The sequence below is a fragment of the Bacteroides sp. OM05-10AA genome (assembly GCF_003439055.1).
Classification (GTDB): domain Bacteria; phylum Bacteroidota; class Bacteroidia; order Bacteroidales; family Bacteroidaceae; genus Bacteroides; species Bacteroides intestinigallinarum.
On sequence record NZ_QSUR01000022.1, the window covers coordinates 57672 to 115342 of the forward strand.

Below are 57671 nucleotides of genomic sequence, written 5' to 3' on the forward strand. Positions count from 1 at the left end.
TTTTCCCTCCGCCCGAAGCTCCGACAAGAGCTACTGTGTTTCCTTGCGGAATAGTGAAACTAACATCATCCACCGCCTTTTGATTAGCTCCCGGATAGCTGAAGGAAACTTTTTCGAACTGAATACTGAATTCCTTTACCGGTTGTGGATGCTCTACAACAGTCAGGTGCTCATAAGCAACCAGATTCTCAAGACGTCCGATAGCTTCACTCGCCTGCCCCAAAGCCTGATTGAGATACATACTCTTCATGATACTTTGGGAGAATACAGGAGTAATGAGAACAAACAGGAAGAAATTAAGTAATACCGATGCATAATTACCTGAATAACCAATCAGCAAAATAGCCAACGGAGCAAGGAAAAACACAAAACCATTGATTATTACGGTATAGAGCGACATCGGCTTCTCCCACATTCGTGTATAGCCGAATACCATTTTATTATAATTCATGATACAGCGGTGAAAGTTCTTGAAAGAGTAAATGGTCTGCTGGAAAACCTTCACTACGGGAATTCCTCTCACATACTCTACAGCTTCGGCATTCATTTCCTCCAGAGAAGTCATATAGCTTTTCATAAACTGCCGTCCCTCCGCATTCATCATAAAACCCATAACCAGCATGGCAATAATTACAGGGACGATACATGCCAGACCGAGTATCCAATCGAACACAAAAATCAGTATGGCAGCTACCAACGGCACTAGAAAAGTAGCCGCAAGATCAGGCAACTGATGTGCCAGAAAACTATGGGTAACCCCTGCATTGTCATCTATAATCTTGCGAATACGTCCGCTCGTATTAATGTCAAAGAAGCCGAGAGGCATACGCACTATCTGGCGCATGGCTTCTTTACGCAAATTCGATTCAACCCGAAAAGCTGCAAGATGCGAAGACATCAATGCGGCAAAATAAAGGACGATGCTCGCCACGGCCATGCCTGCCGCCCACCAGGCATACGTCACCACATTACCGGAAGAGGTTATCTCTCCGTGTTCAAGCAGTTCTCTCACAATCAGCCAAATAAGGATATAAGGCAACATGCCCGCCAAGGCACTTAGGGCAGACAGCAGCATTGCCGCAGGCAAAAGCACTTTCCGTTTACCCATGTAGTTCTGAAGTTTTTTCAATGTACTCATAACGTACGTTCAATCTATATTAAGTTCGACAATCATTTAACTTATCGCTTGTTTTCAAAAAAGAACAATATTCGAAATCGTTCAAAAAAAAGAGAGCTTATATTTCTATAAGCTCTCTTCATCCCATTCAATCCGGTGCATGTGCACCTTTGATATATGATTAATCTCGACTCGTCTCTCACTGATTCGCATAAGTTTTCAATTATTTTCTGCAAAGGTACAGCTCGCCGGCAAGACGGACAATACCTAAAAATAATGAAATTTGCTATTCAGACTATAACGAATAAGTAATGATTGAAACAACAGAATAGTTATTCATGTTTCAGCCACGTATTTGGCAATACTTCTTTTTCACCTTTTTCATTCACCAGTTCCATCTGCAATACGCCTCCGTTACAATCGAAGTAACGTACCTCTATCGGATGAAGCCCGGCTTTCAAAGCCTTCTGCACAATAATCTCTACCGGCGAATGTGCTCCATCATTATCTCCCAACAATTCACCGTCAAGCATTAATGTGCTACCGTCGTCCGAGAGAAGGGCAAATGTATAGATACCATCGGCAGGAACTTCCAGATAGCCGGTCAATACCAGACCGATATTTCCTTTCACCTCTTCGGGAATGGATACCGATTCCACCACATACTCCCCTTTGACAGGAGCTGCATCCATATCCGCACAAAGATTACCACGGAAATCGTGCCATACTGCTTTCAAGCCGGGCTGCAAAGCAGCCGGAGCAGTCACCGCCTCCGCATAAGGAGCCTTTACATACTTGGTACGCACCACATCCGAAGGAGAGCCATCCGGACGGAAAGTGCGGAAAGCGAAATCCGTAGTCTTCCCAACTTCCAAAGCACCGTTATAAAGAGCTGATTCTTTGGTAGGCATACTGCCGTCTGTCGTATACCGTATTTCAGTACCGGGTAACGGACAAGTCAATTCCACAGTTGTTTCATCAATAAATGCATTTACTTTATAGAATCCCTGCAAGTCAGGCACCCTATAATTTACCCTCATTACATCCATCCGCTTAAATTGCGGAACAAGCTGACGATAGAATTCTTCGAGACCCGGTTTAGCTGTCGGCTCCGCCCAAGCTATTTCACTCAACGCTATCATACGGGGAACAATCAAATATTCAATGCGCTTCATTGTCGGAATCCATTCAGCCCAGAGATTCGCCTGCACACCCCAGATATATTTCTTCTGTTCCGGCGATAACCGCTCGTCTGCACACGGATCATACGCAAGTATTTTCTTTACTGAATTCTGATCCTGCGCATAATCGAAATAGAAATATTCATTCGGACAAGCAATCACTTTCTGCTTTTGTGCAGTTGCCGTAGGCAATGCATCTTTCGCCCAACTTCTCCACCATGTAATGGCAGCATCGGAAGATAATCCGTCGGATACCACTTCATCCCAGCCTATGAGTTTCTTTCCATTGGCAAGGAAGAATTTCTCCATGTCACGTACAAACCATGCCTGAAGTTCTTCTACCGAACCCAGTTTCTCCGTACGAATCCGTTTCTGACAAAGAGGACATTTCTTCCAGTTGGCTTTTTCCACTTCATCACCACCCATGTGCACATATTCATAAGGGAAAAGTTCAAAAACTTCTTTGAACACATTCTGACAGAACTCCAGCGTTGTATCTTTGCCCGGACAGATAGGAGAAGAGAAAGTTTCCCCCCACCCGATTAATCCATCGCACGCCAATTCCGGATATTGACCGATAGCTGCCAGGAAATGTCCCGGCATATCAATCTCGGGAATGACATCAATGCCTCTTTGCGTAGCATAGGCTACTATTTCTTTTATATCATCATGAGTGTAATAACCTCCATACAGCGTATCTCCTTCCACAATGCGTATCTTATCTTCCGGAATCAGGAAATCGGTATTATCTTCTTCTTTCGCACGTGCCATACAGGTACGATCCTGCGTATTGAATTTACGCCAGGCCCCTTTTTCTGTAAGCAACGGGTATTTCTCGATCTCTATACGCCAACCCTGATCGTCGGACAGATGCCAGTGGAACTTATTAAGTTTATACAAAGACATCAGATCTAATACATGCTTCACTTCTTTTTTATTCCAGAAATGGCGGGAAGCATCCAACATAAATCCACGCCATTCAAACCGTGGCGCATCTTCTATTTGCACGACAGGGATAGAATAATTCTGTTTCTCTCCCTGCACTTCTATCGTTGCTGGAAGCAACTGGCGAATAGTAGTAATAGCAGAAATAATACCTGAATAGTCAGTTGCCTCTACCCGAATATACTCCGGCGTAGACTCAAGTTTATAAGAGCCGGGCTTTCCAACAGTATCCTTCAACTGAAAATACATATCTACCTGACTCTTATCAGTAGTGACTTCAACAGAAGACGATATGACATTCCGAAGAATTTCCTGCAGGTATCCGGCAGCCGGAAACAACGACTGATCGGAAACTCCGATCTTCATGCCATCTTTTAAAACAAACGAGCCCGACTGCTCGGTCAGACTAACGGGGGTAGGCAAGATTGCAATTTCTTGCTTGACGGTAGACGTACAAGAAGAAAAAACACAAGCTGACACAATGAGTAAAGAGCTACTTAATTTTTTGAACATGCGGTTAACTATTTAATAAATTAATTGTCCTGTTTTTAATTGACCATCTATATATAATACAACTAAAACGCATAAACTACTAAAAAGGCGAAAAAAGTTTTTTGCGACTTCATATCACAAACTCCTATTAATGTTTATCTTTGCTCCCCAATCCCATTACAAACAACTATAAAGAGTCACTTCAATGTCAAGAGAGAAAATACTAATCACAACCTCATGGATCAGCACAATTGGCAATGCAATCCTGTCCGCATCCAAAATCATAATCGGTTTATTTGCCGGTAGTTTAGCCGTAGTCGGCGACGGTATCGACTCGGCAACCGACGTCGTGATCTCTATCGTTATGATTTTTACGGCACGCCTCATCAACCGCCCTCCTTCAAAGAAATATGTATTCGGATATGAGAAAGCGGAAGGGATCGCAACAAAGATTCTATCACTCGTGATATTTTATGCCGGCGTACAAATGTTGCTATCATCCACTAAAAGCATCTTTTCAGATGAAGTGAAAGAGATACCATCGGCTATCGCCATCTATGTCACTATATTTTCTATTATCGGTAAACTCCTACTGGCTTCATACCAGTACAAACAGGGAAAGAAGATCAACAGCTCCATGCTGACGGCCAATGCCATCAATATGCGTAATGATGTTGTTATCTCAACAGGGGTCTTATTAGGATTGATATTTACTTTCATCTTCAAATTACCGATACTCGATTCGATAACAGGATTGATAATCAGTCTCTTTATTATCAAATCTTCCATCAGTATTTTCATAGATTCGAATGTGGAGCTAATGGACGGAGTGAAAGATGTCAATGTATACAACAAGATATTCGAGGCTGTAGAGAAAGTGCCCGGTGCCAGTAATCCGCATCGTGTCAGATCACGAATGATAGGAAATCTCTATATGATTACCCTTGATATAGAAGTGAATCCGGAAATCACAATCACACAAGCTCATGAGATTGCCGATTCGGTGGAGAAAAGCATTATCAATTCGATAGATAACGTATATGACATTCTGGTACATGTGGAACCCGCAGGTAAATGTCAGACAGGAGAAAAATTCGGGGTCGATAAAGATATGGTTTGATCCATCTCTACACAGAGTTTTTCTCACTTTCCTCTATCACCTATCACCTGCACTTCTAAAAGCCTTTATTCATGGCACTTTTAGGGATGGTGACAGGTTGTTTGTAACCTATCACCACATCTATCACCTATCACCGCCCGATCAATCAATGATTAATAAGGAGAAAAGTATGAATCTCTATACGGCATATTAGTTTCACCCGCTTGAAACTGTTAGTTTCACACAGGGAAACTAATGGTTTCAACGCAGGAAACAAAAAGTTCCAAGCCATGAAACACTTTTTCCAACCGATTAATAACTAATCTTCACCCCGGCAAAGAAACTTCTCGGCAAAGAAGGGCCGTAAATATAACCGGAATCCCGGTTAGCTCCTCTGTCAAAGTCCTTCTGATAAGACTCAAAAATATTCTGAACTCCGCCGTTTAATTGCAAATCAACCGTTTTGTATAACTTGAAGTCATAAGCCAGTTTCACTCCCAAATCAAAGAAACGAGGTGTTCTGATTGCTTCCGCTTTTCTTTCAGGCATTTCACCCAGTTCGGCATTCTCGGCGGTGATATCCATACGTTGCACCAACATCCTGCCGGTATAGGTTCCTGACAGAGCGATAGATAAAGGTTTGATGGGGGTATAAGTGGCAGTGAAATAACCGTATGTATCGGGAGTACGGAAAATCTTCTTTTCTGCCGGTGCATCGTCATGCCACTTATGCGGTTCATCGTACCGGCTACGTTGTAAAGTTAATCCCGCTTGTATTTGCAGGATAGAAAGATAAGCCACTTTACCTTCCAGTGTCAATCCCATCACTTTAGCACCGGGGCCATTGCTACGTGTTTTCACTAATATACCATCACCACGGTCGTAAGGTTCGCCCAATACGAAAACATCGGTCAGTCTTGTATAAAAACCCTCAATCAACAAATTCGTCTGGAATGCTCCGAAACGATGATACATATCTGCCGAAGCACTGAAACTTTGGGATTTCTCTTCTTTCAAATCCTTTGCACGCTCGATCATAGCCACTGTTCCGCCCACATTTTCAATATGCATATCCTCATCAAAAGCCTGCGGAGCACGAAATCCGGAAGAATAGCTTAAACGCAGGTTAATATTCTGTGTCGGGTTAAAACGCAAGTTGGCACGGGGACTAAAGATCACATTATCCACCATATTATGCTTATCCAGACGACCACCAATCAGAATCCCCCAACGGTCGTTCTTCCATTCGTTCTGCAGAAAAGCACTGTAAATATTCACCGTCTGATCCGTGTGACGGTTATATCCCCACATATTATCTTTTAGGCGGTCACGGTTATATTCAAGCCCTGCCGTGAGATCAGAAGGCATAAAAAAGCACTTGTCAAACGTATGTACGTATTGTGCGCCACCCATAGCGGTTAAATCCGTTGTCTTTCCATAGGCTTTCAGAGGATCGTTACCCGGTCCGTAATAACTGTCCCGGTCTGTATTGGCAGCCGATGCAAAGACACTTAGACGGTTCTTTTCATCCGGAGAGAAATAATCGAATTTCAAACTTCCACCATCAATAGAATGTTGCAACTGCTCCGCAATATGCGCTTCGTGAGGAGGACGGTTCAACATATCCCCTCCACGACGAAATTCCTGCATGTGGTGATATTCAAAGGTCAGTTTGGAATAAGTACTTGTTTTCAGATAAGAGCGGAAACCCACTGTCTGATTCTTCAATTTGGGCAGTTCGGTAAATCCGTCTCCGTCATAATCATATCCCGACCGATAACGGTTCTGACCAAAGATATACAATCCGGCACGATGATCGTCCGTCACCAATGAAGCATTCAGTGAGGTGTTGTTATCGAATGAGGAGCTTCCTCCTAAAGAAGTTATGGTGTGTGACAGCTGACCGGAATTGCGCAAAGGCTCTTTGGTGATTATATTAATGGTTCCTGCAATAGCCGAAGAGCCGAACAAGGCAGAGCCTCCCCCACGCATCACTTCTACACGTTCAATCATGCTGGCAGGAATCTGTTCCAGTCCATACACTCCGGAAAGGGCACTGAATACGGGACGCGAATCTATCAGAATTTGCGTATATGGTCCGTCCAGACCATTGATACGGACTTGCTGGAAGCCACAATTCTGGCAATTTGTCTCCACACGCACTCCGGGCTGGAAGTTCAGTCCTTGTGATAAAGTGGAAGAGTTAGTGGTTTCAAAGAGTTTCAGGTCGACGACATTCACCAAAGTAGGAGCCATACGACGTGTCGTTTCACTCCGGTTGGCGGAAACTACTACTCCGTCGAGAGCAATCGCATCCTCTTCTATTTCAAAATCTTCTTCCAGTGTCTTTCCTTTTTTCAGAGTTACGTTGCGGGTCACTGTCTTGTAGCCTACTGAACTAACTTCCAGTATAAAATTTCCTTCCGGCAAATTCTTCAAAAAATAATGTCCGGTAGCATCAGTCACGGTTCCTATGGTCGTTCCTTTCAGTGCAATGGTGATGTACGGAAGGTGTTCTTTCGTTTCTCTATCCAGTACATGACCTATTATATTCGCATCGGATTTCTTCAGTTCAGGGTAGTCCGGACGTTCAGCCAATGCGTATGACAAGACACAGCACAGGCCGACCAGGACTAAAAGATATTTCTTCATTGTCGTTAGTCTTTTAATGTTTTAATTCGAAAAATAATAATAAAGGGAAAGGGAAGCAGCGATCGTTAATCGTTGATCCTAATACATAAATACTGTTCCCCCAAAAAGATAGACTAAGCGACAGGAGGTGCTCTAAGAGATATTACGCCCGGACAAGAACGGTGAAATTGCTCTATTTGCGGGCGGACAAACAGGATGCATAATAGAGATAAAGCAGCAACAGAGAATGTTGGTATCAAACCGCTGTCGGTCACCAACACATGACTCAAGAGATGAATTAGTTGGAATTCAACCGTCGTATGGCTATGTTCGCTGCCTTTTTTAAATGGATGTGAATGGACAATTGTAACCCCGTTGACCACATGGGAGTGAGTAAACAAAGTGATTCCTGCCATGTACGAGATAAACAGTACAGGCAGAAACCACTTCATTATATGTAGGTACAATTGTTTCATTCGGTCATCATGCACATTTATTCTGTGCACCTAAGTCAAGGTTTAGTTTGTTTTTTTGCAAAGATAAGGATTATCTCCATGCAAAACAATCCCTATTTATGACGATTTTAAATCTTAATCGAATTTTAATAACTTATCTTCACTCCGGCAAAGAAACTTCTTGGCAATGACGGACCATAGATATAACCGGAGTCACGGTCAGCCCCTTTGTCGAAGTCGTTCTGGTAGGCATTGAAAATATTCTGTACGCCGGCATTCACCTGCAAGTTCATCGACTTGTAAAGTTTGAAATCATAGGCAGCCTTCAAACCGATATCGAAGAAGTCCTTCGTATTCACCGTTATCGGTTTTTCAAGGAATCCCGGAACCGGTTCGTGGGGAACCAGCATCGAACCGGTATATGTACCGGAAAGAGCGATAGATAATGGTTTTATCGGGGTATAGGTTGCTGTAAAATAACCATAAGTATTCGGTGTACGCATCATTTTCTTCACAGCCGGAGCGTCTGGGTTCCATACGTGCGGTTCGCTGTAATGGCTCTGCTGCAAAGTGACTCCTGCCTGAAGCTGGAATTTAGTCAGATATGCCATCTTTCCTTCCAAAGTCAGTCCCATCACACGGGCTCCCGGTGCATTGTAGCGTGTACGTGTCAGGATTCCATCCACTACCTCTCCGTCGGTAAGAGCAAATACATCTGATAATTTTGTATAAAATCCTTCTACCAGGAAGTTAATCTGAAACGCACCAAAACGATGATAAATATCTGCCGAGGCACTCAAGCTCTGTGATCTTTCTTCTTTCAGATTATCGGCCAGTTCAACCATCGCCACATTACCGCCCACATTCTCCACATGCAAATCTTCGTCGAAAGCCTGCGGAGCACGGAAACCGGATGAGTAACTGAAACGAAGATTGATGTTTTCTGTCGGGTTATACCGCAGATTGGCACGCGGACTGAATATCACATGGTCAATCAGGTTATGTTTATCCAAACGACCGCCAATCAGAAATCCCCAATGCTCATTCTTCCATTCATTCTGGAAGAAAGCACTACCGATATTCACTTTTTGGTCTACCGTACGGTTATACCCCCACATATTGTCTTCCAGTTTATCTTGATTGAATTCTATTCCGGCAGTCAGGTCAGCAGGCATGAAGATACATTTTCCGAAACTATAGACATATTGCGATCCAGCTATCCAATTTAAGTCAGTGGTATTTCCGTAAGCATCTAACGGATCTCTATCACCCGGTCCATAATAGCTGTCACGATTGATATGCTGCGCTGATGCAAACACATTGAAACGATGTTTCTCGTTAGGTGAGAAATAGTCAAATTTCAGTCCTCCACCATTGATCGAGTGTTCGGTCTGTTCCGCCACATTCGCTTCGTGAGGCGGACGGTTCAACAAGTCTCCTCCCCTACGGAATTCTTCCATGTGGTGATATTCAAAAGTTAGTTTCGAATATGTCGTTGTTTTCAGGAATGAACGGAAACCGATGGTCTGGCCGTGTATCTTGGGGATTTCAGAATATCCGTCACTATCATGGTCATACGCAGAACGATGGCGATTCTGACCGAAGATATACAAACCGGCACGCTGGTCGTCCGTCACAAGTGATGCATTCAGTGCTGTACTGTTGTCAAAAGCATCGCCATCACCAATACCTGTAATGGTATGCGACAACATACCGGAATTGCGCATCGGTTCTTTGGTAATGATATTGATTGTTCCGGCAATAGCAGACGAGCCGAACAAAGCCGATCCGCCTCCACGCATCACTTCCACACGTTCTATCATGCTGGCAGGAATCTGCTCGATGCCATACACACCGGACAGTGCACTAAAGATGGGACGGGAATCGAGCAGGATTTGCGTATAAGGACCATCCAGTCCATTGATGCGCACTTGCTGGAAGCCGCAATTCTGACAATTAGACTCTACACGGACACCCGGCTGAAAGCTCAATCCTTGTGCCAAAGTCGTAGAATTGGTATTCTCAAAGATTTTCAGATCCACCACATTCACCAGCGTCGGAGCCAGACGACGGGTAGTCTCGTTACGATTGGCAGATACTACTACGCCATCCAAGGCAACTGCATCTTCTTCTATCTCGAAATCTTCTTCCAATGTGCGCCCTTTCTTCAGCGTCACATTCCGTCTGACGGTTTTATACCCCACCGAACTAACTTCGAGCACAAAATTGCCTTCGGGAAGATTCTTCAAGAAATAATGCCCGGTAGCATCGGTTACCGTTCCGATGGTCGTACCTTTCAAGGCGACTGTTATATAGGGCAAGTGTTCTTTGGTGTTTTTATCAAGAATATGGCCAACGATATTGGCGTCTGACTTACGTAATTCAGGATGATTAGGATATTCATGAGCTTGTCCTTCAAGGGCAGGCAACAATGTGCAGCACAGGCAGACAAGCGAAAAGATGTATTTCTTCATTTTTCGTTTGTTATTCGTTTTCGATAAGTATTCACATGGATAGACAGATAATGCCCTACCTCATGCAAGGTACGGTATCATCATTCAAAGAATGGAGAAACGAATAGCCGGAGGTGCTCTAAGTCCCACTACCCCATGATACGGACAGTGATAGTGAGCATACGGCGAACGGCCGAGCAACAAATACAATAAGAAAGGAATAAAAAGGGAAAGAGCAAAAACTACGGCTGCACCGTCTGCCGTTAAATGAGACAGAAAATGAATCAGTAGCAGTTCGACTGTAGAGTGTTTATGTGCCGCCCCTTTCTTAAACGGGTGTGAATGGACGATTGTCACGCCATTGACCACATGCACGTGGGCAAAGAATGTGAAGCTTACCAGATACGACACAAACAGTATCGGTAAGAAGTAGCGTGTAATATTCAATAACAATCGTTTCACCTCGTTTTTTCTTTGAGGCGGCAAAGATACGAACTATTTATTTAACAATCAATGAATCTACAAAATTCTGTTAATATACCGCCGAAGCTATGATTTGAATAAATAGAATCAGGAATACCATGGCAATCGGATAAACAGTTGCGTAAGCTACGCTCGGTATGTTACTGTCCACCATTGAATCGGCAGCAGCAAGTCCTGGAGTACTCGTCATACCTCCCGTTATCGTTCCCAGCAAATCGAGCAGACTGATTTTAAATACCAGACGTCCGACAATAGCGGCAACAAGCATCGGTACCAATGTGATGGCAGCTCCTACTCCGAACATCAGCAATCCGCTTTCCTGGAAAGTGGCTACCAGATTCTTACCGGCAGAAGTTCCCACTTCGGCTAGAAAAAGAAGCAGACCTAACTGGCGCAACAACTGATTGGCAGGTCCGGACATAGACCAGATGATGGGGCCTGTCTTACCAATCGCACTCAACACAAGGGCTACCATCAATACTCCGCCGGTCAGTCCCGGAGAGAATGACAGACTATCAGAGAAAGATATATTTATTTTGCCGAACAGCACTCCCAGTACAATACCCATTGCAATGGGAAAGAAATCCGTATCAGACAGTTTCTTCGCATTGTTACCCAACAGGCGGGCTACTCCTTTAAGTCCTTCTTTCTCACCGACAACCATCAATTTATCGCCAAACTTCAAAGCGAGATCGGGAGATGGAGACAAATCAATACCGCTTCGACGGACACGGGTCACTGTACAACCAAAGTTTTTCTGTAAGTTCAAATCACCCAGTTGTTTATTTATCATGTCCTTTTTGGTCAACAGTAAAGATTCTATTTCCTGCGTTTTATCCAAAGGCAGTTCGCCTTCTTCTCTCTTACCGATCAACACAGCAAGCTGATTCAATGATTCTTCACTACCTACGGCTTGTATATAGTCTCCTTCACGCAGCACTGTATGGGCTGTAGGAATAGATATTTCATCATTGTGTTTCAGACGGGAAATAACAGCACCCGTCATACCGCGTGCATTAATTTGCATCAGGTTACGGTCGAACACATGCGAATTGGTGACACGGTAGATGCAAGTAGTCAGTTCTGGGAATTGTCCGCGACGTTCTATCTCCAGGCGACGGGCTTCTTTATCCAAATCTACCCGCATAATTTTAGGTAACAGTTTGACAAACAGAATCACGCCGATCACTCCAAACGGATATGCGATACCGTAAGCAATGGATGCCAAAGGAGAATTGGTACTGTCGATAGCAACCGCCAGACCCGGCGTACTGGTCAACGCACCGGCAATCAGACCAACAATACTCGGTGTATCAATATCAAATGCGTACTTCAACCCGACTGCGGTCAGGCAGGCGGAACAAATAATAAGCATAGTAATGAGAATGAGCGTCTTTCCTTTACTGCGGAAAGAATCGAAGAATCCGGGCCCTGCCTGAATACCGATAGTAAAAATGAAGAGCACCAAACCGAAGTTTCCTAATTCTTTAGGAATGATAACACCAAAATGCCCGAAAAGAAGGGCAATGAAAATAACTGCCGACACATCGAGAGATAATCCTCTGATTTTTATTCTTCCCAGCATAAACCCTAATGCGACAATCAGGAAAAGGGAAAAATAAGAGGAATGCAATAAGTCAGTAAACATAAAAATAAAGGTTAGTTAGTTTAAGGGCGCGAAGGTACGGATTTTATTTAATCCTCACAACATTCATTGTTGCAAGTGATTCTTTCGTTTTCGAACTCTAAAGTGGCATGATGTATGCCTGCTTCTTCAAGTGCTTCCTTGATGTGGTGTTTCACCTCTTCCAACTGTGTGATATTATCAATGACAATATGGGCGGTTAAAGCAGTTTCCGTTGTGCTCAACGCCCAGATATGTAGATGATGGCAATTCTCCACACCAGGCTGTTCCATGATAAGTTGCTGTATCTTTTGAGCATCTATCCCCACCGGCACTCCATCCAATGATAACCGGAGACTATCATGAAGCAATCCCCAGGTAGAGACAATAATAATAACAGCAATGCCAAGTCCGATAATCGGGTCAATGATGCTCCATCCTGTATACTTAATAATAATACCGGAAGCAACTACACCGACAGATACCAGTGTATCTGCTGCCATGTGCAAGTAGGCTCCCTTCACATTCAGATCCTTATCTTTATCTTTCATGAAAAGCCATGCAGTAAGCGCATTAATGACCACTCCCACCCCAGCTGTCCATGCGATAGCGGAACCATCAACCGAAACCGGATGAAATAATTTGTCTATGCTCTCGGCAATAATAATGCCAACAGCAACCAACAGTATAACTGCATTTAATAAAGAAACAAGTATCGTACTCTTCTTATATCCATACGTGTAACGACTATTAGGGTGAACTTTCTCCAACCGGAAGGCCAACATGGCAAGTACCAGACTGGCTACATCACCCAAATTATGCCCGGCATCGGAAAATAACCCCAAAGAATTATAATAAAATCCTACTCCGAATTCTACTATGACAAAAGTTATATTCAGAGCGATGCCTATGATAAAAGCTTTATTGAGCGATGTCAACCGATGACTATGTTCGTGGTGATGATGAGGTTCCATATTATATATTGTTATTATATCTAATATACAAAAAACATCTTACCAGAAAATTAGTTCATCCCTTTCCACTTTTGGCAGTATTAACGGTTTCTCAAAAAAAACAAGCCATCGAAATGAGTCACTCATTCCGATGGCCTATCCCCTTTAAACACCTTTAAACAAAATGATAATATGCCTCATATACTAACTAAACTAACTAACCCTCGAGGCATATTTTAAAAGAGGCTGTCGCATCAACCTCTTTTTATTATAGATAAGCTTTCGCTCTCTAATCTTATTTACGAGCTTCGGCAATATAACCGAGAGCTTCTTTACATTTGGCAGTTACATAAGCCCAGTCTTCTGCTGCCACCTTATCTTTCGGGAACAGTTTAGAGCCCATACCTACACAGAATACACCGGCTTTGATCCATGCAGTCAGGTTTTCCTTAGTAGGTTCTACCCCACCTGTTACCATCAGCTTAGACCATGGCATCGGAGCCATCAAGCCTTTTACAAAGTTAGTTCCATAAACATCACCCGGGAATACTTTGCAAAGATCGCAACCTACTTCCTGTGCAAAACCAACTTCCGATACAGAACCGCATCCCGGAGTGTAAGCAACCGAACGACGGTTACACACCTTAGCTATTTCAGGGTTGAACAACGGACCTACTACGAAGTTAGCACCCAGTTGCAAGTACATAGCAGCAGTAGCCGGATCAACAATAGAACCGATACCAATTGCCATTTCAGGACATTCTTTTGCTGCGAACTTAACGATTTCAGCAAATACTTCCTGTGCAAAGTCACCACGGTTTGTGAATTCGAAAGCACGAACACCACCGTCATAACAAGCCTTTACTACTTTCTTTGCAACTTCTGCGTCTTTGTGATAGAATACAGGAACCATTCCTGTAGAGCCGATCTTATTTAATACGGCTATTTTATCGAATTTTGCCATCTTATTATTTACTATTTTAAAATGAATTGACTTTATAAACTTTCAACTCTCTATTACCTATTTATCTCTGTACGCGACCGCTTGCGTCACCACCAGCCAATGCTTCTACTTCTTCTACAGAAACAAGGTTGAAGTCACCATTGATAGTATGTTTCAAAGCAGATGCAGCAACTGCAAATTCAAGAGCAGCACCCTGATTAGGTTTAGTCATCAAACCATGGATAATACCACCGGAGAAAGAGTCACCACCACCTACACGGTCGATGATCGGATCGATATCATAACGTTTTGAAGTATAGAATTCTTCACCGTTGTAGATCATAGCTTTCCAGCCGTTGTGAGTAGCAGAGAAAGATTCGCGCAAAGTAGAAACTACATATTTGAATCCGAATTCTTTCATCATTTGCTGGAAGATACCTTTGTAACCTTCAGCATCTGTGTGACCAGCTTCAACGTCAGCGTCCGGTTTGAAGCCCAGACAAAGTTCTGCATCTTCTTCGTTACCGATACATACGTCTACAAACTGCATCAACGGTTTCATAATAGACTGTGCTTTTTCTTTAGTCCACAGTTTCTTACGGAAATTCAAGTCAACAGAAACAGTTACACCGTGACGTTTTGCAGCTTCACAAGCCAGACGAGTCAACTCGGCAGCCTTGTCAGAAATAGCCGGAGTGATACCAGACCAGTGGAACCAGTCAGCACCTTCCATGATTGCATCAAAGTCGAAATCAGCAGCGTCAGCTTCAGCAATAGCAGAGTGAGCACGGTCATAAATAACCTTGCTAGGACGCATAGAAGCACCTGTTTCCAAGTAGTAGATACCTACACGGTCGCCACCACGAGCAATAAAGTCTGTCTTTACGCCATATTTACGCAATGCGTTAACAGCAGACTGTCCAATTTCGTGTTTCGGTAATTTGGTTACGAAATAAGCGTCATGTCCGTAGTTGGCACAGCTTACTGCAACGTTAGCTTCACCACCACCATATACTACATCAAAAGAATCAGATTGAACAAAACGAGTATTACCCGGAGTTGATAATCTAAGCATGATTTCGCCTAATGTAACGACTTTCTTTCCCATAATCTTATGTTTTAAATTCTAAGTTATTAATATTATGAACTTTCAATTTATCATTTCAGCCCTATTTTAGGGGTTAACACATTGATTATATGACCATTAATCTATAAAATGACTAACATTACATACCTTTCGTGTGCGGGCACAAAGATACAACAATTTTCGTAATTACAAAAATTGTTATATATTTGTATCGAAAATATTAAGATTATTATTGTGTGCGAGCACAAAAACCTATATAAATAAAGGTTATCGTATGAATAAATTGCCCGAAAGGATCAGAATCAAAGACATCGCCCGTCTAGCAGATGTATCAGTGGGAACAGTAGACCGCGTTATTCACGGACGTAGCGGAGTATCGGAGGCCAGTAAGAAACGCGTAGAAGAAATTCTGAAGCAGCTTGACTACCAGCCCAATATGTACGCCAGCGCTCTGGCTTCCAACAAGAAGTATACGTTTATCTGCCTTTTGCCAGAGCATCTGGAAGGCGAATACTGGACGGCTGTAGAAATCGGTATTCATGAAGCTATCGCGACCTATTCGGATTTCAATACTTCGGTGAAAATCAACTATTACGATCCATACGATTATCATTCATTCGTCAACGCCAGCGAAGCCATCCTGGCCCTGCAGCCGGACGGAGTGATGGTAGCTCCTACCGCTCCGCAATATACGAAAGGATTCACCGATCAGTTGCAGGCACTGGATATACCTTATATATATATAGACTCCAATATTAAAGAGGTTCCTCCCCTCGCCTTCTTTGGTCAGAACTCACGTCAAAGCGGATATTTCGCTGCTCGAATGATGATGTTACTGGCACGGGAGGAAAAGGAAATTGTGATTTTCCGCAAAATACATGAAGGAATTGTAGGATCTAATCAGCAGGAGAACAGAGAAATCGGTTTTAGGCAGTACATGAAAGAACATCATCCGTCTTGTACTATACTGGAACTTGACTTGCATGCCGAACGCAACGACGAAGATAACGAGATGCTGGACGAATTCTTCCGCACTTATCCGATGGTTAAGAACGGAATCACTTTCAACTCTAAAGCCTACATCGTTGGCGAGTACCTGCAAAGCCGTGGAAAGAAAGACTTCAATCTGATAGGCTATGACCTTCTGGAACGGAATGTCACCTGCCTGAAAGAAGGAAGTATCTCCTTCCTCATCGCCCAGCAGCCGGAACTGCAAGGAGCCAATGGCATCAAAGCTCTATGCGATCATCTTATTTTCAAGAAAGAAGTGACTCGTATCAACTATATGCCCATTGATCTGTTAACAGTAGAGACAATAGACTATTACCATAGCAAATAACAACAAAGTACAACTTTACAAGTACATTACATGGAAACAAAGTATTTAAGAATTAATCCTGCCGACAACGTTGCCGTTGCCATTGTTAACCTCCCGGCAGGAGAGCATCTTTCTATAGATGGCATTGAGATTACATTGAACGAGGATATTCCTGCCGGACATAAATTCGCACTAAAGAATTTTGCGGAAGGTGAAAATGTAATCAAGTACGGTTACCCGATCGGACATGCACGAATGGCAAAGAAACAGGGTGACTGGATGAACGAAACAAACATCAAAACCAACCTTGCCGGATTGTTGGACTACACGTACAACCCGATTCAGGTTTCTTTAGATATTCCTCATAAAGATCTTACTTTCAAAGGTTACCGTCGCAAAAACGGTGATGTAGGTGTAAGAAACGAGATATGGATTATCCCGACTGTAGGTTGCGTAAACGGTATCATCGGACAACTGGCCGAGGGACTGCGTCGCGAAACCGAAGGTAAGGGAGTGGACGCCATCGTCGCTTTCCCACACAACTACGGTTGCTCGCAACTTGGTGACGACCACGAGAATACGAAAAAGATTCTTCGTGACATGGTGCTCCATCCCAATGCAGGTGCTGTATTGGTAGTAGGCTTGGGATGTGAGAATAACCAGCCGGATATATTCCGTGAATTCCTGGGCGAGTTCGATGAAGACCGCGTCAAATTTATGGTTACCCAAAAGGTAGGTGACGAATATGAAGAAGGAATGGAAATCCTGCGTGATTTATATGCAAAAGCCTCTAAAGACGAACGTACCGATGTACCTTTGTCCGAACTTCGTGTGGGATTAAAATGCGGTGGTTCTGACGGTTTCTCCGGCATTACGGCCAACCCATTGTTGGGCATGTTCTCCGATTTCCTGATTGCACAGGGAGGTACAAGCGTATTGACTGAAGTTCCGGAAATGTTCGGTGCAGAAACGATCCTGATGAACCGTTGTAAAAACGAAGAGCTGTTTGAACAGACTGTCCATCTGATTAATGACTTCAAAGAATACTTCCTGTCACATGGAGAGCCTGTCGGTGAAAATCCTTCTCCGGGCAACAAAGCCGGTGGTATCTCTACTCTGGAAGAAAAAGCACTGGGATGTACCCAGAAATGTGGAAAAAGCTATGTATCCGGTGTAATGCCTTACGGCGAACGTTTACAGAAAAAAGGACTCAACCTGCTTTCTGCTCCGGGCAATGACCTGGTTGCAGCCACTACTCTTGCAGCAAGTGGATGCCACATGGTACTTTTCACCACCGGACGCGGTACTCCTTTCGGCACTTTTGTTCCGACCATGAAGATTTCCACTAATTCAACCCTGGCTAAAAACAAACCGGGATGGATTGACTTCAACGCTGGTGTGATTGTAGAAAACGAACCGATGGAAAAGACTTGTGAACGCTTCATTGACTATATCATCAAAGTGGCAAGCGGTGAATTCGTAAACAACGAAAAGAAAGGCTATCGCGAAATTGCTATCTTTAAAACAGGGGTAACCTTGTAAACAGGTCGCTATCTGATACTACCAATATATCGAAGATAAAAGATACATTGTTAAAACGATAGAGTTGCTATCCTCCACTCAATGATAAATTGAACGGGATAGCAACTCTTTTTTTGTTATACCATATCATCGCCTGTTTTCTTAAACGTAACGCGGATTGTTTTATGGAAAGGAATAAAACGAGAAATCACAGCTATGACAACAGATATAACCAACAAATAACCCAGAATCTCTTTCAGTGCCAGCAACAGGCTTTGTTGTTGTAGTGTATTATATAAGGAGTTGGTTGCCAACTGCGCAGCCTCATCATACGGATGTCCCTGTGTCATCGCACTGTTCAGCGACTGGCTATAGCGTGCTGACGACAATGGATTAGCAGCAGTTATAGTCTCCGACAAAGAATACATATATTTTTGTTGCAGTCGGTACAGTACATTACTATAAAAAGAAGTCGCCATGATAGGTGCCAGCACGGAACGGAAAATAATCAGGAAGAAAGCATTCGACAATAAATATTTCGGATTCAAGTCTTCCACGGCAAACAGGGCAAAAGCAATAATCAAAGTCAACATACCCAAACCACGAAAGAAGATAGGCAGGTAGAGCATCTCATACGTACTATCCGGAGAAATGCCAAAATACAAAATGGCAAAGAAAATCACAAAGCAACTCATTCCTCCCGCTATCAGAAAACGGAAACGCCACCGTTGCCAGCGAAACCACCAAAAACAAATAAAGGCGCCGACTACATATCCCGGAAGCAAATAAATATAAAGAGAATAGGTATGCGTAGTATCTACTTTTAGAATAACAGTCAGATAGTTAGTCAGCAAAGTGGTTGATGTACTGAAAAACATCACGAGCATCATATAAAAATAGCCCACAATTGCTTTGGGTTGGAATAAAGGAGCCAGACTTACATAAGGATTCTCCGAACGGCTCTGATACCAGATGAACAGCGCAATCAGCATAGGTGCTATTACAATATAAATACATATCTTGCCGGAAGCCATCCAATCGAGCACTTTGCCATAATTGATAACGTACATCAACATCAGTAACCCGGCTGAAATAACAAACATCTCACGGATATGCAGATCAGACCATGCGACAGCTTTTATGGGACGGTTATGCCGGAAACAGATGATAACAAACAGAATGGAAATCAAGATCAATACCATCATAAAGTAGTACATATACTTCCAGTTATAATGATACGCCAGTAAAGCCGTTACCAGCATTGAAGCTTGTCCCCCACCGTAAACCAACGGATAAAAATAAGAATAGAACTCGCTACGCACATTCTTCGGACTGAAAATCTTCTGGGCATAACGAATAAACCACAACATAAGAAACCCTTTCAAGAAACCGACAGCAAAACTACAAACAATCAAAATATCTGCGTTTTGCGTACGTGCACAAACCCAGCTCAAGAAGAATTGCAGTACTAAATCAATCAATAACAGAGATTTCACGGAAAAGGCTGCCAACACTTTAGGAATAATCGGGTATGCAATAGCCATACCCGCCGAAGCAGCGTAATACCCCATCGTAATATCTTCCGAATTAGTACCCAGCGTGTTCGACACTTCCAGCATACTGCCTGTATACGAGCCATTGAGCATAGTGACCGGAAGAATCACGATAAAAATGCTGATAAGCCCAAGCCAATCGGGCACCCATTGACGAACAGGTGCCTCCAATTCCTTCATGGTAATCATCTGCGTAAAGCTTCTGTTTCCACCATCATCCCGGCTCTCAACTGTGCCATTTCTTCCGGAGAAACATCTTCCAAGTCGATACGCACAGGGATTCGCTGCTGCACCTTTACAAAATTGCCGGCAGAATTATCTGTAGGAACCAAGGAATATTTAGACCCGGTTGCCTCGGAAATTGCAGTGACTTCCCCGTGAAAAATCTTTCCGGGCACTGCGTCTACTTTAATACGCACCTGCTGGCCAATATAGATATTAGCAATCTGCGTTTCTTTATAATTAGCGGTAATCCACTTGTCCTTGTTACGCACCAGATATGAAATAGTCTGTCCGGTCTGCACATATTGACCGGGTTCAAGCGTACGCCTACCCATATATCCATCATAAGGAGCAGTGAGAACCGTATAAGACAGATTCAGCTTAGCCAAATCCAGGTCTGCTTCTTTACGCAAAATGGCAGCCTCCGTACCGGTTGTTTTCTTACTTGTCTCCGCATATTGTGATAATGCCGCCTGTTTCTGCGCAACCAATGCCTGATAACGTGCCTTTGCTGCCTCATAAGCAGCTTTCGCTTGCTCATACTGCTGTTCCGGAACAGATTCTTCTTTCAACAAACGTTCAAAACGATGATAATCCTGTTCCAATTGCCAGAGTTTCGCTTTCGCTTCAGCGATGTTGGCATCCTGCACGGCAATATTCGTATGGGAAGTTTCAATACCCGAATGAAGAACATCCTGCGAACCATGTGCATCCAACAATGCAGCTTCCGCTTCCTTTACCTTAATCTGATATTCACGATTGTCAAGTACCAGCAGAGTATCTCCCTGATGGACATATTGATGTTCCTTAAAACGGACCTCCTTGATATAACCCGAAGCCCGGACATTCAAAGGAGCTACATATTGATCTACAAAAGCATCATTAGTCACTTCGTAGTTCACATAACGCCAGAAGTAATTAGCAGTCCACCAAAGTCCGGAGACAGCCAAACAGACACATACTAAATTTAAAACGATATTACGAACTCTTACTTTTTTCAGTTTCTTCTGTTTTTCTTTCCATTCAATTGCCATATCTGTTCTGTTTATTAAAGACGTCCACAAGCCTTCTGAAGTTGATAATAAGTATAAATCACACGAGTGCGTGCAGTGACCAACTGCAATTCCACATTCAAACGGACGGAATTCGCATCAAGTAAATCAGTCAGGATAGCCAGTTGATTCAGATAACGATTCTGCATAATACGGTAATTTTCTTCCGCTTGCCGGACAGACAGTTTTAGAGCCTCTACCCTCTGCAACGCTTCCCTGTGGCGTAAAAATGCCGAACGTACATCCATGCGGATTCCCTGCATTTTCTGTTCTTCTTCATTCTTCCGCAAAGACACCATCAGTTTACTCTCTTTTACTTTATGATTGTTCTTGTACAGTGAAGATAAAGGATAGGAAACCGATACGCCCACATTCCAGTTATTGTTATACATATCCGCCAATGTACGTGAAACGGGACGTGCCAATGTATTCGATGCATATAGCGACACACTGGGAAGAGATAAGGATTGGGCAGAACGGATTTCATTCCTTGCCAATTCTGTCTGTGCGCGAAGTAGCCTCATCGCCGGATCATTTTCATACGCCTGAACAATATAGTCATCATAGGACTGCAAAGCAACTGCCTGATAGAGAATGGTTGTATCCGGTTGTAATAACAAGTTCTCATCCTGCCCCAACAAGATATTGAGTTGCTGCGATACAAGCGCAATGCTATTTTCCGCTTCCTCCAAAGACAGTCGGTCATTAGTCAGCTGCATTTCGCTCCGCAATACATCATTATTGGTAATCAGCCCCTCTTTTTTCATTCGCCGGATATCGCATAACCGGAGTTCCGACTCTTCAATATTCCGTGTCAGTATCTCATGCTGCTTAAACAGACTAAACAAGTTCATATACTGATTGAGTAACCGTAACTTTATTTCCGCCTCATCGGTCAACGTTTGTAGTTCGGCAACTTGCTTTTCTATATCCGCTTTATGAATGGCACTTCGGATTTTACCACCCTGATAGAGAGGCTGTGCCAGATCAATCGCATAATTTTGTGACCAGTCCGGTGCTTCCGGGTATGAAGGATCGGATAATCCCCGTTCCCAAACAACAGGCTGCCCTACAAATCCCCCTTTCAGTCCGATCTGCAGTTCCGGTAACTGTGCAGACCGTGCGGTCCGTATCCGCTCCTGCGCCATAGATTCTTTCATTACATCCGCCTGAAGTTGCAGACTATGCTGTACTCCCCGTTCAAAAAGCTGATCGATAGTGAGAAACAAAGAATCTGTTTGTGCATTTATGGATTGAGCAGCCAAAAACAGGCTAGATAAAACCGCCCCATACTTCTTATACATTTTCAAGTACATCGTATACACTCTTTAATTCAGACAACATAGTTTCAATGCTCTCTATACCAACAATCTTTTCTGCGTATACATAGACCTGATCGAGAATCGGACGAATCTGTTCTTTAAATTCTTCCCCTTCGGGAGTCAGGAACACCAGTTTATTACGACGGTCGGCAGGATCTTCTTTCCGGTGAACATACCCTTTCTTTTCCAGATTATTCATCAAATTGGTGAGACATGCCTTATCTTTTGCAATGCGTTCCGCCAATATTTGCTGACTAATTCCCTGCTCATGCCATAAACTACTTAATACCTGAAGCATCTCAAACGTAATACCCGCATTATTTTTTCTCAATGTCCGTTGCATAGACCGGCGGAAAGCCATACGGGTACGAACAATCTGCAACATGAGTTCTCTAAACTCTGCTCCTTCTCTCATTTTCTATACTCTTTTTACCTGTTTCGTTTCGGCGGCAAAGTTAGGTATTTCCTCCGAATTAGTCAAACGTTTGACTAATTTCATTTTCAAACCCTCTTTACATAATTTCTGACCATTCGTTCATTCACTCATTAAACAACTGTATATTAACACCTTATCATACCATTCAAATATTTACCATTAAAATATTCAGGCAAAAAGTTTGTTCATCTGAAATCTTTTATTTTACTTTGCACCACAAAGTACTTTTTATATGAATAAAGATAAAGCATTAGAATCGGTAAATGAGATAAAAGAGTTGATGGAAAAGTCCTCCAAGTTTATCTCTCTAAGTGGTCTCGCTGCAATCATGGCGGGCATTTACGCATTAGCTGGCGCATACATCGCCACACAAGTTATTACCCCGGGCACACATTTAATTGTTGCTCTCGAACTAATGGCTATTATAGCCTCGCTCGTATTGGTAGCAGCTGCGGTCACCGCCTGCATCCTGTCCTATTATAAATCCAAGAAGACAGGACAGAAATTTTTCAGCCGCCTCACCTACCGGGCATTGTGGAACTTTTCTCTTCCGATGCTGACCGGAGGTGTTTTATGCATCTCCATCATGATGCATGAGTATTATGACATCCTGGCTTCCGTCATGCTTTTATTTTACGGACTGGCACTGGTCAACGTATCCAAGTTCACTTACTCCAGTATCGTATGGTTAGGATATGCTTTCATTTGCCTGGGAGTCGTAGATTGTTTTTGGGAAGGTCATTCACTACTGTTCTGGACCATCGGTTTCGGCGGTTTCCATATTCTTTATGGCATATTGTTCTATTTACACTACGAAAGAAAAAGATCATAAATGATAGAAGCATTCCAATATATTAATAAAGCATTCGAAAGCAAGGTCCGGCTCGGTATCATGGCTATTCTGATGGTAAATGAGGAAGCCGACTTCAATTTTCTGAAAGAGCAGCTCTCTCTGACAGACGGCAATCTTGCCAGCCATACCCGTGCCCTGGAAGAACTGGGATATATCGTATGCAACAAAAGTTTTGTCGGACGAAAGCCACGAACTGTTTTTCAAGCAACCCCGCAAGGCAGAGAAGCTTTCAAATCTCATATTGAAGCTTTAGAGAAATTTCTAAAATCAAAATAAATAATTCATCAAAACACTACTGGCTTATGGACGGTTTCAATGAAAATTCAAATGAGCAACAGGCGCAGCAACCTATGGGATGCCTCCACCGTTTCTCCAAAACAATCAAGGTTGTCATCATCGGGTTATTAATTCTTCTCCTGATGATACCGATGTTCATGATTGAAAATCTTATTTCCGAACGGGGACGAACCCAGGAAGAAGCTATCGACGAGGTAAGTGAAAAATGGAGTCTGGCACAGACCATCACGGGCCCCTACCTAAATCTCCAGTATCCGGTCGTCATTGAAAATAACGGCGAGAAGAAGGTTTCTACCAAAGACCTGATACTTTTTCCCGATGAGCTTATGGTCAGCGGGCAACTAAAAACTGAAATTCTGAAAAGAAGTATCTACGAGGTCAATGTATATCAATCGGAACTGACATTGAAAGGATCATTCAGTTCGGAAGAATTGAAAAAGAGCAGAATAGATATGGAACAGTTGCAGTTTGACAGGGCGGCTATTTGCCTGAACCTGACCGATATGCGGGGTATCAGCGAACAAATCAGCATCACTTTGGGAGATTCTGTTTATATATTCGAACCGGGTATGGACAACAGAGGAATAGATAACACCGGAGTCCATGCAATCGCAAACTTATCGGAGTTGAAACAGAATAAAAAACTACCTTATGAAATAAAAATCAAACTGAAAGGTTCGCAGTCACTCAACTTTATTCCATTGGGTAAAACAACCCGTGTAGATCTGAAAGCCAACTGGAATACGCCTAGCTTTACCGGTAACTATCTACCCAATAACCGCAACATTACAGAGAAAGAATTCTCTGCACAATGGCAGGTTTTAAATTTGAACCGGAATTATTCACAAGTGATGGTTGACTACAACAACTCGAACATCAAGGACATTGAGAACTCCAGTTTCGGTGTTAACTTCAAAATCCCGGTGGAACAGTACCAACAGTCCATGCGTTCTGCAAAATATGCAATCCTGATTATCTTACTGACTTTCGGAGTGATTTTCTTCACCGAAATTATGAATAAGACCCGTATTCATGCCTTGCAGTATTTATTGGTAGGACTGGCACTCTGTCTATTCTACAGTTTGCTCCTCTCCTTCTCCGAACACATCGGATTCAACCCTGCCTATTTATTATCTTCTGCACTGACCATTGCACTGGTAGGCGGATATATGCTCGGAATCACCAGGAGAAAGAAACCGTCATTAATCATGTCCGGATTGTTGGGTATACTCTATATCTATATATTTGTTCTTATCCAACTAGAGACTTTCGCATTATTGGCAGGCAGCTTAGGACTGTTTATTATACTGGCAATAGTGATGTATTTCTCAAAGAAAATAGACTGGTTCAATGAATAACCGGCTTTTCTTCTGAAACACTTGACAAACGGCTTTTTATTTTGTATCTTTGAGAAAACAAAATCTATAAACGACATGATTATAACAAGAAAAATAGATACATAAAAAGCTTTTAAACTGATCTTATTTAGGATCAATACAGATATATCATAGGGCAATGATTTGGCGATCATTGCCCTATTTTGTTTGTATTTATACACATTTCTTTTTCTATAATCTCCCCAAACGACTAAAATAGTTTTTAATAAACTCTGATACCGTTTATAATAAACTACCCTAAAGTTTATTATAAACCAAAATTGCGTTTATTAAGAATGTCTTCTTCGAATGTAAAAATAGAGAAATGCACTTTCATACAATAAAAGGATATAAATAAACCGTTCATTCATACAGTAACATAAACGAACAAAGCTCTTTTTTATTTCATCCAAACGATTGGATACCCCAAGTCTCTTTTGATAGCTTCCATTTCTGCACTGTGCCACATTTCATGTTTAAAGCTCCACGACAATGCCTCATATTTAATTTCTGCAACAGGATGTTTAAACGGGAGGGGTTGCAAACACTCTGCCAAAACATCATCATTCAATGTTCCCAGATTCTCGATACAGATCTGATGAACGATTTCCATTTGTTCTCTCAATTCAGCAACCGGAATCAAATCTTTCTCTATGGAACGATGCAATGTCCCCATGCCATTAAATATTCTATTATATTTTTGGATAGGCACCCACTTTCCTACCCTTTCATTCACACCGGTAACAGCTGTCAACGTATGGAAATTCTGCGAAACAAGCAGATGCCCCACTTGCCAGATAAAGTTAGAATCTGTTCCTTCAGGAATAACATACCACAAATCTTCCGGCAATTCAGACATCAAACGATTCACAAATATGCGAGCTTCTATAATCTGCTCCTTCAAAAAATCAATTTTACTCATAACTATATGTTTTTAAATTATACATATAGTTAGTGGAAAAGTAAATGAGCTTTGTGACAACTTACTGCAAAAATTTCTCCCAATAATTTTTCCTTGGAAGTTCTTTTTCAAACTTCTTATATAAATCGGCAAGCCTCATCATTCGTTGTACTGTTGCATATTCTTTATCCATATCAATAGAATATACCGGTTTACAAATGCGGCATTTACAAGCACCATCGGGATTATACAACGGACAAGTATCATTCATAAAAGCAGTGATTTTCTGAATGGAACGATTATAAATTTGCCGCACATTACTTTCTTTCAGTTCCATGATTTCGCTAATCTGCCGATAAGGCAACCCGACATTTTCTCTAAAGATAAAAATCAGACGGGCATCATTATTCAAACAATGATTCAAAGCCGTGATACACCAGTCACATCTTTCTTTTATCCACTCCCGCTTCGCTTCTTCCCCACCCGAGTATTCGATTTCCGGCAACGAACGGAAATATTCAAATTCCGACATTCTCACCTGCCGTTCACATTCCGCATACCTGCTTATAGTGCGACGAGCGATAGTATATATCCACGTAGAAAATTCCGAATCGCCTTTAAAGCTACTGATACTTTTGCAAAGTTCATACCACACTTCCTGCGCTGCTTCGCAAGCGATTTCTTTATTCTGAATCATCCGGTGAGCAATCGTGGAAATCATATTTCCATATTTTTTCACCAAATGATTGATATCCATTTCCATCGTTACACACTAAAATGTTTTCTTCAAATATATCATATCCACCAACTGCACACCATCCTCATACATCGGATGATCGTAGTTGTCAGTAAAGAAATTCTTTATCCGGTGAGAAACCGTGAAACCACAGTGTTCATAGAAAAATCTGGAAGAAGGTACATCGCCTGTACCCACTAACATTTCAAAACACTTTCCCTGATAATATTCAAATAAAAATTCGATTAAACGTTTTCCGTACCCCTGCCGTTGAAAGAAAGGAACGGTAGCAATATTCTTGATTTCATAAATACCTTCCCCCTCACGAGTCACTACACAAAGAGCTTTCAATCCGTTATCATAAAGAACGAACATATCGCCGCGCTCCAAATACCGGTCAATCATACTTTCCTGTTCATCAGCCAAGAGTAATAATTCGAGAAATTCTTTTTTATCTGAAGTTACTAGCTTTATCTCCATATTCTTAAATATTTGAATGGTGTTATAATCAAATGTATGTACTAATATACCTGTTTATCCACTCATCGAGCGACTTGCTGCAAAGTCCTTCCCTCTAACCTTTAAAGAAGTATTTTCTCCAGATCATCAGGCACATATACCAGTCCGGAAAATTCCCGGGACGCTTCTTCCGTATAAGACTCCTTACGAGTGGCTAATGTCTTATCCTCTGTATGATATAATAACAGACGCTTTATTCCTAATTGTTGTGCCAGTCTGCCCGCATCCAGTGCAGTACTATGATGTTTTTCATAAGGTTTGAAACGCTCGCGATCCTTATATAAACAGAATGCTTCACACAATAGCCAGTCCACACCTTCAGTATATGAGCGAACTTGCTCATTATACGGTTCATCTCCCAAACAAACCAAAGATTTGCCGTTAGGTAATAATGCCCGGAAACCGTATTGTTTTTCTTTGGTGGAAGCAATATCAAAACATTGTAAACTCAAATCACCAAGCTGAAGAGTATCTCCGTTTTTTATTTCGTAGAACTCAATATGTTTATTGATAGCTTTCATAACCGAAACAGGCAGCGTCATTCGACATATTTGCTCCAGCACCATCAGCACTTTGTCGTGTCCATACACACGGAATGTTCCAAAATAATGCCCGTTTGATGCCCGCTGTGCAATGATACGTATCATCCAGACAGCCCCCAGTATATGATCGGTATGTGCATGCGTCACAAACATATCGTGTATACTGTCGATGGGTACATCTACTTTTTCCAATTGGTTTAAGATTCCATTTCCACCACCTCCATCGACCAGTAATACAGTCTCTTTCGTTTGGAGGATAAAACAGGTATTATAACATTTGGTAACGGTAGCATTGCCCGTTCCGAGCATAATCAACTCCGTTTCTATCTGATTCATTTCTGCCATTGCCAATTCATTCATGTTGCTGATTCATTTGCCTATGTTCCAAAACAGTATCCATATTCTCCAATGCCCATCCTACCAGTCCTTCAATATGAGGAATCAAAGTGCCACCCGTATCTGTCAGGCAATACTCCACACGGGGAGGTACTTCGGCATACACTTTCCGCTCCACCAATCCGTCTGATTCTAAAGTACGTAACGTAACGGTCAACATTCTTTGAGAAACATCTTCTATCGTTTTATGAATATCACTAAAACGCATCGTGCCATTAGCATTCAACGTAATAAGCACCAGCATCGACCACTTGTCTCCCAAGCGGCTTAGCACATCTCTTATCGGACAATTTCCTGTCGGATGAAAGTTTTTCATTCTTTAACGTTTTGTATTTTATTGAAATTCAGCAATAGTTACCTTTATGTAACTTCCTTATTTTCAAGTAAGTTATTGTATTTCTCAAACAAGAAAGATACATTTGCATCACAAAAGTAATAAACTTACTAATAATAATTATTGTTTCATTTAAATAATTATGATTATGGCAAAGAAAGTGGCAGTTTTAGCAGTGAATCCGGTAAATGGTTGTGGACTATTCCAATATTTGGAAGCATTTTTCGAAAATGGCATTTCATATAAAGTATTTGCCGTATCGGATGCGAAGGATATTAAAACAAATTCAGGAATCAGCCTGACAGTAGATGACGTGATCGCTAATTTGAAGGGACACGAAGATGAATTCGACGCACTCGTTTTCTCATGTGGCGATGCAGTGCCTGTATTTCAGCAGAATGCTGATAAGCCCTACAATGTAGATTTAATGCAAGTCATTAAAACTTTCGGAGATAAGGGAAAAATGATGATCGGACATTGTGCCGGCGCAATGATGTTTGACTTTACAGGAATTACCAAAGACAAGAAAGTAGCAGTTCACCCATTAGCCAAACCAGCCATTCAAAACGGAACAGCTACTGATGAGAAATCAGAGATAGATGGTAACTTTTTCACTGCTCAAGATGAAAATACCATTTGGACAATGATGCCGCAGGTTATCAAAGCATTAAAATAATGTTCGTAGCGTAGATATAAAACAATAAATATAAACATTATTGTATTAATCCACGCACCCAAAGACAAAGAAGCACGTTCCTTTAAAAGGAACGGTGTGTTTCTCGGTGTGCAGCGGGGCGTTTCTTTTAAAGGAACGCCCCGTTGGTTTTAAAGGAAAAATGCACATTTATTACGCATTAATAATCAATCACTTACAGATTCGAAAAATCAAAGGCCGACTCACTTCCCCAAACATTATTCAATTCAACAAATCCATACAAACTTGTTCCTTTATTTCTCAAAAGCCCGTTGTTAGTTAACTAAAATCCAACGGAAATATCATATATTACATTCTCTTTTCGTACCAAGAAAAAGAAAAACGGAACATTACAAAAATCCGAAACAGCGTTCATCATTTTTTAAAAGTCCGTATATTAGCAGCTTGAAGATTTGAAAGAGATAAACTGCATACTCCTTTCGAGTTTAAATAACCAAACAAGATGCCTAAAACAATATGATTAGAGAGAGAGAGAATTACCATGCATTTTTACTTCATTTTTTAGAAAGACTGAATAGCTGTGACTCTATTGAGAAAAAAATCACAGAATCACTTACGGATATTTGCGAATACTATGGTTTTAAAAGAGCATTCATTTATCAAACGGATGGATTTCGCTACTTTTATTTAAAGGAAACAATTGGTAATAGCGACAATATCCTACGCCAGCGTTTTGAAATCAGTGAAATGAGCAATCAACATATTGCCCACGCAAATGGCAAAAGCAAACCTTTTTATGCTTGCAGAACCCAAAATACTTCCTGGGATGATGTGGACATCATTGATTTTTATAGAGTCGATTCTTTACTGATCCGGCAAATTCAAGACTCCGAAGGAAAAATCATCGGATTCATCGGATTTGCAGACAGGGAGCATGCAATATCTTTCATCGATGAGGAACTGCAAATGATTCATCTCATTTTGGGATCACTCTCCAAGGAAATAGCAGTGCGTGAATATAAGGAAAGAGAAGTGCGGGCAGGCAAGACTTTAAGCAGCATCATGAATAACATGGGGGTTGACATCTATGTAAACTCTTTCGATTCTCATGATATGCTATATGCCAATGAATCCATGGCTGCTCCTTATGGAGGCATCGAACATTTTGAAGGAAAAAAATGCTGGCAGGCTCTATATAAAGATAAAACCGGAGAATGTGAGTTTTGCCCTAAAAAACATTTGATTGACGAAAACGGTCAACCGACCAAAGTCTACTCCTGGGATTACCAACGCCCGTTCGACAAATGTTGGTTCCGGGTGTTCAGTGCAGCATTTGCCTGGATCGACGGACAGATTGCACACGTTATCACCAGCGTAGATATTGACCATCAGAAAACCATTGAGGAAGAACTAATAATAGCCAAAGAAAAAGCGGAAAACCTGGATCGTTTAAAATCGGCTTTCCTCGCCAATATGAGTCATGAAATCCGTACTCCGCTAAATGCAATTGTCGGCTTTGCCAGTTTGCTGGTCGAATCGGACGACAAAAAAGAACGCCAGGATTATGTCGATATCATGCAGGAAAACACTGAACTTCTTTTGCAACTGATATCTGATATTCTCGATTTATCAAAAATAGAGGCCGGAACACTCGACTTCACCATGGATCATCTGGACATCAAGAGCTTCTGTGAAGATATAATGCGCAATTATGATATAAAAGAAGATAAGCCCGTCCCCGTTTTGCTGACTCCGGACTTACCTCAATATTATATTTATACCGATAAAAAGCGGTTAATGCAGGTAATCACCAATTTCATAAACAATGCTCTCAAATTCACCAATGAAGGACAGATTACATTAGAATACCACTACAAAAAAGAGAGTAATGAAATAGAGTTTGCCGTTACGGATACAGGTATGGGAATTGCCCCCGATAAAGTAAATCAGGTATTCGACCGGTTTGTAAAACTGAACTCTTTCTCAAAAGGTACAGGTTTAGGCCTGTCTATTTGCAGAAGTATCATTGAACATCTCGGCGGCACTATCGGCGTCGAATCCGAAATGGGAACCGGCAGCCGTTTTTGGTTCACACATCCCCTCCACTTAAATCAAAGAGAAAAAACAAAAGAGATCGTTTCAAAATAGAAAATAAAAGTTGAAAATCTGATCGATTGAAACCTTTTCAAGTCTCCCCTTGTTCTTCCTTATATTGTAATAGATTAAGGTTAAAAACAAGGGGATTATTATGTTGCGACCTATAAATTATGAGTAAGGCTGCTTCATTTTTGCCACTTCCTGCAAAAAACATTACTTTTGCACCGCTATTTTAATTTTAGAATAAAATAAATACCCCAACGTCCATTTATGACTGAAGAAAAAATACATAAAGACCGTCCCGGAAATTGGTGGGCATTGAGTCCGCTACTCGTATTCCTCTGCCTCTATCTGGTGACTTCCATCCTCGTCAACGACTTTTATAAGGTGCCTATCACTGTGGCCTTTCTCGTCTCTTCCTGCTATGCCATCGCCATTACACGCGGCTTGAAACTGGACCAGCGTATCTACCAATTCTCGGTAGGAGCTGCCAATAAGAATATCCTCCTGATGATATGGATATTCATTCTTGCCGGAGCTTTTGCGCAAAGCGCCAAGCAAATGGGCGCAATCGATGCCACCGTCAATCTGACACTGCATATCCTTCCGGATAATCTCTTGCTGGCCGGCATCTTTATTGCCGCCTGTTTCATCTCTTTATCCATCGGAACCAGCGTGGGAACCATTGTCGCCCTTACTCCTGTTGCCGTAGGATTGGCAGAAAAGACGGAAATAACACTCCCTTTTATGGTAGCTATTGTAGTAGGCGGCTCCTTTTTCGGAGATAACCTGTCTTTTATCTCCGATACCACCATTGCCTCGACAAAAACCCAGGAATGTGTAATGCGTGATAAATTCCGGGTAAACTCCATGATAGTGGTTCCGGCAGCCATCATCGTACTGGGTATTTATATATTCCAGGGACTGTCCATTACTGCTCCCGCCCAAACACAAACCATCGAATGGATTAAAGTGATACCTTATATAATAGTATTAGGAACAGCCGTTGCCGGCATGAATGTAATGCTCGTACTTATAATAGGTATATTGACAACCGGCATCATCGGCATCGCTACCGGCAGCTTCGGCATATTCGACTGGTTCGGTGCCATGGGAACGGGAATTACAGGCATGGGAGAATTGATTATCATCACTCTACTGGCCGGAGGTATGCTCGAAACGATCCGTTATAACGGTGGCATCGATTTCATCATCCGGAAACTTACCCGCCACGTCAATGGCAAGAGAGGTGCCGAACTAAGCATTGCCGCCCTGGTAAGCATCGCCAATTTATGTACTGCCAACAACACGATTGCCATTATCACAACCGGACCGATTGCCAAAGATATTGCCATAAAATTCCATCTCGACCGGAGGAAAACAGCCAGTATCCTCGATACTTTTTCCTGTCTGATACAAGGAATTATTCCTTATGGAGCACAGATGCTGATTGCAGCAGGACTTGCCGGCATCTCCCCTATCAGTATCATCAGCAATCTCTATTATCCGTTTGCAATGGGAGCATGCGCCCTGCTCGCTATATTGTTCCGCTATCCGAAACGGTATTCGTAAAAAAGATGCGAAATGTTTGTCAATCAAAAGAAAAGCCGTATCTTTGTGCCCGCTATTACGAGATAATAGCATAATTCAAATCAATCATTAAAAACAATTATTAAAAATGGCAACTAGAATCAGATTGCAGAGACACGGACGTAAAAGTTACGCGTTCTATTCAATTGTAATTGCAGACAGCAGAGCACCACGTGATGGTAAATTTATTGAGAAGATTGGTACTTACAACCCAAATACCGATCCTGCTACAGTAGATTTGAATTTCGACGCTGCATTGGCATGGGTACTGAAAGGTGCACAACCAAGTGACACTGTACGTAACATCCTTTCTCGTGAAGGAGTTTACATGAAGAAACATCTTCTGGGCGGTGTAGCAAAAGGCGCATTCGGAGAAGCAGAAGCTGAAGCTAAATTCGAAGCTTGGAAAAACAACAAACAGTCAGGTTTGGCTACTTTGAAAGCTAAACAAGACGAAGCTAAGAAAGCTGAAGCAAAAGCACGTCTGGAAGCAGAAAAGAAGATCAACGAAGTGAAAGCAAAAGCACTCGCTGAAAAGAAAGCTGCTGAAGCTGCTGAAAAAGCTGCTACTGAAGCACCTGCAGAGGAAGTTGCAGCTCCGGCTGAAGAAGCTCCTGCAACAGAAGCTGCTGCTGAATAAATTTCAGCAGATTCCGAATAAGAAATTAGGAAAAAGCTATAATCCTCTCCGGTTCGCCGGAGGGGATTTTTTTATTACTTTATGCTATAAAACATAGCAAATAATTATTCTCTTTCAGAATAAAATGTCTTTCTTTGTATCAGCATAGTTCAGCACAGTATTACTCATTTTTACAGCATGAAACGAACTGATAAAAAGGCAACATTCGGACAACAGTCGAGCAAGGTTACGCAACTAGCGGATGCACTTAGCCAGGCGATCTCCAGGAAAGAATTTCTTGAAGGAGATTCTTTGCCTTCCATCAATCAGTTGAGTGCTCAATACGGAGTATCACGCGACACCGTTTTCAAGGCTTTCCTTGATTTACGCGAACGAGGGCTGATCGACTCCACTCCCGGAAAAGGATATTACGTGACGAGCCAGGTAACCAATGTTTTATTGCTGCTCGACCAATACACTCCTTTCAAAGAAGCTTTATACAACAGTTTCGTCAGACACCTGCCTATTAATTATAAGGTAGACTTATTGTTTCATCAATACAACGAACGGCTGTTCAACACCATCCTCCGGGAATCCATAGGAAAATACAACAAATACATCGTGATGAATTTTGATAACGAGAAATTTAGCACAGTTCTCAATAAAATTAATCCCACTAAATTGCTACTTCTTGATTTCGGCAAATTCGAAAAAGAGAAGTATTCATATATCTGCCAGGATTTCGATGAATCTTTCTATCAGGCATTGCATTTGCTTAGGGAAAGACTGAAAAACTATCACCAACTTGTTTTTCTGTTTCCGAAAAACCTGAAACACCCTCAAAGCAGCAAGGAATATTTCACCCGTTTCTGTCAGGAACAGGGATTTCTCTGTGAGGTTCAGGAGGACATCGAGAATCTGACAATACGCAAGGGAGTTGCCTACATCGCTATCAAGCAACAAGATGTAGTAAAAGTAGTGAAGCAAGGCAGATTGGAAGGACTGAAATGCGGAAAGGATTTCGGCCTGTTGGCATACAATGATATTCCTTCTTACGAAGTGATTGACGAAGGAATAACCTCATTGAGTATTGATTGGGAAATGATGGGAAATGAAGCAGCCAATTTCGTTCTCAATAATGTACCGGTACAAAAATTCTTGCCGACGGAAGTAAGGCTTCGAAAGTCGCTTTAATTTTTTTTGCGACACCGTCAGCACAGTTCAGCACAGATATTAATTAATCCTTTAATAGATAGAAACCATGAAAAAGTATCCGAAAATCGGGATTCGTCCCACAATCGATGGTCGCCAGGGTGGCGTTCGCGAAAGCCTTGAAGAAAAAACAATGAATCTGGCTAAAGCAGTAGCCGAGTTAATCAGCAGTAACCTGAAAAATGGTGATGGCAGCCCGGTAGAATGTGTCATTGCCGATAGTACTATCGGACGCGTAGCCGAAAGTGCCGCCTGTGCGGAAAAGTTTGAAAGAGAAGGAGTAGGTTCTACTATTACCGTTACTTCCTGCTGGTGCTACGGCGCAGAAACAATGGATATGAATCCTCATTATCCGAAAGCTGTTTGGGGATTTAACGGTACAGAACGTCCGGGGGCTGTATATTTGGCAGCGGTATTGGCAGGACATGCACAAAAAGGTCTTCCTGCATTCGGTATCTATGGACGTGATGTTCAGGATCTGGACGATAATACAATCCCTGAAGATGTATCGGAAAAGATTCTTCGTTTTGCACGCGCTGCACAGGCAGTAGCTACCATGAGAGGCAAATCTTACCTGTCAATGGGTAGTGTATCCATGGGTATCGCCGGTTCTATCGTCAATCCTGATTTCTTCCAGGAATATCTGGGGATGCGTAATGAATCAATAGACCTCACAGAAATCATCCGTCGGATGGATGAAGGCATCTATGACCACGAAGAATATGCCAAGGCAATGGCGTGGACTGAAAAACATTGCAAGACCAACGAAGGTGAAGACTTCAAGAACCGTCCTGAAAAACGTAAAACCCGTGAACAGAAAGATGCAGACTGGGAATTCATTGTAAAGATGACAATTATCATGCGCGACCTGATGACCGGAAATCCCAAACTGAAAGAAATGGGATTCAAGGAAGAAGCTTTGGGACACAATGCTATCGCAGCCGGTTTTCAGGGACAACGTCAATGGACGGACTTTTATCCTAACGGTGACTATCCGGAAGCTTTACTCAATACTTCTTTCGACTGGAACGGCATCCGTGAAGCATTTGTGGTAGCTACCGAAAATGATGCTTGCAACGGTGTAGCCATGCTGTTCGGACATCTATTGACCAACCGCGCACAAATATTCTCCGACGTACGTACATACTGGAGCCCTGAAGCTGTAAAACGTGTAACCGGCAAAGAGTTGAGCGGTGCAGCAGCCAACGGTATCATCCACCTTATCAATTCCGGTGCAACGACTCTCGACGGTTCCGGCCAATCATTAGATGCAAAAGGTAATCCGGTTATGAAAGAACCTTGGAATCTGACGGATGCTGATGTAGAGAACTGTCTACAAGCAACAACCTGGTATCCGGCAGATCGTGACTACTTCCGTGGTGGCGGCTTCTCGTCCAACTTCCTGTCAAAAGGTGGAATGCCTGTAACCATGATGCGTCTGAACCTGATTAAAGGCTTAGGCCCTGTCCTGCAAATTGCAGAAGGATGGACAGTGGAAATCGATCCGGAAATCCATCAGAAACTCAATATGCGTACAGACCCGACATGGCCTACCACCTGGTTTGTACCGCGCTTGTGTGATAAACCGGCTTTCAAAGACGTATATTCAGTCATGAATAACTGGGGAGCCAATCATGGCGCCATCAGCTATGGACACATCGGCCAGGACTTAATCACTCTTGCTTCCATGCTCCGCATCCCAGTATGTATGCACAATGTAGAAGAAGATCAGATGTTCCGCCCGGCTGCCTGGAATGCTTTCGGCATGGACAAAGAAGGATCAGATTACAGAGCTTGTGCAACTTATGGTCCTATTTATAAATAAACAAGTTTTTTTCGTCCTGTATAAATAAATATTTTAACTTTGCCGTTCGTAGGGACGGGGTCCCCCACCCGACACATAACAAATGTCGGGATAGCCCCGCCCCCTACAGCGACTTAAATAAGTAAGACTATGATTACTAACGAACATATTGAACAGTTCATTGCACAAGCACATCGTTACGGGGATGCAAAGTTAATGCTTTGCAGCAGCGGTAACCTTTCCTGGAGAATCGGCGAAGAAGCATTGATTTCCGGTACGGGTTCCTGGGTTCCCACACTTGGCAAAGAAAAGGTTTCAATCTGCCATATTGCCAGCGGCATTCCTGCCAATGGTGTAAAACCCTCTATGGAAAGTACATTCCATTTGGGGATTCTCCGTGAACGTCCGGACGTCAATGTCGTTCTCCATTTCCAATCGGAATATGCCACCGCTGTCTCCTGCATGAAGAACAAGCCGGCAAATTTCAACGTAACAGCAGAAATTCCTTGCCATGTAGGTTCGGAAATACCTGTGATTCCGTATTATCGTCCCGGCTCACCGGAACTGGCGAAAGCCGTGGTAGAAGCCATGCAAAAGCATAACTCGGTTTTACTGACCAACCACGGACAAGTGGTGTGCGGAAAAGACTTCGACCAAGTATATGAACGGGCTACTTTTTTCGAAATGGCTTGCCGCATCATTGTTCAATCCGGCGGTGATTATTCAGTGCTCACACCGGCAGAAATTGAAGACCTGGAAATCTACGTATTAGGAAAGAAAACCAACTAATATCCAGGCATATTACCATGAAAGATACCATCAAACACACTTATTTAGCAGCAGACTTCGGAGGCGGCAGCGGGCGAATCATCGCCGGCTTTCTTCTCAACGGCAGGCTGGAATTGGAAGAGATATACCGCTTCTCCAACCGGCAGGTCAAACTAGGCAATCATATTTACTGGGACTTCCCGGCTCTGTTCGAAGATATGAAAACCGGACTAAAACTGGCTGCACAAAAAGGATATGCCGTAAAAGGTATTGGTATTGACACTTGGGGAGTGGATTTCGGACTGATTGACAAACATGGGAACCTGTTAGGAAATCCTGTCTGTTACCGGGATGCAAGAACGGAGGGAATGCCGGCAGAAGTATTCAAGTGTATGGATGAACGTCGACATTATGCCGAAACCGGTATTCAGGTGATGCCTATCAATACGCTGTTTCAACTTTACAGTATGAAACAAAATCAAGATGCACAGTTGGAAGTTGCCCGGCAACTTTTATTCATGCCCGATCTCTTCAGTTATTTCCTGACAGGGGTAGCCAATAATGAATATTGTATCGCCTCCACCTCTGAATTACTCAACGCCCAATCACGCAACTGGTCATTCGATACCATACATACTTTAGGTCTTCCCGAGCATCTGTTCGGTGAAATCATTCTTCCCGGAACAATCAGAGGCACTCTAAAAGAGGATATTGCACGCGAAACCGGACTGGGTGCCGTAGACGTTATTGCCGTAGGTTCACATGATACAGCCAGTGCCGTAGCTGCTGTTCCTGCTGCAGAAAGTCCCATCGCTTTCCTTAGTTCCGGCACTTGGTCGTTACTGGGAGTTGAAGTGGACGAACCCATATTGACGGAAGAAGCAAGAAAAGCTCAATTCACCAATGAAGGAGGTGTAGACGGTAAAATCCGTTTCCTCCAGAATATAACAGGATTATGGATTCTGCAACGCTTGATGAGCGAGTGGAAAGCGTGTGGCGAGGAACAAGATTATGATATAATCATCCCGCAAGCAGCTGAAGCCGAGATTGATACAATCATCCCTGTAGACGACACCATATTCATGAATCCGGAAAATATGGAGAACGCGCTTATTCATTATTGCCGGAATCATGCTTTGCAAATTCCCCAAAACAAGGCAGAGACTGTACGATGTGTGCTCCAGTCATTAGCTTTCAGATATCGGCTGGCTGTGGAACAGCTCAACCGCTGCCTCCCTGCTCCAATCCGTCAGTTAAATATCATCGGAGGAGGATCACAAAATAAGTTGCTCAACCAACTGACAGCTGACGAACTCGGTATTCCTGTTTATGCAGGTCCGGTGGAAGCCACTGCAATGGGAAACATTCTTACGCAGGCAATGGCTAAAGGAGAAATTGCCAATCTTCGTGAATTGCGGGAAATTGTCACTCGCAGCGTTACACCACAAGTATATTATCCTAAAAAATAAAAGTATATGGAAACATCTAAAACCGGTTATCAGGTTCAATCTTATGACGTTCCCGTCAAACGATATTGCCAAACCCTTGATTTACGCGATTCTCCGGAACTAATCGCCGAATATCGGAAAAGACATAGCCAGGCGGAAGCATGGCCGGAAATTCTTGCCGGTATCCGGGAAGTTGGCATCCTGGAAATGGAAATTTATATCCTGGGAACCCGACTGTTTATGATCGTCGAAACTCCCCTTGATTTTGACTGGGACACGGCAATGGAACGCCTGAACACCCTTCCCCGCCAACAAGAGTGGGAAGAATATATGGCTATCTTCCAACAAGCCGCACCCGGAATGAGTTCCGCAGAGAAATGGAAACCGATGGAAAGAATGTTCCATTTGTATAATACTTAAAAAAATACCAGAAACAACCATGAAACACACCAAGCAGTCCATCATTTCGAAAGATGGCATCAGTTATCTTATACCTTTTATTCTCATTACCTCCTGTTTTGCGTTATGGGGATTTGCCAATGATATTACCAATCCGATGGTAAAGGCATTCTCTAAAATCTTCCGGATGAGTGCCACCGACGGGGCATTGGTACAGGTTGCCTTCTATGGAGGCTACTTTGCAATGGCTTTCCCGGCTGCCATCTTCATCCGCAAATATTCCTACAAAGCAGGTGTTTTGTTAGGACTGGGTATGTATGCTTTCGGAGCCTTCTTATTCTTCCCCGCCAAAATGACGGGTGAGTACTATCCGTTTCTGATTGCTTATTTTATTCTAACCTGCGGATTATCTTTCCTCGAAACAAGCTGTAATCCGTATATTCTTTCCATGGGAACGGAAGAAACAGCTACCCGGCGATTGAACCTTGCACAGTCTTTCAACCCGATGGGGTCACTTCTCGGAATGTATGTAGCCATGCAGTTCATTCAAGCGAAATTGCATCCGATGTGTACCGAAGACCGCGCATTGCTTAACGACAATGAATTTCAGGCGATCAAAGAAAGCGACCTTAGTGTCCTGATTGCTCCTTATCTTATCATCGGACTGGTTATCGTAGCGATGTTGCTTCTGATACGGTTCGTCAAGATGCCCAAAAATGGAGATCAGAACCATAAAATAGACTTTTTCCCTACACTGAAACGTATTTTCACCCAAACACGTTATCGTGAAGGTGTGATTGCCCAATTCTTCTATGTAGGTGCACAAATTATGTGCTGGACATTTATCATTCAGTATGGAACCCGTTTGTTCATGTCGCAAGGTATGGACGAGAAAAGTGCGGAAGTGTTATCACAGCAATATAATATTGTGGCAATGGTGATATTCTGTATCAGCCGTTTCATCTGTACATTCATTCTGCGCTATCTTAATGCAGGCAAATTATTGATGATCCTCGCTATCTTCGGAGGTATTTTCACATTAGGAACTATCTTCCTTCAGGACATCTACGGCATGTATTGCCTGGTAGCCATATCGGCCTGTATGTCACTAATGTTCCCCACCATCTACGGTATTGCCCTGAAAGGCATGGGAGATGATGCGAAGTTCGGAGCTGCCGGCCTCATCATGGCTATCCTGGGAGGTTCTGTTCTTCCACCGCTACAGGCGAGCATCATCGATTTGGAACAAATAGCGTGGTTACCGGCTGTCAATGTTTCATTTATTCTTCCGTTCATTTGTTTTCTTGTAATTATCGGCTACGGTTACCGCACAGTGAAAAGAAACTGGTAAAATACATATCTAAAAATAGTGACGGTATCACATTGGTATACCGTCACCATCTCACTCGAATAGTGACGCTATCCAGTAAGGATGGCGTCACTATTTTTTTTCCTTTTCACAGTTAAGAGTTCATAAAAACACAGAACTTGAAGTCGTTTTTTTAGTTTCCTTTTTCGCATACTAATCTTTGCTTCTTAGTATTGTTGAATTATTTACATACATTTGTCTCATACCAACAGACCTGATAAACCTATGAGCCAAAACCAAGACCCTATTCATCTAGCCTGCCAATTCGAAATTATATTTACCACGCACTATTCCGCTGTTAAATATTTCGCTATAAACTTGCTCAAATCTGAAGAGGACGCAGAAGATATCATTCAGGATGTGTTCGCTAAATTATGGACACAACCGGAGGTCTGGCTGGAAAACAAAGACATAGGCCAGTATATCTACGCCATGACTAAAAACACAACTTTCAATTTCATCAAACGCAAAAGACTGGAACAATTCTATCAGGAACAATTATCGCAGAAATATCTAATCGAAGACTTACTAAAATCCGAAGATACTCTCGACCCTATCTATTATAAAGAAGCACTATTAATCATCCGTCTAATTCTCGACCGCCTTCCCGAACGCCGCAGAAAAGTTTTTGAAATGAGCCGCATCAACAATATGAGTAATATGGAGATAGCACAAGCACTCAATATTTCCGTACGAACTGTGGAACACCAAATCTATCTGACCCTGCTCGAAATAAAAAAAACTATTTTTATTGCATTTTTCCTGTGTTTCTTTTAAGTAATCCCCCATTTTCGATTGTGCTAATAGTGTAACCACTAAAAAGAACAGCGCAAATGAGGAACTTTTTTCAGAAAATACTGATATTATTTACCGGCAATAACTATCCGGAAGCTACTCAAAATGAATTCTATCAATGGCTGGTAGATGAGGATCATGCATCCCAGAAAGAAGATGCTTTGAGAGAGCTGTGGAACAAAGCGCAACGGCAAAAAAACGTGAAAGGAATGCAGAAGTCTTACGAGCGCCTGAAAAAACAGGAAGGTATTCCAACCGTACCCAAAGAGAGAAGAATTCGCCCAATACATATATGGCAATCCGCAGCTGCTATCTTATTCCTCCTGCTTGCCTCTTCGGTCTATCTATCGACTGTAGGCGCAAAAGCGGAAACCGACTTGTTACAGCAATATATCCCGATAGCAGAAATGAGAAGTTTGACGCTGCCCGATGGAACAAAAGTGCAACTCAACTCGAAAAGTACACTTTTATATCCGCAGGAGTTTACCGGAGATAGTCGTAGTGTATTCCTGTTAGGCGAAGCCAACTTCAAGGTTAAGCCGGACAAGAAACGTCCGTTTATCGTGAAATCCAATGATTTACAGATTACTGCGTTAGGTACGGAATTTAATGTATCTGCCTACCCTGAAAGCCAGGAAATAGCAACCACTCTCATTTCAGGCAGTATCCGTGTAGATTATAACAATCTGACAACAAGTGTCATTCTCCATCCCAACGAACAGTTTGCCTATAACAGAAACAATAAGAAATATGATCTCTCCAATCCGGATATGGACGATGTGACAGCCTGGCAACGCGGAGAACTGGTTCTGCAAAAGATGACGCTGACGGACATCATCAACGTATTGGAGCGAAAATATCCTTATACCTTTGTATATAGTATCAAGAACCTCAAAAACGACAGGTTCAGTTTTCGTTTCAAGGACAACGCACCACTCGAAGAAGTGATGGAAATCATCGTGAACGTGGTCGGACAAATGGACTATAGAATAGTAGAAGACAAGTGCTATCTGACAAGAATATAACTTTTTAACCTTATATGCCATGCAAAAAAATACCCGGAACAGAGGCCTCACTCCGTCCCGGATATGAAATCTGAATTCCCAATATTAGAGTTTACTCTACAAATTACCTCGAAATAATTTAGTCAATAACCTAATACTAAGAAAATGCTACAAATTTATAAATTTATAGTAGACAAGAAGACAAAGGGAAGAAGTTTTATGCTTTTTTTCTGTTTGATGCTCGCCACAACAGTTTCCCTTGCACAAAATGGCGCTAAAATCACTATTAAAAAGAATAGTATATCTGTGATTGAAGCACTGAAAGAAGTTGAAAAACAATCCGGTATGTCCGTAGGCTACAACGATTCCCAACTGAAAAACAAACCGGCCATCACCCTCAATATAGAGGCGGCTTCGTTGGAAAATGCGCTCGCTCAAATTCTCAAAGGTACAGGTTTCACCTATCAACTGAAAGAGAAATATATCATGATTATTCCGGAACAAAAGAAAGAAAGCAACCCGACCAAAAAGATCACCGGTAAGGTAGTTGATGAAAACAACGATCCCTTGATCGGAGTGAACATCAAAGTGGAAGGCACTGCCGCCGGATCTATCACAGACATCGACGGGAACTTCCTGATCGAAGCTTCCACCGGAAATACACTGACATTTACTTATATCGGTTATACTTCAGGAAGCATTAAAGTCACCAACCAGAATAATTACCGCATTCAACTGACAGCCGATACGCAACAGCTATCGGAAGTTGTAGTAACTGCTCTCGGCATCAAACGCGAACAAAAAGCATTGAGCTACAACGTCCAGCAAATCGGAGCAGACAAGATGCCGGAAATAAAAGACGCCAACTTTATCAACAGTTTGAGCGGAAAGGCTGCCGGCGTTGTCATTAATGCTTCTTCTTCCGGTGTGGGAGGTGCCAGTAAAGTGGTGATGCGTGGTACAAAGTCTATCGAGCAGAGCAGTAATGCGCTATACGTCATTGACGGTATTCCGATGTATAACTTCGGCGGTGGAGGCGGTACTGAATTTGACTCCAAAGGTGCTACGGAAGCCATTGCGGATATTAATCCCGACGATATTGAAAGCATCTCTTTCCTGACAGGTGCGGCAGCAGCCGCAATGTATGGCAGCAACGCTGCCAACGGCGCTATTGTAGTGACTACCAAGCGGGGACAGATAGGAAAACTGTCAGCTACTTTCTCAAGCAGCATGGAATTTATGAACCCATTTGTATTGCCCAAGTTTCAGAATCGGTATGGAACCGGTACACGGGGCGATGCGGAAGGTTCTCCCATATTAAGTTGGGGGCCTAAACTGAATCCGGCCAACCAAACAGGATATGAACCCACCGACTTCTTTGATACGGGAGCGGCTTACAGCAACTCCATCACCCTCTCGACAGGTACGGACAAGAACCAAACGTTCTTTTCTGCCGCAGCAGTCAATTCAGAAGGGATGATTCCGAACAATAGGTACAACCGATATAATTTCACATTTCGCAATACGACTCATTTCCTGAATGACAAGATGAAATTGGATGTAGGAGCCAGTTATATCATACAAAATGACCGCAACATGACCAATCAGGGAGTTTATTCCAATCCATTGGTTTCGGCTTACCTGTTTCCACGGGGCGATGACTTTTCTCTAGTAAAAGCCTTCGAACGTTATGACGAAGCACGTAAAATCAATGTGGCTTACTGGCCGCAAGGTGAAGGGGATTTGCGTATGCAGAATCCTTACTGGATTGCTTACCGGAACGTCCGCACGAATGAGAAAAAGCGTTATATGCTGAATGCCGGACTGACATACGACATTTTGGACTGGCTGAATGTATCGGCACGTATCCGCGTGGACAACACCGACAATACTTATCAGCAAAAGCTATACGCAAGTACGATCTCTACACTGACCGAAGGCAGTACCCAGGGACATTACACCATCCAAAAGGTGAACGAGACACAGACGTATGCCGACTTCATGGTGAATATCAATAAACGCATTGACGACTTCACGGTAGTAGTCAATGCCGGTACTTCATTGAGCGACAACTCCAGTGATTTACTGGGTTACGGTGGTCCGATTCGCGACACGGGAGTGCCCAACGTATTCAATGTATTTGATTTGGACAATGCCAAGAAACGGGCAACACAGGAGGGTTGGGAAGAAATGACGCAATCTATTTTTGCCAGTGCGGAAATAGGATGGAAAAGCATGCTGTACCTGACGTTGACCGGACGTAACGACTGGGCTTCCCAGTTGAAAGGCTCGAATCCTACTTCTTTCTTCTATCCATCGGTAGGTCTTTCGGCAGTAATCAGCGAAATGGTGACATTACCCAAAGCGATTGATTACCTGAAAGTACGCGGGTCATTCAGTTCTGTGGGTACCCCCTACCCGCGTTTTCTGGTACAACCGACTTACAGCTATGACCCTACCAAACAGGACTGGAACGCCAAAACCCATTATCCTATCGGCAAACTGAAACCGGAACGTACCGACTCCTGGGAAATAGGTGTGGACGGAACTTTCTTCAAGGATTTCAAAGTCAGTGGTTCATTCTACTATGCCAATACCTATAACCAGACATTCGACCCGAAAATCACCGTGTCTTCCGGCTATTCGACTCTTTATGTGCAAACCGGTTATGTACGCAATCTCGGTGTCGAGGGGCTACTCTCTTACGGACATACATGGCGCGACTTCGGATGGAACAGTAACTTCACTTTCTCCTGGAATAAAAACAAAATTGTGGAGTTGGTTAAGGACTATGTGCATCCCGAAACCGGAGAAATCGTCAACAAAGACCGCCTTGAACTAAAAGGACTGGGATATACCAAATTTATCCTGAAAGAAGGAGGCACACTGGGAGACCTGTACACGAATGCCGACTTCATACGTGACGATAAAGGCTATATCCAGATAGACAAAAATGGGGATGTCGCCAAAACGGATAATCTACCTGACATCAAATTAGGCAGCGTATTTCCTAAAGCAAACCTGGCATGGAACAACAGCTTTTCTTACAAAGGTATTTATGCGGGATTCCAATTAAGCGCCCGCCTGGGAGGTATTGTTTATTCAGCCACACAGGCTGCTCTCGACCAATATGGCGTATCCGAAGCATCTGCTGCCGCCCGTGACCGTGGCGGAGTACTCGTCAACGGACGTAGCTGGGTGAACGCACAGCAGTATTACGAGATTGTAGCTACCTCAAGCGGGCTGCCGCAATATTATACGTATAGCGCTACAAATCTGCGTTTGCAGGAAGCTCACATCGGATACACCATCCCCTGCAAATGGTTGGGTAATATCTGCGACATCAACGTCTCTGTAGTGGGACGTAACCTGTGGATGATTTATTGCAAAGCACCTTTCGACCCGGAAGCGATTGCCACAACAAGCAATTTCTATCAGGGAATCGACTACTTCATGATGCCCAGTACACGCAATTTTGGTTTTAATGTAAAGATTAACTTCTAAAACTATGAATACTCAAATGAAAGAATACAGAAAAGCAACCCTCCGACTGGCATACCTGCTAACGCTGATGCTATGGACGGGAAGTTGTATCGATATGGATATCAATCGTAATCCTTACGAGACAACGCAGGATGAACTGATGCGCGAAAACCATATCATCGGTTCGTCTCTAAAGAGCATGGAAGCATTGGTGGTCCCCACACAAGAGCATCTTTATCAATTTGTGGAAGCGATGTGCGGAGGAGCCTACGGGCGTTATTTTGGAGAGACGCGTGTGGGTTGGACTGAAAAATACTCGACTTATAATCCCAAATCGGACTGGTTGAAGGCTTCGTTCTCCGATCCTATCTCGGAAATGTATCCTTCCTACCGGGATATTATCAACCGTACCAATGACCCCGTCGCACTGGCATTCGCCAAGATTCTGCGAGTCGCTATCATGCACCGGTCTACGGATATGTTCGGACCGATTCCCTATACCAAAGTATTGGGAGATAAAACGGAAGGTGACGGCCTTAGTGCTCCTTATGATTCTCAAGAGGAGGTTTATGTGGCTATGTTCAAGGAATTGGAAGAAGCAGATGAAGCTCTGAAGGAGAATCTCGGTCTAAGTGCGGAAGGATTTAAGAAACTGGATAATCTTTATTATGGAGATGTGCGGAAATGGTATAAATACCTTCACTCGTTACAGCTTCGCATGGCCATGCGTATCGTTTATGTGAAACCGGAACTGGCCAGGGAAATAGCCGAGAAAGCCGTAGCCGCAGGTGTGATAGAGAACAACGAGGACAACGCACAACTGCATGTGGAGGAGAATCGTTCGGCTCTCTGTTTCAATGATTGGAAGGATTACCGGATAGCTGCGGAAATCGTTTCCTATATGCAGGGATATAACGATCCGCGTCTGGAAAAATACTTCACCCAGGGAAAGTATCAGGATGATACCGATTACTATGGGCTACGCATTGGTATTCTTCCTTCCAAAGTGACGGACGACGAGTTGATACAAACCTATTCCAACCGTTTGATGACTGCCAATGATACGTATATGTGGATGACTGCCGCCGAGGTCACGTTCCTTCGCGCCGAAGGTGCCCTGCGGGGATGGGCAATGAGCGGAGATGCCCAACAGCTATATGAGAAGGCGATCACCCTTTCCTTTGAGCAATGGGGCGCAAGCGGAGCAAGCGGATACTCCCAGAATAAAGCATTGGTGCCGGGGGCTTACAAAGACCCGAGAGGTACATACAGCGCCCAATCTCCGAGCAGCATCACCATTGCCTGGAACGAGGACAAGGAGAATACCCGTTTCGAAGAAAACCTGGAACGTATCATTACTCAAAAATGGATTGCCATGTTTCCTCTGGGCATTGAAGCCTGGTGCGAACATCGCCGCACAGGGTATCCTAAATTCCTTCCGATAATGGACAACAAGGGAGTGGGAATCACTAACCTGACACTGGGAATACGACGTCTCTCCTATCCTGCCGAAGAATATCAGCTGAATGCGGAAAATATGCTTGGTGCCCTGCGAAAGCTCAATGGAGAAGATAATGGCGCTACCCGCTTATGGTGGGACTGCAATCCGAATGTAAAATAATGTGGAACTTAAACCCAAGATACAATGAAACAGAATTCATTCATAAGTGTCATATTGACCGTAGCCTGCTCACTGATGTTCGTTGCCTGTAGCGACTGGACAGAACCGACACCGGTTGATTACAACCCTATATTTCCCGACGAACAAGACCACAGCTTGTATGAAAAATACGAGCAAAGTCTGAAAGAATACAAAAACCGGAAGCATACGTTAATGTTAATACGTTTTGCCAACAATCCGGGTACGACATTGGGCGAACAGGATTTCTTGCGTTCCTTGCCCGATAGCGTAGATTTTGTGGTGCTGACCAACGCTGATAATCTGTCCGTATATGATAAGGAAGACATATCCAAACTCAAACGAACCGGCACCAAATTTCTCTATTACAAGAATTTATCCGAATTCTACGACCAATGCGAAGAGACAGAAAACCTGGAAGAATTCAAAACGAAAATGAATGCGGCATTGAAAAACGGGGAGAGTGATGAATTTGACGGTTATTATGTGCAGTTTGGTCGTGCCGGAAGTATGATGCATGTCGATTTCTTCAATGAGGTAACGACGGCTATCCGGGAAAAACTTGCCGCTATCGGCGGTCCGAAAGCTAATAATGGAAAGTTGGTTTTCTTTGATGGCATCGTCACATTTACAGTGGATTATAGCGGAAGATACGAAGAGCCGTTCATCGATTTGGTAGACTATTTCGTGGATGGGCAAATTGTGTTGCTTGAAAGCTCACTCGAAATAAAACTGAATATGAGCCAACCTGTAGGTTTCTATGGAAAAATGCCCAAAGAGAAAGTGATAACGACAGCCACTCCTCCGACCGATGACGGTAAAACCGGTATCATCAGCCGGGAAGATTTGGATGTTATACAAACCTCGGAAGGGATGGCCTACATCATCAATCATTTCATCACAGGACTGGGTAACAATGGTCCGCTGGCAGGAGTTTCTATCTACAATGCCAATGAAGATTATCTCGCCACCGATGGGGTGACTAACTACCGCCGTATACGTGATGCTATCCAAAAACTGAACCCATCACCGATTAATTAATGAAAGGAGGAACTATGAAACGATATAAAATAATCATCTCTCTGGCTGCAATCATCTGCGGACTGATGATTGCCTGTGACAATACGGATTACAGTAATAAAGCACCATTCGACAACATGGTCTATATCAAGGAAGCCAGTAACAGCAATTCAGAAAGAGTGACTTTCCGAAATACGCTGAATGAACAGAAACGTGCCTTCAGCGCCAAGTTGACTTACCCGGCAGGAAAAGACATCGTAGTGAAGCTGAAAGCGGATCCCGGACTGATAAACGAATTCAATGCCCGGCACGGGACTGATTATGGAATGCTGGATAGTAAATATTATAGCCTGTCGAACAGCGAACTGATTATCAAAGCCGAAAAGAGTGAATCATTGATTGATACGATCTATTTTAATAACCTGTTAGATTTGGAGATTGATAAAACTTATCTGGTTCCGCTCACCATCTCTGAAACGTCGGGTGGCGTTCATCTATTGAACGGTTCGAAAACATTGTTCTATCTGGTGCGCCGTTCAAGCGCTATCACGGTAGCCGCCAACCTGAAAGACAATTATCTGGAAGTGCCTACTTTCCTCGACGAAGAGAAAAATGCCTGTCTGAAAGAATTAGGTCAGATTACCATGGAAGCACTGGTATATGTAGAGGACTTTACATACAGCGGACCAAGCAATACGGCCGGTGCATCGGATATCAGTACGATCATGGGAGTAGAACAGCATTTCTTAATGCGTATAGGTGATACAAGTTTCCCACGCCAACAGTTGCAGATGCAGGGACCGGACGGAGTCAAATTCCCCGCCGCCGACAGGGCTAAGTCACTGAATGCAATGACATGGTATCATATAGCGCTGGTGTACAACGCCAAGGAACATTTTATTGCCTATTATGTGAACGGACAACTGCAAAGTCAGGATATCTCTTATGGAAAAGGAGCTACTGTGGATATCTGTGGAACGCCGGATTGCGAATTCCAGATAGGACGCTCTTATGAAGATGAGCTACGGCAACTCAACGGTAACATCGCAGAGATACGTATCTGGAACACTTGCCGTACGAAAGAGGAAATCTGGACGAATATGTATAAAGTGGAAGATCCTGAAAACGAAGAAAGCCTGCTTGCTTACTGGAAATTTAATGAAGGTGAGGGAAACATTGTCAAGGACCATTCGAAACACGGATTCGATGCAGTATCTGCCGAACCTCTTGTGTGGCCGACGGGAATCGAAATTCCACAAATCAACAAGTAATCATTCACTTTAAAGATAACCATGGACATGAAAAGAAATATAAACTTCAAAAATGTTCTCTGCATGGCTGCCATTACATTAGTAACCGGCATGCTAGGAGGCTGCGAAGATAATTCCATTGCCACTCCCGTAGGTAAATTACCTAACGAGACGGCTTTAGATAATAACTTTGGCATGCTAAAATGTGATATGACAACCAGTGACCTGGAAATCACCATGACCAATACCAAGACTCCCGATTTTGCATTCTTCTACCAAACGGTGAAGCCGGTGGCACAGGACACCCGAATCACAATGAAAATCGACCTCGACTTAGTAGACAAATACAATGAAGAACACGGTACGGAATACCGGAAAATGTCTACTATCAGCATTGAGGGCATCAGTAACGATGGTGCAATGACTATTAAGGCAGGAGATACAATGTCGGATACTATCATGGTACGCCTGAATCCGCTAGGCACATTGCATGATTATTCTTTGCTCCCTATTACCGTAGAACTACCGGAAGAAAGCGGAATTCGTCCGTCACGGGATAGTAATGAAATCTATTACAAGATTTATTATAAACGCTCTACTTATCCGTGGTTGAGCCCGATGAAGGCTGATATGAAAAAGTACAAGATGGTAGGGTTTATTGATGGCGAAAAAGTCAACGCCTCCATTGCCAAAGAATTTATCATGGTATTATATGATAATGAAACATTCGGTCCCGGACATTATGAGTTATGGGAAACGTCGTGGTATGCCTATTTATATGACATCATTAATGTGAATGCCGCAACACTGGGATATGCGAATGGAAAAGTGACTCTGAACCAATCAGCCAATTTCAAAAAGCAGTTAAGCAATATGTCGTCACTCTCCAGCTATGGTATAAAGCGTTGCGTCACCCTTAAAGCAGAAGGGACCGGCTTGGGATTCTGCAACCTGACAGATGAGCAGATTACAGCCTTTGTAGCGGAAGTCAAGAAGCTCGCCAACTACCGTGTAGATGGCATTAATCTCATGGACGAAGGTGCCGAATATGGTATAAACGGACATCCGGCTGCCAATGCGACCTCGTATCCGAAGCTCATCAAAGCACTACGGGAATCTTTAGGCAAGACCAAACTGATTACAGTTACCATAACGGGTGATCCGGCCGGTTCACTAGCCTCCGAGGCTGCGGGTATCAGAGCAGGTGAATATATTGATTATGCCTGGACATGGGTAAATACCAAAATTATGAATCCATGGGAGGATAGCTCGATTGAAAAACCAATAGCAGGACTGGACAAATCTCAATATGGCGGTTTCAGCACCGACGAATATACGTTCGATTATGAAAATGACGAATCGTATCCGGAAACGTTACGAGAAAAGTTATATGACAAAGGTCTTGGCAAACTTTACATAATGCGTAATATCCCTTTCTGGTCGGACGCACTGGAAGCAACACCATATCATGCTAACATAAATGCAGGGGCAGCAGCCTTTTATAGAGTGGAAGGAGGCCATAAATATGAACCGGACATCAACTATTTGCATAATGGTAAATACAAGGATATGAAAGGGGATAAAAACTATTACGAGATGTAGAATTATCAATTAAACAGGGGAGGAAAAACAAATCCTTTCCTTACTAACAGGAGCTTATGCGCCTATTATCAGTAAAATAATATAACCGGAATTTTAACCATCTATTTGGTTAAAGTTCCGGTTTCACTATTTCCACTAAATATCATCAATTAAAATAATACAAAAACACAACACTTATCACCTACAAAACAACACCAAACAATAACAATACACCATTTGCCAATAACTCATCATTTATTTATTATACCAAATCATTACTTTTACTCCGCAAAAACAAACTATATTTCAATAAAGAAAATATGTTTACTTTACCTTAGGAATTACATATGAAAAAGCATATTGTGATACTGATAGCCCCAAAAGATTACAGTATCAAATACAAGATACGCCCACCACCGTCAAAGAATCTCTATTTAGTATTATATATTCAGAAAAAATGATCTATTAATTATTGTCACTTGGAGGAAATAGATATTCCTTAAAGAATGATTCAAGACGTAAGGATTTAAATCTGCATACGGAACTCGCTTTCTTAATATTGACCTTCAAAGAACAAATAATTTTGAGATTAGACTGTTTGAGTTTAGTAATGCCCTAAATCACACTCGTTGTGCATTTTCTCATCCCCCCTCAACTAAAAAGGAACAGAGGTATACAGTCCAAGTGACCTCAACAAAAAATAAATATGAAATACTTAATGATAACGTCACTATTTGTCTCTATTATAGATGCAAATATCTTTCACCAGTCTCACTTCTTCTTACTACTTACAGCCGGAGGTATTTCATTATATTGGCTCTTATCTCATTTTCTTACCCTCCATAAGGAAATCAAAATCTTAAAAGAAGAGCACCAATATTTCATGGATTCTTTTCAAAGCATTCGCAACCCTATCACACTCGTTCATACCCCTCTAAGAGCTGCTTGTGATGATAGTTGCCCCGAAGACATAAAGAAAATGTTATCACTAGTCATTCGTAATATAGACTGTCTTGATGAACACCTAACCAAATTAATGAATCTGCGACATCTGCTTATCTACTCCAAACAGATGGATATTGCCGAATATGAACTGGGAAACTTCATTAATAACAGAGTCCATTCATTGAAAAATTTCGCTACGGACAAGCGGATTAAGTTAGAAATAAAAACAGAGTTTAATTATGCCAGCGTTTGGTTCGATCAAAGTAAAATCTCTCCCATCATTGATAAATTCATAAAAAACGCAATAGAACATTCGAAACCTGAAGATAAAAGGATTATCTTTTCAATTTCTTCTAATTCCGAACACTGGGAACTTAAAACGTTCGATGCCAACAAGGGCAAATTGCTAACATGTTATAGGCGCCAAAAGTATCACTTGATTAAACCTAAACATAAATCAGAGTTCAAATATGCATTTGCCAAAAGTGTACTCTGCAAAAAATTAATGAAACTATGTGATGGGAATATTCTTATCAATCATTCAACCCACACTGTCTCACTAAGATTTCCTACAACAAATTCAGAAAGAAAGGTATCCGGATATAATATCATACACTCCGCAAAAAAGTCGGAAGAAAGAAAGACTGATACTTCATTGGGTAAGATTGCTCATAAAAAAAGTTCAATCAAGCCTACTGTTGTTCTCGCTGACAGTAATGAAGAATTCAAGTCTTATTTGGAAGAATGTTTATCAAAGGATTTTGATGTGAAAAGTTTCGGGAATGGCTCTGAAGCTTTAGAATGTATAAAAGAGAAATATCCTGATTTAGTGATTTGCGACCTTATGCTGCATGGAATGTATGGCTATGAACTGTCATCAAGACTAAAGACATCAGGAGAAACATCCGTTATTCCTATCATCCTTTACGGTTCACGTATAGATATAGGACAACGCAACAAAAGAGAAAGTTCCCTGGCCGACATCTTTTTATATGTGCCTTTCCACATCGAAGATTTAAAGATAGAAATGAATGTACTTATCAAAAACAACCGTTCTCTAAGAAGATCATTCTTGCAGACAGTTTTCGGAAAGCAGTTCTTGGAAAAGGAAGAAGAGAAAGTTTTAGATGATAGTAATTACACATTCATCAATCAAGTAAAAGAATTTATTCTAAAAAATATAGATAAGGAAAATCTGACGATAGATGAAATTGCCTCTGAACTGTATATGAGCAGAACTGCTTTCTTTAATAAATGGAAAGCACTGACGGGAGAAGCACCGAAGTATTTTATTTATCGTATTCGTATGGAAAAAGCACGTGAGTTATTGGAGAGTGGAAAATACTCTGTCCAGGTTATTCCTGAAATGATTGGATTGAAAAATCTTAAGAATTTCCGCCATAAATACAAAGAGTATTTCGGGATAACTCCAAGCAAGTCCATTACGAAAAAGCTATAAAATAAAAAGAATATTTTATAATTGAAGATCCCATGAACAGGGATCTTCATGGCAATACTCATATAAAAAAAAATATTCTATTTTTATTTCCTTATGCAGTATTTCACAAGTACCGGCATTTACTTTATGTACGTACACCTTAATTTTGAAATTAATAATCTAATTTAAAACAGTATGAAAATTATAACTGAAATAAAAAAAGCTTGTTGTTTTAATCGTTTTGCTTTCTTAGTAATGTCATTAGGCCTGATAGCCACTTTTACAGCATGTAGTAGTGATAACGATTCTGATATTCCCGTATATTCACTTAAAGATGTGGAAGGTAATTATTCCGGTAATATGCTGACAGAAACTGCTCCATCCGTCAATCCACAAAACTATTCCTTCAAAGAAGAACAGCCGCAAGGAGCCACAGTTACCGCTGAAGTAAAAGACAATCAGATTATGATAAAAAAACTTCCGGTTGACGATCTGATTAAAAGTATTGTCGGTGAAGAAATAGGCGAAATTATCATTGAGACTTTGGGTGATATCAATTACAACATTCCTTATACTGCAGCCTTTAATGATGATAGCAAAGGCTCCATTCTACTTCAATTAAAACCTGAACCTTTGGAAATAAAATACACGATCCCTACCCAAGTACAAACAGAGGGAGAGGAAGCTCCTCAAATTACTGTAAAAGTAACTATAGAAGCGGAAGAAAAGGGTCAATATACATATAAAGATAAAAAACTCACCTTTGTAATCAAAGCCACCCAAGTGGAAGTAGAAGGAGAGCCGCTTGAAAACTTTTCGGTTACCACATTCAGTTTCGACATGGTCAAAAAGTAACTGATCGGATAAACTTTCCCAACGTATTTTCATTATGATGGGAATTACCTCCAAAAAGAGTATGCCTGCACACAGCGCGCATACTCTTTTTTTATACCTTTGTGAAATAACCAACGATATGAAAATGACTACAACTGAAAATATCCGGAAAGAATTACAAACATTAGCAGATTCCAAATATCAGGAATTTCATTCTTCCCTCCTCCCGGGAGCAAACAACATTCTCGGCGTACGCATCCCCCAACTGCGGACAATGGCCAAAGAAATTATTAAGAAAGAAGACTGGCGTACATTTGTCGAATCAACCGATACGATTTATTATGAAGAAACAATGCTTCAGGGAATGATTATCGGACTGGCAAAAATGGAACTTGAAGAACAAATGAAATACGTAACGATGTTCATTCCCCGTATAGATAATTGGGCTGTATGCGACATATTCTGCAGTGAACTGAAAACTTCTGTGAAAAAAGGAAAAGAAAACGTATGGCAATTTATCCAACCCTATCTGAAATCCTCTAAAGAATTTGAAATACGTTTCGGAATTGTGATGCTTTTCCATTATGTAGATGACGCGCATATCGATTCGTTACTGAAATATGCCGACTCATTCAATCATGATGCATATTATGCACGCATGGCTATGGCATGGATGATATCATTGTGTTTTATCAAATTTCCCCAAAAGACAATGGAGTATCTGAAACATAGCACACTGGATAACTGGACTTACAACAAGGCACTGCAAAAAACAATTGAGTCATTCCGGGTAGATAAGGACACCAAGGACATTCTCCGAGAAATGAAAAGACGATAAATACCAAGCACGGCGAACATCCTGCCATCAGCATTCTGTTCACCGTGCTTCTTATTTCTTACCGTAGATACCGCTTTTATTTTCCACCTAATTTATTTTTTGTTTGCAATCCGGAGAAACACTAATTCCTCCTGACCTTTTTCCTTCTGCTTCTACGTCTTTGTTGTTTCTGACGATTATAACGCTGCCACTTCTTATAAATCATCCAACCACTCATCAATGCAACAACGACGAAAATAAGAATAGTGATACCCACTCCCAAATTATCTCCTTTAATACGCGACCAAATATCAAGAACTTCTTTTGTCTTATCGCCAAAATCACGAATCATGGCACATCGTTCCACCACCTTACGATCCGGATATTGTATTTTATCAATCTGCACGCTGTCTGCACCCGGTCCGAAAAAGTAACTTAAATCGGAATAATAATGAAGAGTGGTGTCTATCTTCTCTTCCAGTATTTCGGGAGTAGCTATGGAACTTACATATCCGCAGAAATCCATATTCCGCAAGGCTATATCCGGACGACACATAAAGTTGATAAAATAACTGGCTGCTTCCGGATTCCTGGCATATTTCGGGATCACCCAACCATCATACCAAATATTACTTCCTTCTTCGGGAACTTCATAATCCAAATCCACTCCTACCGCATTGGCCTCTTCAATCGCCCAGATTGCATCACCGCTCCAAGTCATATTCAGCCAAGCTTTATTTTTCGTCATCATTTCCTTGCCAAAGTCCGCTTCCCAGCCAGCAATGTTCGGTTTCAAGGCTTTTAAGTATTTTTCAGCCAACTCCATCGCACGTGGAGAATAGTCGTTCATCAACTCTTCCACTGTTACCGTTCCCTCCTTCAGTTCCTTTGCATGCGCATAAATCACGGCTGTTCCATAAGCATCACGATAACTATCCTTCATCAGGATCTTTCCGGCATACTTTTTATTCCAAAGGCAATCCCAGGACAGGGCTACCGAATCGGGCACATAAGCCCGGTTATACAGAATACCTGCCGTCCCCCACATATAACATACAGCATAGCGGCTGGCTTTTTCACCCGGCTGACTCAATTTATTAATCTGCTTACGAATAAATGGAGCCACATTATTCATGTAATTGGGAGAATGTGCGAAATTCGTGTCGATAGGTAGCAACAAATGCTTCTTCAGCATACGCTCGATGATGTATTCCGAAGGACAAACAACATCAAAATCTTCATGCCCCTTTTCAATTTTCGTCAACATGATTTCGTTGATATCGAATGTCTGGTAAACGATACGGATATTCTCACCGGTCTGTTCTTTATAATATGCCTGGAAATCCTCAAGTACACCTTCGCCGATGTAATCCGCCCAGTTGTAGATTTTAAGAACCCGCTCACGAGGTTCACCGGAATTATAACACCCGGTCAAAGCCAATAAGAGCAGGATAGCAGGAATTATTCTTTTCATATTATTTACGTAGTAGCACATTTGATAGTCTATTAATCTTTTTTCTTCGTTTTTCCTGCCCGGTAATTGATTACAACCAATAACGCCAGTACCACGACAAAAATGATAGCCGAAAGCGGGCGAAGTTCCGGGGTCAAACCTCCCTTGCGGGCATCGGCGTAGATATAAGTAGAAAGCGTTTCCAAACCTTGATTACCGATAGTGAATACAGTTACGGCAAAATCATCAATGGATAGTGTCAGTGCAAGCATAAAGCCGCTAATCATTCCCGGACGAATCTCCGGAATTATGACTTTCCACAAGGCCTGCATAGGAGTAGCTCCCAAGTCGAGGGCAGCTTCATAAATATTCGGATTCATCTGCTTCAAACGGGGCAATACACTTAAAACAACGTACGGGGTACAAAAAGTAATATGAGCAAGCACTACGGTTGTGTAGCCTTGTGTGATCCCCAGAGATACAAACAAAAGGAACAAGGATATACCGGTGATAATATCACCATTCAGAATAGGAATGCTGTTCACAAATCCGATCGCTTTGCGTGAACGGGCTTTCAGATTGAATATACCGATAGCAGCGATGCTTCCTA

At 42.3% G+C, this 57671-nt stretch carries 46 protein-coding genes and 2 pseudogenes (2 of these 48 cut by a window edge); 26 read left to right on the plus strand and 22 right to left on the minus strand.

Annotated features, from left to right (window positions below; all coding sequences use genetic code 11):
• Positions 1-1138 carry the 5' portion of an ABC transporter ATP-binding protein gene (locus DXB58_RS17190; RefSeq protein WP_122137652.1) on the minus strand. It extends 635 nt beyond the left edge of the window, so only the first 1138 of its 1773 coding nucleotides appear in the window; its start codon is at positions 1136-1138; its stop codon lies off the left edge, out of view.
• 311 nt (positions 1139-1449) lie between these two features.
• Entirely contained in the window at positions 1450-3756 is a 2307-nt protein-coding gene (locus tag DXB58_RS17195; RefSeq protein ID WP_122137653.1) for a family 20 glycosylhydrolase, read from the minus strand.
• 184 nt (positions 3757-3940) lie between these two features.
• Here DXB58_RS17195 and DXB58_RS17200 point away from each other — a divergent pair, with 184 nt between their 5' ends.
• Positions 3941-4855 (plus strand): cation diffusion facilitator family transporter, encoded by a 915-nt coding sequence (locus tag DXB58_RS17200; protein WP_008999697.1) that lies wholly within the window; start codon positions 3941-3943, stop codon positions 4853-4855.
• 291 nt (positions 4856-5146) lie between these two features.
• Here DXB58_RS17200 and DXB58_RS17205 read toward each other — a convergent pair whose 3' ends face one another.
• The 9 genes and pseudogenes from DXB58_RS17205 to DXB58_RS17240 all read right to left on the minus strand — a co-directional run bounded on the left by DXB58_RS17205 (position 5147) and on the right by DXB58_RS17240 (position 15484).
• Positions 5147-7486 carry a TonB-dependent receptor gene (locus tag DXB58_RS17205; protein ID WP_122137654.1) on the minus strand — a complete coding sequence of 780 codons (2340 nt, stop codon included), beginning with the start codon at positions 7484-7486 and terminating at the stop codon, positions 5147-5149.
• Positions 7487-7599: 113 nt separating this feature from the next.
• Entirely contained in the window at positions 7600-7917 is a 318-nt protein-coding gene (locus DXB58_RS17210) for a hypothetical protein (RefSeq protein ID WP_004303740.1), read from the minus strand.
• A gap of 149 nt (positions 7918-8066) precedes the next feature.
• A pseudogene (locus DXB58_RS28460) lies at positions 8067-9386 on the minus strand (TonB-dependent receptor plug domain-containing protein); the annotation flags it as partial.
• Between the two features lie 345 nt (positions 9387-9731).
• Positions 9732-10394: pseudogene (locus tag DXB58_RS28465) on the minus strand (carboxypeptidase-like regulatory domain-containing protein); the annotation flags it as partial.
• Positions 10395-10478: 84 nt separating this feature from the next.
• Positions 10479-10859: a hypothetical protein gene (locus DXB58_RS17220; protein WP_004317845.1), complete on the minus strand. Its 381-nt coding sequence runs from the start codon at positions 10857-10859 to the stop codon at positions 10479-10481.
• A 46-nt stretch (positions 10860-10905) separates the two neighbouring features.
• Positions 10906-12504 (minus strand): aspartate:alanine exchanger family transporter, encoded by a 1599-nt coding sequence (locus DXB58_RS17225; RefSeq protein ID WP_074559947.1) that lies wholly within the window; start codon positions 12502-12504, stop codon positions 10906-10908.
• A 47-nt stretch (positions 12505-12551) separates the two neighbouring features.
• Positions 12552-13454: a cation diffusion facilitator family transporter gene (locus tag DXB58_RS17230; RefSeq protein ID WP_122137656.1), complete on the minus strand. Its 903-nt coding sequence runs from the start codon at positions 13452-13454 to the stop codon at positions 12552-12554.
• Between the two features lie 274 nt (positions 13455-13728).
• Positions 13729-14397 carry a bifunctional 4-hydroxy-2-oxoglutarate aldolase/2-dehydro-3-deoxy-phosphogluconate aldolase gene (locus DXB58_RS17235; protein ID WP_122137657.1) on the minus strand — a complete coding sequence of 223 codons (669 nt, stop codon included), beginning with the start codon at positions 14395-14397 and terminating at the stop codon, positions 13729-13731.
• A gap of 61 nt (positions 14398-14458) precedes the next feature.
• Complete coding sequence (locus DXB58_RS17240; RefSeq protein WP_007752090.1) at positions 14459-15484, minus strand: sugar kinase; 1026 nt, start codon at positions 15482-15484, stop codon at positions 14459-14461.
• Positions 15485-15737: 253 nt separating this feature from the next.
• Here DXB58_RS17240 and DXB58_RS17245 point away from each other — a divergent pair, with 253 nt between their 5' ends.
• Positions 15738-16802, plus strand: a complete 1065-nt coding sequence (locus tag DXB58_RS17245; protein WP_004308063.1) for a LacI family DNA-binding transcriptional regulator — start codon at positions 15738-15740, stop codon at positions 16800-16802.
• 30 nt (positions 16803-16832) lie between these two features.
• Positions 16833-18323 (plus strand): UxaA family hydrolase, encoded by a 1491-nt coding sequence (locus DXB58_RS17250; RefSeq protein ID WP_117935793.1) that lies wholly within the window; start codon positions 16833-16835, stop codon positions 18321-18323.
• Between the two features lie 116 nt (positions 18324-18439).
• On the opposite strand, the gene DXB58_RS17255 is transcribed toward DXB58_RS17250, so the two are convergent.
• The 4 genes from DXB58_RS17255 to DXB58_RS17270 are packed head-to-tail and all read right to left on the minus strand — an operon-like array spanning position 18440 to position 22866.
• Positions 18440-20044, minus strand: coding sequence for an MFS transporter (locus DXB58_RS17255; RefSeq protein WP_199487976.1), 1605 nt, complete (start codon positions 20042-20044; stop codon positions 18440-18442).
• Positions 20041-21111 (minus strand): HlyD family secretion protein, encoded by a 1071-nt coding sequence (locus DXB58_RS17260; RefSeq protein WP_122137658.1) that lies wholly within the window; start codon positions 21109-21111, stop codon positions 20041-20043. The genes DXB58_RS17255 and DXB58_RS17260 overlap by 4 nt, the downstream gene beginning before the upstream one ends.
• A 14-nt stretch (positions 21112-21125) precedes the next feature.
• Entirely contained in the window at positions 21126-22445 is a 1320-nt protein-coding gene (locus tag DXB58_RS17265; protein WP_122137659.1) for a TolC family protein, read from the minus strand.
• Positions 22426-22866, minus strand: a complete 441-nt coding sequence (locus DXB58_RS17270) for a MarR family winged helix-turn-helix transcriptional regulator (RefSeq protein ID WP_074638476.1) — start codon at positions 22864-22866, stop codon at positions 22426-22428. Before DXB58_RS17270 ends, DXB58_RS17265 begins: the two co-directional genes overlap by 20 nt.
• A gap of 253 nt (positions 22867-23119) precedes the next feature.
• On the opposite strand from DXB58_RS17270, the gene DXB58_RS17275 reads away from it, so the two are divergent.
• From DXB58_RS17275 to creD, 3 genes are read left to right on the plus strand one after another with little or no spacing between them, the layout of a single operon-like run.
• Positions 23120-23719 carry a hypothetical protein gene (locus tag DXB58_RS17275; RefSeq protein ID WP_074638475.1) on the plus strand — a complete coding sequence of 200 codons (600 nt, stop codon included), beginning with the start codon at positions 23120-23122 and terminating at the stop codon, positions 23717-23719.
• On the plus strand, positions 23720-24016 hold the full coding sequence (locus DXB58_RS17280) for a transcriptional regulator (protein ID WP_004313179.1): 297 nt from the start codon (positions 23720-23722) through the stop codon (positions 24014-24016). It begins immediately after the preceding gene.
• A gap of 26 nt (positions 24017-24042) precedes the next feature.
• A complete protein-coding gene (gene creD / locus DXB58_RS17285) occupies positions 24043-25395 on the plus strand; it encodes a cell envelope integrity protein CreD (RefSeq protein WP_122137660.1) in 1353 nt (450 codons plus the stop codon).
• A 418-nt stretch (positions 25396-25813) separates the two neighbouring features.
• On the opposite strand, the gene DXB58_RS17290 is transcribed toward creD, so the two are convergent.
• The 5 genes from DXB58_RS17290 to DXB58_RS17310 all read right to left on the minus strand — a co-directional run bounded on the left by DXB58_RS17290 (position 25814) and on the right by DXB58_RS17310 (position 28823).
• A complete protein-coding gene (locus tag DXB58_RS17290; protein WP_122137661.1) occupies positions 25814-26335 on the minus strand; it encodes a DinB family protein in 522 nt (173 codons plus the stop codon).
• Between the two features lie 61 nt (positions 26336-26396).
• Positions 26397-27077 (minus strand): RNA polymerase sigma factor, encoded by a 681-nt coding sequence (locus DXB58_RS17295; RefSeq protein WP_122137662.1) that lies wholly within the window; start codon positions 27075-27077, stop codon positions 26397-26399.
• A 9-nt stretch (positions 27078-27086) separates the two neighbouring features.
• Positions 27087-27530 (minus strand): N-acetyltransferase, encoded by a 444-nt coding sequence (locus DXB58_RS17300; protein ID WP_122137663.1) that lies wholly within the window; start codon positions 27528-27530, stop codon positions 27087-27089.
• A 101-nt stretch (positions 27531-27631) separates the two neighbouring features.
• Positions 27632-28471: an MBL fold metallo-hydrolase gene (locus tag DXB58_RS17305; RefSeq protein WP_233527317.1), complete on the minus strand. Its 840-nt coding sequence runs from the start codon at positions 28469-28471 to the stop codon at positions 27632-27634.
• Entirely contained in the window at positions 28464-28823 is a 360-nt protein-coding gene (locus tag DXB58_RS17310; RefSeq protein ID WP_122137664.1) for a helix-turn-helix domain-containing protein, read from the minus strand. The genes DXB58_RS17305 and DXB58_RS17310 overlap by 8 nt, the downstream gene beginning before the upstream one ends.
• 166 nt (positions 28824-28989) lie before the next feature.
• Between DXB58_RS17310 and DXB58_RS17315 the strand changes: the two genes are divergently transcribed.
• From DXB58_RS17315 to DXB58_RS17410, 20 genes are all read left to right on the plus strand, one after another.
• A complete protein-coding gene (locus DXB58_RS17315; protein WP_122137679.1) occupies positions 28990-29517 on the plus strand; it encodes a DJ-1/PfpI family protein in 528 nt (175 codons plus the stop codon).
• 495 nt (positions 29518-30012) lie between these two features.
• On the plus strand, positions 30013-31644 hold the full coding sequence (locus DXB58_RS17320; protein WP_122137665.1) for a HAMP domain-containing sensor histidine kinase: 1632 nt from the start codon (positions 30013-30015) through the stop codon (positions 31642-31644).
• Between the two features lie 219 nt (positions 31645-31863).
• The gene (locus DXB58_RS17325; RefSeq protein WP_122137666.1) at positions 31864-33165 is read left to right on the plus strand and encodes a Na+/H+ antiporter NhaC family protein; all 1302 of its coding nucleotides are present in this window, start codon (positions 31864-31866) and stop codon (positions 33163-33165) included.
• A gap of 106 nt (positions 33166-33271) precedes the next feature.
• Entirely contained in the window at positions 33272-33823 is a 552-nt protein-coding gene (locus DXB58_RS17330; RefSeq protein WP_122137667.1) for a 30S ribosomal protein S16, read from the plus strand.
• A 177-nt stretch (positions 33824-34000) separates the two neighbouring features.
• Positions 34001-34996 carry a GntR family transcriptional regulator gene (locus DXB58_RS17335; protein WP_122137668.1) on the plus strand — a complete coding sequence of 332 codons (996 nt, stop codon included), beginning with the start codon at positions 34001-34003 and terminating at the stop codon, positions 34994-34996.
• A 67-nt stretch (positions 34997-35063) separates the two neighbouring features.
• Positions 35064-36839 carry an L-fucose isomerase gene (gene fucI / locus DXB58_RS17340; RefSeq protein WP_074638203.1) on the plus strand — a complete coding sequence of 592 codons (1776 nt, stop codon included), beginning with the start codon at positions 35064-35066 and terminating at the stop codon, positions 36837-36839.
• A gap of 129 nt (positions 36840-36968) precedes the next feature.
• Positions 36969-37607, plus strand: coding sequence for a class II aldolase/adducin family protein (locus DXB58_RS17345; RefSeq protein WP_004308079.1), 639 nt, complete (start codon positions 36969-36971; stop codon positions 37605-37607).
• A gap of 17 nt (positions 37608-37624) precedes the next feature.
• Positions 37625-39055 carry a rhamnulokinase family protein gene (locus tag DXB58_RS17350; protein WP_122137669.1) on the plus strand — a complete coding sequence of 477 codons (1431 nt, stop codon included), beginning with the start codon at positions 37625-37627 and terminating at the stop codon, positions 39053-39055.
• A gap of 6 nt (positions 39056-39061) precedes the next feature.
• On the plus strand, positions 39062-39454 hold the full coding sequence (locus DXB58_RS17355; protein ID WP_004300177.1) for an L-rhamnose mutarotase: 393 nt from the start codon (positions 39062-39064) through the stop codon (positions 39452-39454).
• 19 nt (positions 39455-39473) lie between these two features.
• The gene (fucP, locus tag DXB58_RS17360; protein WP_122137670.1) at positions 39474-40784 is read left to right on the plus strand and encodes an L-fucose:H+ symporter permease; all 1311 of its coding nucleotides are present in this window, start codon (positions 39474-39476) and stop codon (positions 40782-40784) included.
• 243 nt (positions 40785-41027) lie between these two features.
• A complete protein-coding gene (locus tag DXB58_RS17365; protein ID WP_122137671.1) occupies positions 41028-41579 on the plus strand; it encodes an RNA polymerase sigma-70 factor in 552 nt (183 codons plus the stop codon).
• Between the two features lie 56 nt (positions 41580-41635).
• The gene (locus DXB58_RS17370; RefSeq protein ID WP_008999652.1) at positions 41636-42622 is read left to right on the plus strand and encodes a FecR family protein; all 987 of its coding nucleotides are present in this window, start codon (positions 41636-41638) and stop codon (positions 42620-42622) included.
• A 144-nt stretch (positions 42623-42766) separates the two neighbouring features.
• On the plus strand, positions 42767-46105 hold the full coding sequence (locus DXB58_RS17375) for a TonB-dependent receptor (RefSeq protein ID WP_008999651.1): 3339 nt from the start codon (positions 42767-42769) through the stop codon (positions 46103-46105).
• 16 nt (positions 46106-46121) lie between these two features.
• Positions 46122-47705: a RagB/SusD family nutrient uptake outer membrane protein gene (locus DXB58_RS17380; protein WP_032846870.1), complete on the plus strand. Its 1584-nt coding sequence runs from the start codon at positions 46122-46124 to the stop codon at positions 47703-47705.
• Between the two features lie 24 nt (positions 47706-47729).
• A complete protein-coding gene (locus DXB58_RS17385; RefSeq protein WP_004325674.1) occupies positions 47730-48764 on the plus strand; it encodes a glycoside hydrolase family 18 in 1035 nt (344 codons plus the stop codon).
• A 14-nt stretch (positions 48765-48778) separates the two neighbouring features.
• Positions 48779-50014, plus strand: coding sequence for a DUF1735 and LamG domain-containing protein (locus DXB58_RS17390; protein ID WP_004317800.1), 1236 nt, complete (start codon positions 48779-48781; stop codon positions 50012-50014).
• A gap of 27 nt (positions 50015-50041) precedes the next feature.
• Entirely contained in the window at positions 50042-51595 is a 1554-nt protein-coding gene (locus tag DXB58_RS17395; protein WP_004317799.1) for a BT_3987 domain-containing protein, read from the plus strand.
• Positions 51596-52280: 685 nt separating this feature from the next.
• Entirely contained in the window at positions 52281-53978 is a 1698-nt protein-coding gene (locus DXB58_RS17400) for a response regulator transcription factor (protein ID WP_004300188.1), read from the plus strand.
• Between the two features lie 174 nt (positions 53979-54152).
• Positions 54153-54812 (plus strand): DUF4840 domain-containing protein, encoded by a 660-nt coding sequence (locus DXB58_RS17405; RefSeq protein WP_004300189.1) that lies wholly within the window; start codon positions 54153-54155, stop codon positions 54810-54812.
• A gap of 124 nt (positions 54813-54936) precedes the next feature.
• Positions 54937-55629 (plus strand): DNA alkylation repair protein, encoded by a 693-nt coding sequence (locus DXB58_RS17410; RefSeq protein WP_022199559.1) that lies wholly within the window; start codon positions 54937-54939, stop codon positions 55627-55629.
• Between the two features lie 121 nt (positions 55630-55750).
• Here the strand turns inward: DXB58_RS17410 and DXB58_RS17415 are convergent, their stop codons facing one another.
• The gene (locus DXB58_RS17415; RefSeq protein WP_008776543.1) at positions 55751-57082 is read right to left on the minus strand and encodes an ABC transporter substrate-binding protein; all 1332 of its coding nucleotides are present in this window, start codon (positions 57080-57082) and stop codon (positions 55751-55753) included.
• A 32-nt stretch (positions 57083-57114) separates the two neighbouring features.
• Positions 57115-57671, minus strand: partial view of an ABC transporter permease gene (locus tag DXB58_RS17420; RefSeq protein ID WP_004297655.1) — the 3' portion only. The gene runs 238 nt beyond the window's last position; 557 of the gene's 795 nt are visible here — the last part of the coding sequence; the start codon falls outside the window, past its right edge — the gene reads right to left on this strand; it ends in the stop codon at positions 57115-57117.

Coding starts and splice junctions, on each gene's coding strand:
- DXB58_RS17195 (WP_122137653.1), bottom strand. CDS start 3,756: ATGTTCAAAAAATTAAGTAGCTCTTTACTCATTGTGTCAGCTTGTGTT.
- DXB58_RS17200 (WP_008999697.1), top strand. CDS start 3,941: ATGTCAAGAGAGAAAATACTAATCACAACCTCATGGATCAGCACAATT.
- DXB58_RS17205 (WP_122137654.1), bottom strand. CDS start 7,486: ATGAAGAAATATCTTTTAGTCCTGGTCGGCCTGTGCTGTGTCTTGTCA.
- DXB58_RS17210 (WP_004303740.1), bottom strand. CDS start 7,917: ATGAAGTGGTTTCTGCCTGTACTGTTTATCTCGTACATGGCAGGAATC.
- DXB58_RS17225 (WP_074559947.1), bottom strand. CDS start 12,504: ATGTTTACTGACTTATTGCATTCCTCTTATTTTTCCCTTTTCCTGATT.
- DXB58_RS17230 (WP_122137656.1), bottom strand. CDS start 13,454: ATGGAACCTCATCATCACCACGAACATAGTCATCGGTTGACATCGCTC.
- DXB58_RS17235 (WP_122137657.1), bottom strand. CDS start 14,397: ATGGCAAAATTCGATAAAATAGCCGTATTAAATAAGATCGGCTCTACA.
- DXB58_RS17240 (WP_007752090.1), bottom strand. CDS start 15,484: ATGGGAAAGAAAGTCGTTACATTAGGCGAAATCATGCTTAGATTATCA.
- DXB58_RS17245 (WP_004308063.1), top strand. CDS start 15,738: ATGAATAAATTGCCCGAAAGGATCAGAATCAAAGACATCGCCCGTCTA.
- DXB58_RS17250 (WP_117935793.1), top strand. CDS start 16,833: ATGGAAACAAAGTATTTAAGAATTAATCCTGCCGACAACGTTGCCGTT.
- DXB58_RS17255 (WP_199487976.1), bottom strand. CDS start 20,044: ATGATTACCATGAAGGAATTGGAGGCACCTGTTCGTCAATGGGTGCCC.
- DXB58_RS17260 (WP_122137658.1), bottom strand. CDS start 21,111: ATGGCAATTGAATGGAAAGAAAAACAGAAGAAACTGAAAAAAGTAAGA.
- DXB58_RS17265 (WP_122137659.1), bottom strand. CDS start 22,445: ATGTACTTGAAAATGTATAAGAAGTATGGGGCGGTTTTATCTAGCCTG.
- DXB58_RS17270 (WP_074638476.1), bottom strand. CDS start 22,866: ATGAGAGAAGGAGCAGAGTTTAGAGAACTCATGTTGCAGATTGTTCGT.
- DXB58_RS17275 (WP_074638475.1), top strand. CDS start 23,120: ATGAATAAAGATAAAGCATTAGAATCGGTAAATGAGATAAAAGAGTTG.
- DXB58_RS17280 (WP_004313179.1), top strand. CDS start 23,720: ATGATAGAAGCATTCCAATATATTAATAAAGCATTCGAAAGCAAGGTC.
- creD (WP_122137660.1), top strand. CDS start 24,043: ATGGACGGTTTCAATGAAAATTCAAATGAGCAACAGGCGCAGCAACCT.
- DXB58_RS17290 (WP_122137661.1), bottom strand. CDS start 26,335: ATGAGTAAAATTGATTTTTTGAAGGAGCAGATTATAGAAGCTCGCATA.
- DXB58_RS17295 (WP_122137662.1), bottom strand. CDS start 27,077: ATGGAAATGGATATCAATCATTTGGTGAAAAAATATGGAAATATGATT.
- DXB58_RS17300 (WP_122137663.1), bottom strand. CDS start 27,530: ATGGAGATAAAGCTAGTAACTTCAGATAAAAAAGAATTTCTCGAATTA.
- DXB58_RS17305 (WP_233527317.1), bottom strand. CDS start 28,471: ATGAATGAATTGGCAATGGCAGAAATGAATCAGATAGAAACGGAGTTG.
- DXB58_RS17310 (WP_122137664.1), bottom strand. CDS start 28,823: ATGAAAAACTTTCATCCGACAGGAAATTGTCCGATAAGAGATGTGCTA.
- DXB58_RS17315 (WP_122137679.1), top strand. CDS start 28,990: ATGGCAAAGAAAGTGGCAGTTTTAGCAGTGAATCCGGTAAATGGTTGT.
- DXB58_RS17320 (WP_122137665.1), top strand. CDS start 30,013: ATGATTAGAGAGAGAGAGAATTACCATGCATTTTTACTTCATTTTTTA.
- DXB58_RS17325 (WP_122137666.1), top strand. CDS start 31,864: ATGACTGAAGAAAAAATACATAAAGACCGTCCCGGAAATTGGTGGGCA.
- DXB58_RS17330 (WP_122137667.1), top strand. CDS start 33,272: ATGGCAACTAGAATCAGATTGCAGAGACACGGACGTAAAAGTTACGCG.
- DXB58_RS17335 (WP_122137668.1), top strand. CDS start 34,001: ATGAAACGAACTGATAAAAAGGCAACATTCGGACAACAGTCGAGCAAG.
- fucI (WP_074638203.1), top strand. CDS start 35,064: ATGAAAAAGTATCCGAAAATCGGGATTCGTCCCACAATCGATGGTCGC.
- DXB58_RS17345 (WP_004308079.1), top strand. CDS start 36,969: ATGATTACTAACGAACATATTGAACAGTTCATTGCACAAGCACATCGT.
- DXB58_RS17350 (WP_122137669.1), top strand. CDS start 37,625: ATGAAAGATACCATCAAACACACTTATTTAGCAGCAGACTTCGGAGGC.
- DXB58_RS17355 (WP_004300177.1), top strand. CDS start 39,062: ATGGAAACATCTAAAACCGGTTATCAGGTTCAATCTTATGACGTTCCC.
- fucP (WP_122137670.1), top strand. CDS start 39,474: ATGAAACACACCAAGCAGTCCATCATTTCGAAAGATGGCATCAGTTAT.
- DXB58_RS17365 (WP_122137671.1), top strand. CDS start 41,028: ATGAGCCAAAACCAAGACCCTATTCATCTAGCCTGCCAATTCGAAATT.
- DXB58_RS17370 (WP_008999652.1), top strand. CDS start 41,636: ATGAGGAACTTTTTTCAGAAAATACTGATATTATTTACCGGCAATAAC.
- DXB58_RS17375 (WP_008999651.1), top strand. CDS start 42,767: ATGCTACAAATTTATAAATTTATAGTAGACAAGAAGACAAAGGGAAGA.
- DXB58_RS17380 (WP_032846870.1), top strand. CDS start 46,122: ATGAAAGAATACAGAAAAGCAACCCTCCGACTGGCATACCTGCTAACG.
- DXB58_RS17385 (WP_004325674.1), top strand. CDS start 47,730: ATGAAACAGAATTCATTCATAAGTGTCATATTGACCGTAGCCTGCTCA.
- DXB58_RS17390 (WP_004317800.1), top strand. CDS start 48,779: ATGAAACGATATAAAATAATCATCTCTCTGGCTGCAATCATCTGCGGA.
- DXB58_RS17395 (WP_004317799.1), top strand. CDS start 50,042: ATGAAAAGAAATATAAACTTCAAAAATGTTCTCTGCATGGCTGCCATT.
- DXB58_RS17400 (WP_004300188.1), top strand. CDS start 52,281: ATGAAATACTTAATGATAACGTCACTATTTGTCTCTATTATAGATGCA.
- DXB58_RS17405 (WP_004300189.1), top strand. CDS start 54,153: ATGAAAATTATAACTGAAATAAAAAAAGCTTGTTGTTTTAATCGTTTT.
- DXB58_RS17410 (WP_022199559.1), top strand. CDS start 54,937: ATGACTACAACTGAAAATATCCGGAAAGAATTACAAACATTAGCAGAT.
- DXB58_RS17415 (WP_008776543.1), bottom strand. CDS start 57,082: ATGAAAAGAATAATTCCTGCTATCCTGCTCTTATTGGCTTTGACCGGG.